Source organism: Gimesia benthica (assembly GCF_009720525.1).
In the GTDB taxonomy this organism is placed as follows: Bacteria; Planctomycetota; Planctomycetia; order Planctomycetales; family Planctomycetaceae; genus Gimesia; species Gimesia benthica.
The window spans coordinates 5,876,030-5,933,700 of sequence record NZ_CP043930.1; the positions used below are offsets into that span (position 1 = coordinate 5,876,030).

General features: G+C 52.4%; 44 protein-coding genes (2 of these 44 running past the window's edge). 30 read left to right on the forward strand and 14 right to left on the reverse strand.

Translation table 11 applies throughout. From position 1 onward, the window contains the following. The 3 genes from F1728_RS31815 to F1728_RS22825 all read left to right on the forward strand — a co-directional run. A protein-coding gene (locus F1728_RS31815; protein WP_261344477.1) for a helicase-related protein crosses the window boundary here: on the forward strand, positions 1-372 show its 3' end. The gene continues 399 nt to the left of window position 1, outside the view; 372 of the gene's 771 nt are visible here — the last part of the coding sequence; the start codon falls outside the window, past its left edge; it ends in the stop codon at positions 370-372. A 183-nt stretch (positions 373-555) separates the two neighbouring features. Next, positions 556-3,534 (forward strand): PQQ-dependent sugar dehydrogenase, encoded by a 2,979-nt coding sequence (locus tag F1728_RS22820; protein WP_194242477.1) that lies wholly within the window; start codon positions 556-558, stop codon positions 3,532-3,534. A gap of 190 nt (positions 3,535-3,724) precedes the next feature. Continuing rightward, a complete protein-coding gene (locus F1728_RS22825; RefSeq protein WP_155366001.1) occupies positions 3,725-4,753 on the forward strand; it encodes a hypothetical protein in 1,029 nt (342 codons plus the stop codon). Between the two features lie 11 nt (positions 4,754-4,764). On the opposite strand, the gene hemW is transcribed toward F1728_RS22825, so the two are convergent. Both hemW and F1728_RS22835 read right to left on the reverse strand, forming a co-directional pair. Further along, on the reverse strand, positions 4,765-5,898 hold the full coding sequence (gene hemW, locus F1728_RS22830) for a radical SAM family heme chaperone HemW (RefSeq protein ID WP_228030301.1): 1,134 nt from the start codon (positions 5,896-5,898) through the stop codon (positions 4,765-4,767). A 20-nt stretch (positions 5,899-5,918) separates the two neighbouring features. Next, on the reverse strand, positions 5,919-7,067 hold the full coding sequence (locus F1728_RS22835; RefSeq protein WP_194242478.1) for a phosphohexomutase domain-containing protein: 1,149 nt from the start codon (positions 7,065-7,067) through the stop codon (positions 5,919-5,921). A gap of 147 nt (positions 7,068-7,214) precedes the next feature. On the opposite strand from F1728_RS22835, the gene F1728_RS31355 reads away from it, so the two are divergent. From F1728_RS31355 to murJ, 4 genes are all read left to right on the forward strand, one after another. Continuing rightward, positions 7,215-7,448 carry a hypothetical protein gene (locus tag F1728_RS31355; protein ID WP_194242479.1) on the forward strand — a complete coding sequence of 78 codons (234 nt, stop codon included), beginning with the start codon at positions 7,215-7,217 and terminating at the stop codon, positions 7,446-7,448. Between the two features lie 166 nt (positions 7,449-7,614). Continuing rightward, positions 7,615-8,571: a DNA polymerase III subunit delta gene (gene holA, locus F1728_RS22840; protein WP_228030302.1), complete on the forward strand. Its 957-nt coding sequence runs from the start codon at positions 7,615-7,617 to the stop codon at positions 8,569-8,571. 237 nt (positions 8,572-8,808) lie between these two features. Then, positions 8,809-9,231, forward strand: coding sequence for a hypothetical protein (locus F1728_RS22845; RefSeq protein ID WP_155366004.1), 423 nt, complete (start codon positions 8,809-8,811; stop codon positions 9,229-9,231). 63 nt (positions 9,232-9,294) lie between these two features. Beyond that, positions 9,295-10,932 (forward strand): murein biosynthesis integral membrane protein MurJ, encoded by a 1,638-nt coding sequence (murJ, locus tag F1728_RS22850; protein ID WP_194242480.1) that lies wholly within the window; start codon positions 9,295-9,297, stop codon positions 10,930-10,932. Positions 10,933-11,006: 74 nt separating this feature from the next. On the opposite strand, the gene F1728_RS22855 is transcribed toward murJ, so the two are convergent. Further along, entirely contained in the window at positions 11,007-12,014 is a 1,008-nt protein-coding gene (locus F1728_RS22855; protein WP_194242481.1) for a DUF1559 domain-containing protein, read from the reverse strand. 411 nt (positions 12,015-12,425) lie between these two features. Here F1728_RS22855 and hemP point away from each other — a divergent pair, with 411 nt between their 5' ends. Next, complete coding sequence (hemP, locus tag F1728_RS22860; RefSeq protein ID WP_145442152.1) at positions 12,426-12,608, forward strand: hemin uptake protein HemP; 183 nt, start codon at positions 12,426-12,428, stop codon at positions 12,606-12,608. Positions 12,609-12,669: 61 nt separating this feature from the next. Here hemP and F1728_RS22865 read toward each other — a convergent pair whose 3' ends face one another. Next, a complete protein-coding gene (locus F1728_RS22865; RefSeq protein WP_155366007.1) occupies positions 12,670-13,152 on the reverse strand; it encodes a hypothetical protein in 483 nt (160 codons plus the stop codon). A gap of 375 nt (positions 13,153-13,527) precedes the next feature. Here F1728_RS22865 and xylA point away from each other — a divergent pair, with 375 nt between their 5' ends. The 3 genes from xylA to F1728_RS22880 all read left to right on the forward strand — a co-directional run bounded on the left by xylA (position 13,528) and on the right by F1728_RS22880 (position 18,081). After that, entirely contained in the window at positions 13,528-14,838 is a 1,311-nt protein-coding gene (gene xylA, locus F1728_RS22870) for a xylose isomerase (RefSeq protein WP_155366008.1), read from the forward strand. A gap of 245 nt (positions 14,839-15,083) precedes the next feature. Then, positions 15,084-15,248 carry a hypothetical protein gene (locus tag F1728_RS22875; RefSeq protein ID WP_155366009.1) on the forward strand — a complete coding sequence of 55 codons (165 nt, stop codon included), beginning with the start codon at positions 15,084-15,086 and terminating at the stop codon, positions 15,246-15,248. 634 nt (positions 15,249-15,882) lie between these two features. Beyond that, on the forward strand, positions 15,883-18,081 hold the full coding sequence (locus tag F1728_RS22880; RefSeq protein WP_155366010.1) for a serine/threonine protein kinase: 2,199 nt from the start codon (positions 15,883-15,885) through the stop codon (positions 18,079-18,081). A gap of 34 nt (positions 18,082-18,115) precedes the next feature. Here F1728_RS22880 and F1728_RS22885 read toward each other — a convergent pair whose 3' ends face one another. Further along, complete coding sequence (locus tag F1728_RS22885) at positions 18,116-19,417, reverse strand: radical SAM protein (RefSeq protein WP_145189259.1); 1,302 nt, start codon at positions 19,415-19,417, stop codon at positions 18,116-18,118. Between the two features lie 359 nt (positions 19,418-19,776). On the opposite strand from F1728_RS22885, the gene F1728_RS22890 reads away from it, so the two are divergent. Together F1728_RS22890 and F1728_RS22895 are read left to right on the forward strand one after the other, a co-directional pair. Next, entirely contained in the window at positions 19,777-20,898 is a 1,122-nt protein-coding gene (locus F1728_RS22890) for an N-acetylglucosamine-6-phosphate deacetylase (RefSeq protein ID WP_228030303.1), read from the forward strand. A gap of 372 nt (positions 20,899-21,270) precedes the next feature. Then, on the forward strand, positions 21,271-22,764 hold the full coding sequence (locus F1728_RS22895; RefSeq protein WP_155366012.1) for a protein kinase domain-containing protein: 1,494 nt from the start codon (positions 21,271-21,273) through the stop codon (positions 22,762-22,764). A gap of 10 nt (positions 22,765-22,774) precedes the next feature. Here F1728_RS22895 and F1728_RS22900 read toward each other — a convergent pair whose 3' ends face one another. After that, the gene (locus F1728_RS22900) at positions 22,775-23,791 is read right to left on the reverse strand and encodes an AAA family ATPase (protein WP_194242482.1); all 1,017 of its coding nucleotides are present in this window, start codon (positions 23,789-23,791) and stop codon (positions 22,775-22,777) included. 421 nt (positions 23,792-24,212) lie between these two features. Here F1728_RS22900 and F1728_RS22905 point away from each other — a divergent pair, with 421 nt between their 5' ends. Together F1728_RS22905 and F1728_RS22910 are read left to right on the forward strand one after the other, a co-directional pair. Next, positions 24,213-26,606, forward strand: a complete 2,394-nt coding sequence (locus F1728_RS22905) for a DUF4159 domain-containing protein (RefSeq protein ID WP_228030304.1) — start codon at positions 24,213-24,215, stop codon at positions 26,604-26,606. A gap of 47 nt (positions 26,607-26,653) precedes the next feature. Beyond that, positions 26,654-27,061, forward strand: a complete 408-nt coding sequence (locus F1728_RS22910) for an ABC transporter permease (RefSeq protein WP_155366014.1) — start codon at positions 26,654-26,656, stop codon at positions 27,059-27,061. A gap of 17 nt (positions 27,062-27,078) precedes the next feature. Here the strand turns inward: F1728_RS22910 and F1728_RS22915 are convergent, their stop codons facing one another. The 3 genes from F1728_RS22915 to F1728_RS22925 all read right to left on the reverse strand — a co-directional run bounded on the left by F1728_RS22915 (position 27,079) and on the right by F1728_RS22925 (position 32,244). Next, the gene (locus F1728_RS22915; protein ID WP_155366015.1) at positions 27,079-27,894 is read right to left on the reverse strand and encodes a glycosyltransferase; all 816 of its coding nucleotides are present in this window, start codon (positions 27,892-27,894) and stop codon (positions 27,079-27,081) included. 235 nt (positions 27,895-28,129) lie between these two features. Then, positions 28,130-30,007 carry an outer membrane protein assembly factor BamB family protein gene (locus F1728_RS22920; protein WP_155366016.1) on the reverse strand — a complete coding sequence of 626 codons (1,878 nt, stop codon included), beginning with the start codon at positions 30,005-30,007 and terminating at the stop codon, positions 28,130-28,132. Continuing rightward, a complete protein-coding gene (locus F1728_RS22925; protein ID WP_228030305.1) occupies positions 30,007-32,244 on the reverse strand; it encodes an outer membrane protein assembly factor BamB family protein in 2,238 nt (745 codons plus the stop codon). Before F1728_RS22925 ends, F1728_RS22920 begins: the two co-directional genes overlap by 1 nt. 288 nt (positions 32,245-32,532) lie before the next feature. Here F1728_RS22925 and hemB point away from each other — a divergent pair, with 288 nt between their 5' ends. From hemB to argF, 3 genes are all read left to right on the forward strand, one after another. Then, entirely contained in the window at positions 32,533-33,519 is a 987-nt protein-coding gene (gene hemB / locus F1728_RS22930; protein ID WP_155366017.1) for a porphobilinogen synthase, read from the forward strand. 252 nt (positions 33,520-33,771) lie between these two features. Next, the gene (locus F1728_RS22935; protein WP_155366018.1) at positions 33,772-34,977 is read left to right on the forward strand and encodes an aspartate aminotransferase family protein; all 1,206 of its coding nucleotides are present in this window, start codon (positions 33,772-33,774) and stop codon (positions 34,975-34,977) included. 113 nt (positions 34,978-35,090) lie between these two features. Then, a complete protein-coding gene (gene argF / locus F1728_RS22940) occupies positions 35,091-36,011 on the forward strand; it encodes an ornithine carbamoyltransferase (protein WP_155366019.1) in 921 nt (306 codons plus the stop codon). A gap of 63 nt (positions 36,012-36,074) precedes the next feature. Here argF and F1728_RS22945 read toward each other — a convergent pair whose 3' ends face one another. Both F1728_RS22945 and F1728_RS22950 read right to left on the reverse strand, forming a co-directional pair. Then, on the reverse strand, positions 36,075-37,553 hold the full coding sequence (locus F1728_RS22945) for a YeiH family protein (RefSeq protein WP_155366020.1): 1,479 nt from the start codon (positions 37,551-37,553) through the stop codon (positions 36,075-36,077). A 262-nt stretch (positions 37,554-37,815) separates the two neighbouring features. Next, entirely contained in the window at positions 37,816-40,176 is a 2,361-nt protein-coding gene (locus F1728_RS22950; RefSeq protein ID WP_155366021.1) for a protein-disulfide reductase DsbD family protein, read from the reverse strand. Positions 40,177-40,606: 430 nt separating this feature from the next. Here F1728_RS22950 and F1728_RS22955 point away from each other — a divergent pair, with 430 nt between their 5' ends. From F1728_RS22955 to F1728_RS22985, 7 genes are all read left to right on the forward strand, one after another. Further along, positions 40,607-41,890 carry a hypothetical protein gene (locus F1728_RS22955; RefSeq protein ID WP_155366022.1) on the forward strand — a complete coding sequence of 428 codons (1,284 nt, stop codon included), beginning with the start codon at positions 40,607-40,609 and terminating at the stop codon, positions 41,888-41,890. Between the two features lie 160 nt (positions 41,891-42,050). After that, positions 42,051-45,401 carry a DUF7133 domain-containing protein gene (locus F1728_RS22960; protein ID WP_155366023.1) on the forward strand — a complete coding sequence of 1,117 codons (3,351 nt, stop codon included), beginning with the start codon at positions 42,051-42,053 and terminating at the stop codon, positions 45,399-45,401. Between the two features lie 66 nt (positions 45,402-45,467). Then, complete coding sequence (locus F1728_RS22965; RefSeq protein ID WP_390642471.1) at positions 45,468-46,334, forward strand: DNA methyltransferase; 867 nt, start codon at positions 45,468-45,470, stop codon at positions 46,332-46,334. Positions 46,335-46,487: 153 nt separating this feature from the next. Beyond that, positions 46,488-47,438, forward strand: coding sequence for a universal stress protein (locus tag F1728_RS22970; protein ID WP_155366025.1), 951 nt, complete (start codon positions 46,488-46,490; stop codon positions 47,436-47,438). A 301-nt stretch (positions 47,439-47,739) separates the two neighbouring features. Continuing rightward, entirely contained in the window at positions 47,740-48,882 is a 1,143-nt protein-coding gene (locus tag F1728_RS22975) for a tetratricopeptide repeat protein (protein ID WP_155366026.1), read from the forward strand. Between the two features lie 14 nt (positions 48,883-48,896). Continuing rightward, positions 48,897-49,100, forward strand: coding sequence for a hypothetical protein (locus F1728_RS22980; RefSeq protein ID WP_145042504.1), 204 nt, complete (start codon positions 48,897-48,899; stop codon positions 49,098-49,100). Then, the gene (locus tag F1728_RS22985) at positions 49,097-49,642 is read left to right on the forward strand and encodes a hypothetical protein (RefSeq protein ID WP_155366027.1); all 546 of its coding nucleotides are present in this window, start codon (positions 49,097-49,099) and stop codon (positions 49,640-49,642) included. Before F1728_RS22980 ends, F1728_RS22985 begins: the two co-directional genes overlap by 4 nt. Here F1728_RS22985 and F1728_RS22990 read toward each other — a convergent pair whose 3' ends face one another. Then, positions 49,643-49,822 (reverse strand): hypothetical protein, encoded by a 180-nt coding sequence (locus F1728_RS22990; RefSeq protein WP_155366028.1) that lies wholly within the window; start codon positions 49,820-49,822, stop codon positions 49,643-49,645. It abuts the gene before it with no gap. Between the two features lie 163 nt (positions 49,823-49,985). Further along, positions 49,986-50,972, reverse strand: a complete 987-nt coding sequence (locus F1728_RS22995; protein WP_155366029.1) for a DUF1559 domain-containing protein — start codon at positions 50,970-50,972, stop codon at positions 49,986-49,988. Positions 50,973-51,343: 371 nt separating this feature from the next. On the opposite strand from F1728_RS22995, the gene F1728_RS23000 reads away from it, so the two are divergent. The 5 genes from F1728_RS23000 to F1728_RS23020 all read left to right on the forward strand — a co-directional run bounded on the left by F1728_RS23000 (position 51,344) and on the right by F1728_RS23020 (position 57,622). Then, positions 51,344-52,267, forward strand: coding sequence for a DUF1559 domain-containing protein (locus F1728_RS23000; RefSeq protein ID WP_155366030.1), 924 nt, complete (start codon positions 51,344-51,346; stop codon positions 52,265-52,267). Between the two features lie 91 nt (positions 52,268-52,358). Further along, positions 52,359-52,733 carry a BlaI/MecI/CopY family transcriptional regulator gene (locus F1728_RS23005; protein WP_155366031.1) on the forward strand — a complete coding sequence of 125 codons (375 nt, stop codon included), beginning with the start codon at positions 52,359-52,361 and terminating at the stop codon, positions 52,731-52,733. Next, positions 52,730-53,875, forward strand: a complete 1,146-nt coding sequence (locus tag F1728_RS23010; protein ID WP_155366032.1) for a M56 family metallopeptidase — start codon at positions 52,730-52,732, stop codon at positions 53,873-53,875. The genes F1728_RS23005 and F1728_RS23010 overlap by 4 nt, the downstream gene beginning before the upstream one ends. Positions 53,876-54,095: 220 nt before the next feature. Continuing rightward, on the forward strand, positions 54,096-56,171 hold the full coding sequence (locus tag F1728_RS23015; protein ID WP_155366033.1) for an LTA synthase family protein: 2,076 nt from the start codon (positions 54,096-54,098) through the stop codon (positions 56,169-56,171). A gap of 359 nt (positions 56,172-56,530) precedes the next feature. Then, positions 56,531-57,622, forward strand: a complete 1,092-nt coding sequence (locus F1728_RS23020; RefSeq protein WP_194242483.1) for a phosphatase PAP2 family protein — start codon at positions 56,531-56,533, stop codon at positions 57,620-57,622. 27 nt (positions 57,623-57,649) lie between these two features. Here the strand turns inward: F1728_RS23020 and F1728_RS23025 are convergent, their stop codons facing one another. Further along, positions 57,650-57,671, reverse strand: the 3' end of a protein-coding gene (locus F1728_RS23025; RefSeq protein ID WP_155366035.1) for a hypothetical protein. It continues 446 nt past the right edge of the window; the window shows 22 of its 468 coding nt (coding positions 447-468); the start codon falls outside the window, past its right edge; the stop codon is at positions 57,650-57,652.

Sequence of the window (57,671 nt, forward strand, 5' to 3'; positions counted from 1 at the left end):
GCCGCGGAGCATGACTTCCTGGGGTTTGCCCGTCTGGAACTGGGGCACCGTAAAGAGATGCTCGCGCCTCCTTTTTCGCATTACGCCCGGGTGATTCTGCGTGGTCCCCACGAAGAGCATGTGGAAAAGTTCGCCCGACAGATTGCCGAGATTCTCCATGATGCCGCAGAAGAACGGAAACTGAGTGTGCAAATTCTGGGCCCGGCCCCGGCGCCGATCATCAGGTTGAAGAAATATTTTCGCTACCACTTCCAGCTGGCTGCGGTGAATGTGGAAGAGATTCTGCAACTGTGGCGGGAAGTGGATCCCAAACTGCCTCGGGAAAAGGGGATCGAATATATCATCGATGTGGATCCGGTTAACATGCGGTAACCGCTGGTTCACATTTGAGAACCGTGTGGAAAAGATCCGTGTTCCGCAGCGCGAAGCGGCATTCGGAATTGCATTCGGTGGGGACAGCAGGTTGAATAGTATCAGAGGATGCGACGAAGGATCCATTCAGCGGGGGCGAAGACGGGCTCCTGCATCTCTCACAGAAGAAGAGGACTGCTCTGCATGAAGGCCCCTGGAAAAAAGTCTAATTCCCGAGTCTGGTTAGTCTGGTCACTGGTCCTGACGGGACTCTTTTGCCTGCAGGGACGTCTGCAGGCGCAGGATGCCCAGTACGGGATCGAGAAACGGATTCCCTGGACGACTTCAAAGGTGCAGGGGAGCCCCGATCCCGCATTGCCTTACGAAACCGAGCGGGCCTTTCCCCAGTTGAAATTCAATCAACCCCTGGTGGTCGCGACCGCGCCAGGTATGAAACGCTTTTTTGTTGCCGAGCGCAAGGGGAAGATCTTTTCCTTCGATTACCAGGATCAGGGGACTTCCGAAACCGAACTCTTTCTGGATCTCAAGCAACATGTCCCCGAACTGAATGAAATTTACGGGATGGCGTTTCATCCCCGCTTTGAAGAAAACGGATATGTTTATATCTGCTACGTTTTGAAGCCAGGCCTGCCCGAAGGGACGCGTGTCTCGCGGTTTAAGGTACAGGAGGCGAATCGGCTGCACTGCGATCCGGAATCGGAAGAGACTTTGATCGAGTGGCTGTCGGGCGGACACAACGGTGGCTGCCTGCGGTTTGGACCGGATGGCTATCTTTATATCTCAACTGGTGATGGCGGGCCCGCTTCACCGCCGGACATTCATAATGCCGGACAGGATGTGAGCAACCTGCTCTCCTGTGTGCTGCGAATCGACGTCGATCAACGCAGTCAGGATCTGCCTTATACGATTCCCGCGGATAATCCGTTCGTAAAACTGCCGAACGTGCGGCCTGAAATCTGGGCGTTCGGCTTTCGTAATCCGTGGAAGATGTGCTTCGACCCGAAGAGTGGCGATTTATGGGTGGGCGATGTCGGCTGGGAACTGTGGGAACTCGTGTATCGCGTTGAAAAGGGTGGAAACTATGGCTGGAGTATCAAAGAAGGCCGCCAGCCGGTCAAGCCGGGGAATCAGCTGGGACCGACGCCCATTCTGCCACCCACGATTGCCCATTCGCATCGCGAAGCCCGTTCGATTACAGGGGGCTACTTTTATGGAGGCACGCGCCTGCCGGATCTGAAAGATACTTACATCTACGGCGACTATTCCACGGGAAAACTCTGGGGGTTGCGTTATGAAAATCAGCGGGTCAACTGGCATCAGGAGCTGGCGAACTCGACGTTGAAAGTAACCGCCTTTGCCATCGATGATGCGGGCGAAGTTTACATCGTTGACATTGAAGGAGGCGCCTTTCATCGGCTGGCACCGATCAAGGAATCCGACCATAATCCGGATTTCCCGACCCGATTGAGCCAGACCGGTTTATTCGAATCAACCGAAAAACATCAGGTGGCCGCGGGCGTGATTCCGTACGAAATCAATGCACCTGCCTGGGCTGACTACGCGACCTCAGAACGCTTCATCGCCTTGCCTCCTGATACCACGATTGAAGTCGTGCAGAAACGGTTCTGGAATTTCCCCAAAGATACGGTGCTGGTGAAAACCATTTCGCTGGAGACCGAGCGGGGGAATCCGCAGACGGCCCTGCGGCTCGAAACACAGTTATTACACTTCAACGGGGCTCGCTGGCAGGGATATTCTTACCGCTGGAATGAGGATCAGACCGACGCGACGCTCGTTCCCTCTGAGGGTGACAGTATCAAGCTGGAGATTACTGATGCGGGGCATCCTGACGGAAAACTGAACTACGAGTGGCGGGTTTCCAGTCGGGCGGAGTGTGCGGTATGTCATACACCCTACCAGAATTATCTGTCAGTGCTTTCCTTCGAAGAAGCACAACTGAATCGGGAACGCAAATTTGGTGATATCGTCGACAATCAGTTGCGGGCTCTGGCGCACATCAAGGTGCTGCCTGAATCGGTATGGAATGAATCAAAGGGGACCAGGGCACATTATCTGGTGGATCCACACAACACCGCGGCAGCGTTGAACCTGCGGGCTCGTTCTTACCTGCATGCGAACTGCAGACACTGTCATCGCAATAACGGCGGAGGCGGATCAACGATTGAACTCGATGCCTCTTTCGATCTGGAAGCGATGAAAGCGGTAGGAGTGACACCCACCCAGGGGAAGTTTGAGATTCTCGGAGCAGAAGTGATTGCTCCGGGCGATCCATACCGATCGGTGTTACTGTATCGCATGAGCAAACTGGGAAAAGGGCGGATGCCGTATTCGGGCTCATCGATTGTTGATGTCGAAGGGACCCGGTTAATTCAGGAATGGATCGAACGACTGCCTACGCGTCCGCATGAGTTGCAGTTCGAAATTTCGCGACAGCGGAACCGTCAGGTCCACCTGTTGGAGGACGCGGTACAGATTGAAGACCAGGAGTTTTCCGGACAGAAACTGCAGGAAGTCCTCGAAAATACCAGCGGAGGGCTGCTGCTGTTGAGTGCCCTGGATCGGAAACCGATGTCGGAGGACACGCAGAATCAGATCGTACGATTGGCGACGCAGGGGGGGAATCCACTGGTACGCGATCTGTTCGAACGATTTCTGCCTGAGGATCAGCGGGTTAAACGGCTGGGGCAGAACATCGACCATCGGGCGCTGCTTTCATTGCCGGGCGATTCGCGGGAAGGGAAGCGACTGTTCATGGAGATGGCGGGACTGCAGTGCCGGAATTGTCATCGTGTGCATCAGCATGGAAAAGAGCTCGGCCCTGACCTGACCCAGATTGGCAAGAAACTTTCACGGCAGGAGCTGCTGGAGAATATTATTGAACCATCGAAAAAAATCGATGAGAAATATTTTACCTGCGTGGTCGAGCTGCGTTCGGGCAAGGTGGTCAGTGGTCTGCTGGTCCGTAGAGACGATGTGGGCGTGGTGTTGAAAGATGCCAAAAACGAACTTGTGGAGATCCCGGTTCAGGATGTGGAAACTGTGGTGATGCAGAAGAAATCGTTGATGCCCGATCAGTTGCTCCGCGACCTGACAGCCGAGCAGGCCGCTCATCTGCTGGCATATCTCGAATCATTGAAATAACCGGTTCTCGCCCCTCACGAATGCGGTTTCCTGCTGGAAAACAGTCTGGTCTTTGGGCTGAATATCCTTATAATTGGAATTGACGCTCCTGAGTTCCCACCCAACGTTTGCGCCTCAATCAGACGGAAGAACGAACGCCTTCCCCGTTCGTCCCGATTCTATAAACCCAGACATAATATTGAGTTGAGACATGGCAATACAATTTGATTGTCCGTACTGTACTTCCACGTTAAAAGTTCCCGATGCTTCCGCAGGCAAACAGGGGGATTGCCCCCGTTGCGGCACGAAGCTTGTGATTCCCAATCCATTCGCCATGAGCGAGCAGGCTGCCCCTGCCGCCCAGGAAACGCAGGCGGTTTCTCAAACGCAGGCCCCCGCTATGGATGCACCGGCTGGAGCATCACAGGAAGCCGCACCACCGGCAGGTGATTCGGTTGCGGTTCAACAACGACCTTTATCGACGGCGACAGCCCAGTATCTGCGGAAACGACGCAGGTCGAACGTGGGGCCCATTCTACTGATCATTCTCTGCTTCGGGCTGATGCTCGGCTCAGCCGGCTATTTCTATTACACCTATGGTCCACGGCTGGAAGGGAATCTTGTCGGAGCCCGGCTGAGTCCGGAAGATGCGAGCCTGGAGCAACTGCAGAAAACATCGGATCTGGGACTGTCTGAGGATGTGATCCAGGCGGTGAATAACAGTTTCAAAGAGACGCCGCGTCGGGTACAGAGCGATCTGATGGAGATGACGTTCTTTGGTCCGGAACAGGGTGGTTTGAAAGTTCGTCTGAAGCCGGGCGCGAAAACGGAAATCGTTCGCGTCGATTTAACGGGCGATCCGGCGCTGCTGGAATACATCAAGCAGCATGGCACGCAACTCGATCAGCCACGTTACACAGAATTGCAGAGTCAGCTCGCGGCTTTTTATACGGACTGGAATCGCTTCCTGCAGGAAGGCGGACCGATGCCGGACCTGATCAACTATCGAAACACAATCGGGTTGAACTCGTTGATCGGCGGACTGGGTTATCATATGGAAGCCCGCGTTAATAATCGGGTTTTTCCCTGCGTGCATGATGACTATGACGGGGGGCTGTACTTCCTGGTGCCGAAAGGAACACTGCAGTTCGAAATTCTGGGGAGCCAGATGGAGAATGGCTGGACGAAGTTCCCTGGCAAATACACGGTCCAGGTGACTCAGGAATACCAGGGGCATTGAGTCTCGCGTGATCAGAGAAAATCGACGACTACAGAATCGGCAAGCAGGCAGCCGGACTGGGTGAGCCGCAGGTGGGTTTCGGTCTGTTCCAGTAGTCCCGCAGCGATATTACTCTCAATCGCGGATTCCGCCAGTTCCGGAATTGAGAAACCGTAGCGGGACGCGAACTCAGCGAGATCGATGCCAACGCGACGGCGGAGGCCGAAGATGATTGCCTCGCGGGCGCGGGATTCGGGATCGAGTTCTTCCTGTTCCGCGATCGGAGACTCGCCGGCGGCGACATGCTTGAGCCAGGTAGTGACACTGCGGTGATTCTGGCGGCGAACACCATTCAGGTAACTGGCTGCACCGGGGCCAAATCCGTAGTAGGGATAACCGGTCCAGTAGACTTCATTGTGGCGACATTCAAACCCCGGGCGGGCGAAGTTCGAAATCTCGTAATGTTGCAGTCCCCGTGAACCCAGATAGTCCAGGGAAAATTCATACATGCTGCCGGCCAGGTCATCCGCGGGTAAATCGAAGAGCCCCGACTGCTGGCGACTCCAGAACGAAGTTCCCTTCTCGATGGTCAGGCCGTAGGTCGAGAGGTGGGGAATTCCGAGACCGACGGCATCGGCCAGGGAGGACTCCCAGTCCGACAGGCTTTGACCAGGGACCGCGAAGATCAGATCGAGGCTGGTATTGGGAATGCGGGCCTGCAGGTTCTGCACGATTTCGAAGATCTGCTCGGGTTGATGATCCCGCTCCAGGAAGGTGAGTATCTCGGAGTGAAAGGACTGGACGCCGAGGCTGACCCGGTTGACGCCACGCTGGTTGAGAAAGTCGATTTTCTCAATGCTCAGATTCAGTGGATTGGCTTCAATGCTGAATTCGCAATCGTCCGCCAGACGAAACCGGTCGAAGAGGGCGGAAAAGAGTCGTCTCAGTTGTTCAATGCTGAGATGAGTGGGAGTGCCCCCTCCCAGAAAGAGGGTCTGCAGTTCGGTGCCCGGTTCGACCGTCGCGAGCTGTTGTTTCATGGCAGCCAGATAGTCGTCGATCAGGTGGTCCTTGCGGGCAACGAGCGTAAAGTCACAGTAGCCGCAGCGGTGCTGGCAGAAAGGGACGTGTATGTACGCAGAGGATGGTGTTTCCGGGTTAGTCACAGCAGCAGATCCGCAGGCTGTCAGGGTGTCTCTTCGTCTGTGGAAGAGAGAAGTTCGCTGACGGGTGCATCGCTGAAGCTCAAGGCAGCCAGGACATGAGCCAGCGTCAAAATGGCATCGCAGGTGGGGACGGTTTCCCGAAACCAATGATATCCGCTGTGATCGGCAGCGTAAACGGCCCTGAGTTGCTGCATCTGAAAATAGCTGTCTGCCAGCGTTCCCCGGTGTGTATGCAGGTTCCAGTCTGCAGGGAGCTCTGTCTGCTGTTCCCGGCTGATCTGATCGAGCACGAAGACGGCCTCCGACTGTTCGGCGGCCAGGGCCTGCATCAGCAATCGGGTGACGGCGTGATTGGGAAGCAGTTCACCTGTCTCGCTGAAGAACGCGGTCTGGCGGCTGTCGTCGTCGATCAGCAGACCCAGGTCGCAGTTGTGGGTTTCGAGGTACTGCTGCATTTTGCGGACGTCTGAATCGTCGGGATCGAGCAGGTTCCGTTTCTGATGTGGAATGTCGACCCAGGAGAGCTGGCAGGGGAGCTTATCGAACAGGGAATCGAGGGTTTCCCGGACCAGTCTGAGGGAACAGGCGACAGCGATTTTCAAAGGTCGCAGGGCGTGAAAGTGTTTCAGGAACTGGCTGCGGTATGTTTCCATGGGGTGGAACGTACGCTGAGAACCGGGCTGTCGTGATGCGCGACCGTAACCCTGTTCGGCGATCTCCTGGATGCGTTCGAGGTGGAATCCCCGGGAGACAGGCTGTGACTGTTCAAGTAGAAATTCGAGTCCGGTACTGGACGGACCACAGTGGGAACCGGTGACCATGATGGCGCCCTGTGCCTGCAGATGCGAGGTGGCATATGCGAGGATTGCAGGCACCGTGAGACCCAGATCGATCACCCGGCAGCCGTTTCGGCGAAGTGCGCCTGCAACGCCGGTAATGATGTCTGGTGACGAAGGTCGTTCATCGAACCCAATGACAACACAGGGGCCGCGACTCTTTTCGGGCCGAGGTTGTTCCCTGGAGGGAGTACTCGATCTTGGGGAGCGGGCGGTTTTGGAATCCGGGGCTAACCCTTTCAGCGGGAGGCTCTCCCAGAGCAGGTGCGAGAAGGCGCCGGCGAGGTGAGCGGCCTGTGTGCGGTCGATCTGATTTAGATAAACGCCGCGCACTCCTTCGGTCGTAAACAGGTCGGGAGTGGTGCCTCGTGCCTGTTGTGTCTGATGCAGGCGTTTAACCGTCTGCGGAGAAAGGTTTCCGGTGATCTGGTTGTGAGGACAGTCCCGGCACTTGGGATAAAAGGCAGCCAGACGCGAAAGGTGAATCGCTTTGGAGATCGGATATTTCTCGCCGGGGCACTGAAAGAACAGTTCTGCCTGCTGCAGGAGTTTGGGGAGCGGTGGTTGCGCATGCGCCTGGTGCAGCAGGTGAGAAGACTGGCTCGATGCCTGTTCAAATTGATCTGCCGGATCCTCGGAAATCGGTCTGTTCCCCGCCTGGTTTTACTCAAAATGCAGGAACCGGTGCCGGGGGCACTCGAAATTCGCTGCTAAATGGAGTGTAATAGATTTCGTTAATACTCTGGAATGATTTTCAATATTGCCACTCCAGAAGTGTGAATGTATGTGATCCCGCGGTTTCCGGTCAATAAGAGTTAGCGATGCCCCTGCATGTCACCGAGTTTCTGTTAAGCCCGAGCAGCACACGCTGGGACCGATTGTGGTCCTCCACGGTGATGATCGGTACATGAAACAGGAAGCGATTCATGCGATCGAGCCGATTGTGCTCGGAGAGGAAGAAGACACCAGCATCACGCGTTTCGACGGGAAGCGGCTGGAAAAAGAGCTCCCCCCATCCACCCTGTTTGACGAGCTGAAAACCGTCTCTATGTGGGGCGATCAGCGGCTGGTGATCGTTGATGATGCAGAGAAGTTTGTCTCTGCATTCCGCTCGCGCCTGGAAAAATACCTGGAAGCACCTTCGAAGAGTTCGCTGCTGATTCTGGACGTCAAATCGTGGAATAAGTCGACTAAACTCGCCAAGACAGTCGCGAAGATCGGTCTGGATCTGGAATGCAAGGAGCTCAAGGGGAGCCAACTGGCAAAATGGATTGCAGATACTGCAGAACAGGTCCATCAGAAACAGATTTCGCGAGAAGCTTCGCTGCTGCTGGTCGAACTCGTGGGAACCCATTGTGGACAGATTCATCAGGAACTCTCCAAGCTCGCCACCTTTGTGGGAGAGGCGGCACGCATTAGTCCAGATGACATTCGCGCGGTTGTCGGAGGCTGGAAAGCAGAGACGACCTGGGCGATGACCGACGCCGTTCGAGACGGAAATGTCGGAGCAGCTTTGAAATACCTGGATAATCTGCTGGTGGCCGGCGAGGCGCCACAGAAAATCCTGGGGGGGCTCAACTTCGTTTGGCGCAAGTACTTTAAGGCCACGCAACTGGCGGTGCAGGGGACCCCGTTGAGACAGGCGCTTAAAGAGTCGGGAGTCTTCCCGCGGGACATCGATTCGTCTGACCGTTACCTGCGAAGACTGACCCGGCAGAGGGCGGAAAAAATCGGTCAATGGCTGCTGGACGCCGATTTAAATCTGAAAGGTAACAGCCGCCTGGACCCCCGGCTGGAACTCGAGCAACTGCTGTTTCTGCTCAGTGGCTGTGCCTGAGTTTTTCGAGTAAAAAGGGTACTGACAGGCACTTGACGCATGCTCGCCTCTTCTTAAACTTCCTTACAAAAATCTGATTTCTCCCGGAAATGAATCTTGCCTGGAATATTCAGCGGGGGTATAACACTACGTTACTAAGGTTTTTGCGAAGCTCATTAACGCTGTTGGAACCTGGCAGCGACTGACAAAGTTTCGTACATATTCTATTGGGATCGCAGACGCACATTGAGGTGAAGCATGTCGTCCGAACTCTTGGATCCGTCTACGGCATCCAGCATCTATGAGGAAGCTCCTCTAGAAGCGGAACGCCACAAATGGATCGAAAGCCAAAAGAATGGCTTTGATCTGGGTACGCTTGCTATTTCTGACTGGTATGCAAATCATTGGTATTACTTTTGCATCGGGAAGAAAATTGAGCATCTTTTGGGAAATCGATGCTGGCAAGAATTCAGTGATACCCGTTTCGGTTTTTTGAAGTCTCTTGAACTGGAGAATGATCTGCTGGCAGATCGGATTCTGGATCGAATCTTCTGGCTGCGGATGGAGAATCTGGACATTATTATCTGGGCCAGAGAGTGGAATCTGCCCATGGAGCGTGTACTTGAAATCTTGAAAATGATCGATATCAACTCTGCACGACTCGAGCCGGTACTGTCCTGATTTCTCATTTGAATTATGGATGATTCTGCGCCACCTGGACCTGTCCAGGAAAATCAAGCTCAGGTGGTTGCATCTGACCATACGCGCGGGCTGTTCGCAGGACTAAGAACTGTTAGTCTGCTGACGCTGTTAAGCCGCGTGCTGGGGATGGTTCGCGATATCGGTATGGCCACCCTCTTTGGCAACGGTCCAATCATGGACTCGTTTTCTGTCGCTTTTAAACTGCCCAATCTGACGCGACGTCTGTTAGGAGAAGGGGCACTCTCTACGGCCTTTCTTCCCACCTATATCCGCGAACTCGAGCAGAACGGACGCGAAGCATCCTGGAAGCTGGTGACCGCGGTGCTGTTCTGGCTGATGGTGTTTTCCGTATTACTCGTAGGCAGTGCAGAAGTCATTCTGGTCCTGCTTAGCTGGAGAGGGAATCCGGAGTCAGAAGCACAATTATTGTACTGGTTGACCGGGCTGCTGCTGCCTTATCTGATCCTGGTCTGTCTGGCAGCTCAGATCAACGCGACGTTGCATGCATTGAACCATTTTTCCGTACCGGCCCTGTTACCGACCATTCTGAACCTGAGCTGGATGGCCGGGATCTGGCTGGTCGCTCCCTTTCTGCCGGATGCTCCTGCAAAAATTACTGCGATCTGCATCGCGATTCTGCTGGGCGGAGTGGTGCAACTGGTGCTGCCTTTCTGGAAGCTATGCCAGATGGGCTACCGACCACATATGGATTGGGGAGTCGGGCTCGGTCAGGTACAGTCCATCGCCCAAAGCATGGCTCCGATTGTGGTCGGTCTGTCGATCACGCAGTTGAATACGCTGATCGACAGCTGTCTGGCGTGGGGCCTGGCCCGACCAGAGGGGATCTACGCGACAGGTGCCATCCCCGCGGTCTGGCAGATCTTTGAATCGGGAACCGCCTCGGCACTTTACTTCGGACAGCGAATGTATCAGTTCCCCCTGGGAGTGTTTGGAGTCGCTCTGGGAACAGTGCTGTATCCTCAGTTATCCAGGCATGCAGAGCGGAACGACCATCATCTGTTACGACGAGATTTACTGCTGGGGTTACAGCTTGTGATTGGTGTGGGGCTCCCCGCCAGCCTGGGACTGGTGCTGATGGCACAGCCGCTCTCTTCACTGCTGTTTCAGTATGGTGACTTCGATCAGTTTGATGCTCTGCAGACGGCGGAAATGATTCGCTTTTATGGCATCGGTGTGTTCGCTTTCATGGCGGTCCTGATATTGAACCGGGGTTTCTATGCCATCGGTGATACCCGTACGCCGGTACGAATTGGGGTGCTGGTTGTAATCTGCAATCTCTTGTTGAATCTGGCGCTGATCTGGTGGCTCAAGGGCAGGGGGCTGGCTCTGGCCACATCAATGGCCGCTATGATTCAGACGGGCCTCTGTCTGTGGCTGATCAGGGAGAAGGTGGGGCAGATCGATTATGCGAAGCTGTTCAACACCAGCTGGCGGGCCAGCCTGGCGACCGCTGTTATGTCTACGATCATACTGATCGAATTACAAATACTGCCCACTGTTGATTTATTTCGTTATCGACTACTGCGTGTGTTGGTGCCCGTTATCACCGCTGTTGTAATTTACCTGCAGCTGGCGAAAATATTAGGGCTGCATGAAATCATGACCCTGTTACGATCTGGCAGGAAAGCTTCTGTCGAATCAACGGATGGTGAAAAATAAAAAACGGCCCTGAGTATAACGCTCAGGACCGTTTGGAATAGAAGTTGAATTTTGCCCGTCAGGCTCTGGCAGGTTTAGAACTCGCCAATGACTTCTCCACCGCTACGGGTGCTCAGGGCACGATATGTGCCCAGGTCGATATTCTCGCTGATGGATCGCACAGCACCATCTACCATCAGGGCGTGTACGGTCCCAATGTGATAGCTGCGTGCTGTGACAGCAGCGTAGGTGGGACCGGTGCAACTTTTGGCTTCCCGGCAGGACGTGTAGTCACCGGCATCGATGGCGCCACCACCTGCACCGGGGACAGCAACTTTGGTATTGGGGGGCAATGTAGTAGTAAAACCGGTCTGGTGGACGCGACCATCGACCCATTCTGTGTGGCCACTATTGGCTTTGTTGGAACCGCCCCCGCTGATCAGGGCTTCCACATCACCGGCGACGCTGGGCACGGTGGAAGTGCCTGCGTCTCCATCGCGGTTATAAGCGGTAAATGCTTTTACCTCTGCAAAACAGAGCGTGTTACTGGTTCCGTCTGTGAAGTCACGTGGTTTCGTTTTACTGTTCGGGTAGAACGCACCATCTCCGCCGCTCAGGTTGGAATTGGTGAAGACACGCCAGGTACCCCCATTGTAGCCATAGCAGATGGGGTAGTGTTCGGGGTTGCCTGAAGAGTCAGGGCGGATTTTATCATTCACTTCGCTGGGGCAGAGCATGAATGGGATGCGGGTATAGGCGATCGAAGGATCGCTCTGATTCTCATAGCTGCGCGTGAAGTCAATGTTATTGAACAGATTCGCTCCATCCGCAAAGGGAAGAATGCGAGCGTGAATCGACCACTGACCACCTTCAGTGAAAGTTCCTCCGCCGGGACCAGCACAGAAAGCGGGGGGAAAAGCGGTATAAGCACTGAGGTAATTGTGCAGAGCCAGACCAATCTGTTTCAGATTGTTTTTGCACTGGCTGCGGCGGGCAGCTTCGCGGGCCTGCTGGACTGCGGGGAGCAGCAGAGCGATCAGAATTGCAATGATGGCGATCACCACCAGAAGCTCAATTAAAGTAAAACCACGTCTGCCGAACATTCGGCTTTCTTGAGAACGTTGCGCCATTTCTCTTCTTTCCAGTAAAAAAGATTCAGGCAACGTGCTCGTGTACATGTGATATGCAACTTACAAATCAGATCGTCTCGTGATCTGAGTGATAGCCGTCTTGCCGAAATTATCAGTAAATTCTCTGAGACAGGACAATCAGTCCCAGTTGACATTGAGTCTCAGGTTCATTATGTTAGCCATCAGTTGTGCTGGAAGCAAGCAACTCTCTCTCAGAAAGCATACTTTTTTCGGATGTGTTCCTGGGGAAAGAAAAAACTTCGCTGGCAGCTGTACTGATGACGGGCAATTCATTCGGGAGTGGGAATCTGTACGATCCACTGCCGGGGGCGTAGTGAATTGCGAATTTCAAAATTCACTTTGTTGAGTAACATGAACCTAATTATGAGCGAATCAGAGAAGCTTGAACGCCCGGCTACCGCTACGAATGCGCAAGAAGAAACCCCAACCGATGTCATTGAATCCGATGCCATCTTGAATGGAAAGCAGGAAGTCCTGATCCAGCATGGCGAGACGACTTATCGGTTGAGAATCACACAGAATGGCAAGTTGATTCTGTGTAAATAAGCCTGATCCCGGGAACATCTGCCTGCTATCAGTTGCGCGACTGTTCCCGTTTTTTTCAGGTTTACTGCGAGAATGCGATCTGCAGGCTTTTCAGAATATCCTGCTCGAGGGCCGGGTCTCTCCCCAGAGGGATCCAGCCATCCGGGTTGCTGCGTTCTTCGACCAGGTTCAAATCACGTCTCAGGCTGAGTTCCTGTTGAAACGTGGCGCCGCCAGGCGCACTCGCGGTGGGGGTGGTTACGTCCTCGATTTCCTTGAACGCTTCCACTCCGAGCAGGTACCCTCCCTCGATCGGGGTGACACTGACGAATACTCTGCGGCGAATGGACTGCAGCGTGCTTTCCAGACGGTTATCAAAGCCGACCGAATCACCGTGCCAGGGCTCAAGCAGATTGGCGCCGACTTTGTATTCGGTTTCGATACGACCATCCAGCTTGTTTTCTTTGGCGATGGCGAATTTGTAGTTGTGGATGGTATCGACAATCCGTTCCCAAACGACGTCCTGGTTATTTCCCGAGATCTGGATCGGGTTAGAGGCCTGCATCGGCGCAGGCTGAGACAGGCCAGATGCACAACTGGTGCATAGCAGACATAAGCCAATAAATTTCAGAAGGTTACAGCTCATTGCTGATTGACGCCATTCTGGCTGCTGTACGCAAAATTAACAGGATCGTCAGGCAGATTTCAGAGCGAAAGCCCCTCTCCGCCATGGAAGGGAAAAGTGCAGGGGAACTTGGAAATGGTGCTTCAACTGCCCAGTTTCCCAGATTGAGAAAATTGAGGCAAGATCACTTTGAAAATCCATTCGTAATGTTTGTTCAATAAGCTTCCGAGCCTACTCTCGAAGGGATTTTCTGTTTAGAATCTTTCTTTGAAGTGATTGTCTTTAAACGTTTTAACCACATGACAGGTGCGACCCATGGAATACTTTGCAGACGTCCCCCGAATCGAGTACGAAGGCCCGGAAAGCAAGAATCCCCTCGCATTCAAACATTACAACCCAGATGAGCAGATCGAAGGGCAGTCGATGCGGGATCTGTTGCGGTTCAGTGTCTGTTACTGGCATACATTCCGCGGAACCGGCAGTGATCCCTTCGGAGCAGGTACTTTGCAGCGTCCGTGGGATGATGGCTCGAACTCAGTCGAAAATGCACTGAAGCGGGTCGATGTAGCTTTTGAATTTTTCGAAAAGCTGCAGGCTCCCTATTACTGTTTTCATGACAAAGATGTCTCTCCCGATGGGGACACGCTGAAAGAAGCCAACGAGAATTTTGACCGCATCGCCGACAAACTTCTGGAAGCCCAGGAACGAACCGGAATCAAACTGCTGTGGGGAACAGCGAATATGTTTTCACATCCCCGCTTCCTGCACGGAGCTGCCACCAGCCCGAACGCAGATGTCTTCGCTTACGGAGCCGCCCAGGTCAAAAAAGCAATGGAAGTCACGCATCGACTGGGAGGCGAGAACTATGTCTTCTGGGGTGGTCGCGAAGGCTACATGAATCTGTTCAACACCGACATGAAACGGGAACTTGATCATCTGGCCCGATTCATGCATATGGCGGTAGAGCATGCCCAGAAGATCGGCTTCAAAGGACAGTTCCTGTTCGAACCGAAGCCGAAAGAACCAACGAAGCATCAATACGACTTCGATGCTGCCGCCTGTCTGAACTTTCTGCGTTCGTACGATCTGCTGGACCATGTGAAGCTGAATATTGAAACCAATCATGCAACGCTGGCCGGGCATACTATGATGCACGAACTGGTTTACTCATCGATTCAAGGGGCTCTCGGCAGTATCGATGCTAATACCGGGGACCTTCTGCTGGGCTGGGATACCGACCAGTTCCCGACAGATATCTACCTGACCACGCAATGCATGCTGGCGATTCTGGATCAGGGGGGACTCGCACCCGGCGGCGTCAACTTCGATGCCAAAGTCCGGCGGGAAAGCTTTGAACCGATCGATCTGTTTTACGCCCATATCGGTGGCATGGATGCGTTTGCCCGCGGTGCGCGGATTGCGTCCCAGATTCGCAAAGACGGTATCCTCTCTGACTTCGTATCGAAACGCTACGCGAGTTACGACGAGGGCATTGGCGCACAAATCGAAGCCGGCAGTGTGAACTTCAGTGACCTGGAAGCCTACATGCTTGAGAAAGGGGATTCTGCACCCAACTCCAGCGGTCGCCAGGAGTGGATTGAAAATGTCATCAATGATTATATCTAAAATACAGAACCCAATCTGTTAAAGAGAACAGGCCTCTGTGAAGTAATTCGCAGAGGCTTGTTTTTTGCTCAGGGGACAAAAATTTATTTTTTTCGCTGCACGCTCTGATCTGTGAGCTAGGCTTTTAAATGGATCTGTAAAAGGTTTGACCCACTGATCTAGAATCCAGACCGGGTTCGTTTCTGACAGCAGAGGTCAGCGCTTTACAGATCGTAGCAAGTTCACGCATCATTTGAGGTGACATCATGATCGACACGATTCTGGAAACCTGCCACGAGTACTCTAATTTCTACATCAACTATCTCAACAAACGCTGGGATAACATTTCGCCGATGGAGTACGGCATCGTTCTGGTGGTCATCGCATTCATCGGCTGGCTCTTAATGCGTAACGGCATGCGCAAAGTCTGATTGTAGTTCTCGGAAACTGATTCCCGGGAATTCCAGAATTCACGAAGATCTCCTCTTGTAGGCACGGGGAAAATCAGTAAGATTCCCGGTCCCTTGAGGGAATGAACTCCCACCTGGGAGGCACGGAGCGGCAGATGTTTTTCCGTTTTTTTTGAAAATCGGATCAAACCGTTGCGCCCTGAAATGCCGATGTTGATAACTAACCTGAAAATCAGATATCTGATTTTAACCAGACATTCTGACGCAGGGTGAATTTTCGTGAAAACGCGGAAAACTCCCGTCGACGACTGTCAGGACGATGCATACAATTGAAACAGTATCCTGTCATTCTTTATTCCGTCGGAGGATCCTAAACCTTAGCATGGACCGGAATCAATAGTGGTGAGTGCCTGGCACTACCCGATTCGCCGTCCTTCTTGCAGCGACCCCACCGTCGCAATGTAATGGCAGATACTATAAAAGTCGTGACCTGAAACAGGCACGGCTTTTTTTATGCGCCTTGATCGTGATATCCGGCAACCGATTCGGTCTACTTCCACACGAAACAGGATTCATTTCTTGCTGAACGCCCGGAGAGATGTCAGAATTAAGAACCTGAGCCGTTTTCTCCCCGTATCTGCTGAAATCCTGATTCATGAACGCATCGAAGACTTCACTGGGACGATCGTTTTCCCGCTCTTTTATGAAATCGTTTACCCGTTCCCGGCTCTTTTCCAAACGGAGCATGTGGATCTGGCCGATTGCAGGCACGATTCTGCTGCTGTTTCTGGGGTTGATGGTCCGGTCGATTGTGGAGACCTCGAGTCGGGAGAACGTTGCCAATAATCTGCAGACAATTCTGGACGCCGATGTGGCTGCGTTGAAAATCTGGCTGGCACGTGAAGAATCGCTCGCGGAGGTGCTGGCCGAAGAGCCACGCGTCCGCAAACTCACTGAAGAATTGATCGGTATTGAGCAACAGGATCCGGACAACCGGGATGCTCTGCTGCATTCCCAGTCGCTGGATGGCTTGCGGGAAGAATTCAGTTCCGAGCTGGAGCATCTGGGATACCTGGATGTGGGACTGTTCAATCTGGCTGGCAAAGTTCTGGCCTCTTCACGTGACGAGCCTATCGGCCGTGCGGATCTTCCTATTCAGCAGTCTGCTCTGGATCAGGTTCGTGAAGGGAAGGCGACAGTCACGCGTCCCTTTGAAAGTCTGTTCGCCCGCAAAGCGGATTCAGGAGAATTAAAAACCGGGCTCCCAACCATGCTGGCGATGGCGCCGGTGAAGGATGCAGACGGAAAACCGATCGCTGCCCTGGCACTATTGATCAAGCCGGAGCAGGATTTCACACGGATCCTCTCGGTCGCCCGAGCGGGCAAAACGGGCGAGACCTATGCCTTCGATAAAGATGGTGTCATGCTTTCGCAGAGTCGGTTTGAAGATGATTTAAAACTAATGGGGTTAATTCCCGACCGCGAAGATTCCCAGTCGATCCTCAATGTGCAGGTACGCGATCCTGAAGTCAACATGGCACGCGGGAACCGTCCGACGAAACGCATGGCCGAACGCACGCTGACCCGCATGGCAGCCTCTGCCGTTCAGAATGAGAGTGGCATCGACGTCGAAGGCTATAGCGATTATCGCGGTGTCCCGGTTGTGGGGGCCTGGACCTGGCTGCCCGAATACGGAATGGGCGTCGCTACCGAAATGGATCAGTCAGAAGCTTACCGCTCGCTCTACCTGTTGCGTTATACATTCTGGGGGTTGTTCGGGCTGCTGATTGTGGGCAGTATCGTCATCTTTATCTTTACGGTCATCGTGGCGCGAAAAGAACAGGAAACCCGTCGCGCGGTAATTAAAGCAAAACAGCTGGGCCAGTATGCCTTGGAAGAGAAGCTCGGAGAAGGGGGCATGGGGGTCGTCTATCGCGGTCAGCATGCCATGCTCCGCCGACCGACGGCTATCAAATTACTGGATATCGAAAAAACGACCGACGAAGCGGTAGCTCGTTTTGAACGGGAAGTACAGCTGACAAGTCAGCTCAATCATCCGAATACGATTGCGATCTACGACTACGGCCGCACTCCGGAAGGGGTTTTCTATTATGCCATGGAACTGCTGGATGGTATTGACCTCGATGATCTGGTCAAAGAGTTCGGCCCCCTGCCTGAAGCTCGAGTGATCCATCTGCTCAAGCAGGTCGCTGGTTCCCTCGCGGAAGCACATCAACTGGGAGTGATTCACCGGGATGTGAAACCGGCCAATATTTTTCTGACGCATCGAGGGGGCGTTTACGATTTTATCAAGCTCCTCGATTTTGGACTCGTCAAAGCCGTGGATGGTCGAGAGCAGGCTACGCTGACCTCGACGAACGCGATGGCGGGGACCCCCATGTATCTCTCACCGGAGGGAATCAAAAATCCGGACCGGGTCGATGCACGCAGTGACCTGTATGCCTTCGGTGCGGTCGGCTATTATCTACTCACGGGAACCACAGTCTTCGATGGAGAATCCATCATCGAGATCTGTATGAAGCATACTCAGGATGATCCGGAATCTCCTTCCGAGCGACTTGGAAAGCCGGTCTCGGCCGACCTGGAGCAGATCATCATGCAGTGCCTGGAGAAAGATCCCGATAAACGGCCTCAGTCTGCCTCAGAACTCGTCTTGTGCCTGACACACTGTGAGGAGGATGGACAGTGGTCCCTTCAGGATGCCAGCGAATGGTGGAGAGTGCATATGGAATCCAGGGCCGCTCTGGATAAGACAGCCACAGATATCCCGCGCATTCGGGGTGCTTCGGCTGATGCTACACTGATCGTGAATTTAGCGGAAGAGGATGAGTAAGCTTCCCGCCGGGTAAGCCGATCAGAGAACGCTGTTATTTCAACGCTTCCAGGGGAATGAAATCGGGAGGATTTCCGGGAGTGGTTGACTCACTGCGATTCGCCAGTATTCCGGGAGCTGCAGTCTGGCTATGGTCCGTCCCCTGGTAGACGCCGAAATCGTTGAAGAAGAATTTCTTGGCAATACGGTAGACCCAACTCTTCTCGGGAACTTCATTCCCGGGTGAATATTGGGAAGTGCGCGTTTCCAGATTCTGCAGTTCCTGCATCGCCTGTTTCCGGAACGTGGAATCTTTGGCGCCATGCTTTTTAACCAGATCTTCGAGCAGATCGGGCCGTTCCAGGATGATACAGCCCCGCGTATTTTGCTGAACGACGTGCCGGAAGTCTTTCAGGAATTCCGACTGCACGAATTTTTCCTTCAGCGTTTTGGATTCATCGTGGATGGAATCGGTAGCGAACTGAATCACGGGGCAAGGTTCAATATCGCCCCAGGGATTGATGTGATGGCTGAGACCGGTCGCTGCCGGACAGAGCGCGGTTCCATCGTGATCAAAGTAGGCGTCGATCACTCCGATCGGTTTGCGGGCCCGAATATCCACAACGAATTTGCGGGCTCGTAACTGCTCTTCCGGAGAGAGAGCCAGTTCCGGGTTAGGATCGGGACCGGCGACACGGTAAATGTGATACCAGGTATACATGACCCCCATGTCAATCAGCTTGTCGACCCATTCTTCAGTCAGCAGGTCATCAATGTTCGACTTGCATAAGCTGGTGCAGACACCGGTGAGCAGTTTGTTATTCAGACAGTTCTGAATTCCCTGCATCGTTTTGTTGTAGACATCGCTCCGCCCGCGACGCTCGTTGCTGATGATCTCGTTCCCTTCAACGCTGATCAGCGGTGTCGCGTTGCCGAGTTTTCGCAGCTTCTTTGCGATCTCGTCGGTAATGAACTGTCCGTTCGTGAAAATCTGGAAATAGCAGTCGGGATGACGTTCAAGAATTTCCAGTAGTTGGGGATGCATGAAAGGCTCACCTCCCAGGATGCCAAAGAAGGAGTTGCCCATCTCCTTGGCTTCCCCGATCAGCTTTGACATCGCCTCGACATCTATCTTTTCCTGTTTGGCGGCGACATCGACCCAGCAGCCCTGGCAGCGCAGGTTGCAGCTGTTGATTACCGAGACATAGAGGAAGGGGGGGAAGAACTCACCGCGTTTCAGACGTTTTTTGTGTTTGTGAACCGAGAGGGCGCCTTTGAAACCGAAATTGTAAGCCAGTTTCCAGACAAGTCTTTTGTCTGTTTCCATTAAGACGCGTTTGGCCATTTTCAGATACATGAAGGCACTCAGTTCCCCTACGGGTGTTGAATTACTGAACAAATATGATTTTACTATCAATTCTACTCATTCAGGCGCGGTAAAACACCCGTTTCCCTCAAAAAATACACAGAATTTTCCTGCGATACATAAACATAGATTCTCGCACTGTAAATTGCATGAATTTCATGGTATAAGGCAGTGTTGAGAAAATTCTTTTTTTGACATTGAGGTACATTTCTTATACTTTCTAAGTTTAAATAAACCTTAGCTAGCCGCTCATTCGTGAACCCAATATTTTCTTTTACAAATTGTTTTAGAGCTCGAGGCAATTGATGGAGTTAGTCGGACGAAGATACGATACATTTGAGGCTGTCAGTGTGAAGATCAAGGGAAACAAGATCTCTTCGATTGATCTGCTGCCTGATTCAGAAGCAGCCGGACTGCCTTTCATTGCTCCATCAATGTTTGATTTGCAGATCAATGGCCACGGTGGCATCTGGTTCAACAAACCAGGTCTGACTTCAGATGAAGTCTGTCAGGTAATGGAGAAACATTACCAGTATGGAATCACCCGTCTTTGTCCCACACTGATTACGAGTTCCTACGAAGACTACGTCAGCGGCTTCTCTGCCATTCGTCAGGCGTGTGAAGAAAATGAATGGGTGGAGCAGATGGTTCCCGGTTGTCATCTGGAAGGTCCCTTCATTTCGCCGATTCAGGGACCCCGTGGTGCTCATCCGCTGGATCAGGTTCGCCCTGCCGACTGGGATGAATTCAGCCGCCTGCAGGAGATTTCCGGAAATCGCATTCGTCTGATTACGCTGGCTCCTGAAGTCGATAACGCCATCCCCTTTATCAAAAAAGCCGTTGCCTCAGGGGTTGTTGTCTCCATTGGGCATACTGCTGCAGAACCCGAGCAGATTACCGAAGCCGTTGATGCAGGGGCTCGCCTGAGTACTCACCTGGGCAATGGCGCACATGGAACCCTTCGTCGCCACCCGAATTACATCTGGGAGCAACTGGGTGAACCGCGTCTGATGGCCAGCATCATCACAGACGGACATCACCTGCCCGCCAGTGTGGTCAGAACCATTATCAAAACCAAAGGTGTCGAGAATGTCGTGATCACCTGCGACGCCTCGGGTCTGGCCGGGTCTCCCCCCGGAATCTACGATGAAGGTTCCGTTAAGATGGAAGTCCTGGAAGATGGCCCGATCGTCATCGCCGGTCAGCGGCAGTTACTCGCCGGCTCCGGTCTGGAGACAGATACCTGCGTCACCACCGCCATCGACATGGCTGGAATCACTCTGCAGGAATCTCTCGACATGGCTGGCTTGAACCCTGCTCGACTGCTTGGGTTTGAAGAAATCAAGCTGGAAGTCGGTTCCCGGGCCGACCTGATTCTCTTCCACTACGAAGGAGCGGGATCCCGGATGAATATTCAGACCGTTCTATCCTGCGGTTCCGTCAAATACGGCACACTGCTCGTCAATTCCTGAAATTGTGCTGCTTAAAACGAATACGCTCATTTCACCTCAGAAAAAGTCAAAATAATTTTCTGCTCGCGTGTTCACTGATTCCCTTCCGCCATTTTCAATGTTATAATTTGATATTCATATTTCAGACATCAAACTTTCATCAACGGAATTTTGTGTCTATTTGAGGGCCTTTGTTTTATTATTATTTTCGGGCTCGCAATTCTAGTTGGGATGGTACCCGGTAGTCGGATCTCAGTCCAAACGAGTTATTCATTATTCTAATTCGCCAGTTTTGGGCAGGCACATCGATCAGTCATGTGTAGCCACAGTACTTATTTGTTTGCTGAGTAACGATTCTTTGCCTGGTGTGCATCAACAGGGCATGGACTACGAATGATTTTTTTCAATAAGAAGTCGCGCAAAAAGAAACTCAGTGCGCAGCTGATTGATCTGAAGCTCGTTAAACCAGACGAGATGGATGCCTGCCTGCAGGAACTTCAGGACAAAGCAGCTGATGACGATCAATTGATTCGGTTACTGGAACGCAAAAACCTGATCACCTCATTTCAGGCCAGTCGACTGAAAAACAATGAGTTCGAAGGGCTCGTTCTGGGCGGCAACAAGCTGATGTACCAGAACGCTTCCGGAAGTTTTGCTCGCGTCTATCGCGCAGAATCTCTGGAAGATGGACGCATGATAGGCGTCAAAGTTCTTCGGCAACGCTGGGCCCAGGATCCCGAAAACATAAAAATGTTTCATCGAGAAGCAGAGGTCTGCAAGCAATTCAAACATAAAAACATCGTAGAGATTTTCGATGTCGGCGTGCAGGACGATATTCACTATTTCACCATGGAGTTTGTGGAAGGTGGAAATCTGCGGGACTTTATCACCATCCGCAAAAAGCTCTCTCCCCTGGAAGCCGTCAATTACACCATCGATATCTGTGAAGGGCTGGAGTACGCCAATCGTCTGGGGTACACACACCGCGACATGAAAGCGACCAACGTGCTCATGTCGATTCAGGGAGTGGCGAAGCTGATTGACTTCGGTCTGGCTGGCGAAGATGATGCCGCCGGTGCTGGTGAAGCACATCAACGCGCCGTTGAATACGGAACGCTGGAAAAGTCAACAGGGGCTCCCCGAAATGATCCCCGCAGCGATCTTTATTTTGTGGGTACCATCTTTTACGAGCTTCTCTGCGGTAAGCCTCCTTTCCCACGCACGAAAGACATCGAGGAACGCAAGCGGCCTACCCGCTACTCACAGGTTCCTTCGATTACAACGATCGAGCCCGATCTGCCTGAAGCCGTTGTAGATGTTCTGGAAAAACTGATGGCCTATCTGCCACAGGTTCGGTATCAGACAGCGACCGAAGCGGTTCAGGATCTCCTGGAAGTCCGTGCTCAGCTCAGTGGAGCGGAAGAAACACCAAAACCACAGGCAACCGCGGATGTCAAAGCGAGTGCTGAGCAGGATCTGAAAATGGCAATCGCTCCGCCGACGATCCTGTGTATCGAGAATCGTTCCAAGCATCAGGATGTCTTACGCGATTACCTCACTAAGCACGGTTACCGCGTCCTGATTTTAAGTGACCTGGATCGGGCGATGCAGCGGGTGAAAGACAATGCCCCCGACTGCATTGTCTTCATGGAAGATTCCATCGGCGAAGGGTGTGTCGAAGCCTTCAAGCAGGCACTCGCCATGGATCCGGATCTGGCAGCCATCCTGGTTCTGTCAGAGAAGAATGCCGCGATCAAGAAAACGCTGAAGAAGACTGATCGCTCCCGGATTCTCGTTCAGCCGATCAAAATTCGTAATCTGCGGGCCAAAATCCAGAAAGTGTTACAGCATCAACTCAACGATTCTGCAGAGCTGACTGCCTACTGAGTTTCCCACTTCACTCATACTTGGGAATGTTGGGTTCCGGAATTTCCTCCAGCAGACGTCCGATGATATCTTCGGTGACCATCCCCTCGGCCTGCGCCTGGAAGTTCGTAGAAATACGATGACGGAGTACGGGGACTGCCACGCGACGAATATCATTCAGAGAGACACTCGCACGACCGTCCATAGCGGCAATGGCTTTGCCTCCTGCGATCAGATACTGGCCGGCACGAGGTCCGGCTCCCCAGTCAACCATCTGCTTGATGAAGGCTGGCGCAGAGCCGTCACTGGGCCTAGTCGCACGGACCAGTCGCGTAACGTAATTGATTGTAAGCGGGCCGACTTCTATCATGTTGATCTGCCGCTGCAGGTATAAAATGGATTTGGCCGAAAGGACTTTGCGAATTTCCGGTTTCTCGCTGGAGCTGGTGGCTGCCAGAATCTGTTCTTCCTCTTCCAGGTTTGGATACTCCACCTTGATGTTAAACATGAATCGGTCGAGCTGCGCTTCCGGGAGGGGGTAAGTTCCTTCCTGTTCGATCGGGTTCTGAGTGGCGATCACAAAAAACGGTTCCGGCAGGTCATAGGTGGTCTGCCCCACCGTCACTTCCCGCTCCTGCATCGACTGCAGTAACGCGGCCTGTGTCTTAGGCGGAGTTCGGTTGATTTCATCGGCCAGCAGAATATTGGTAAATACAGGGCCCTGGACAAATCGGAACGAGCGACGGCCCGATTCTTCCTCTTCCAGCACGTTGGTACCGGTAATGTCTGAGGGCATCAGGTCGGGGGTGAACTGGATTCGTTTGAACTCACAATCCAGAATGCGGGCAATGGTACTTACCAGCAGGGTTTTCGCGAGTCCGGGTACCCCGACCAGCAGACAGTGCCCCCCTGTAAATATCGCCGCGAGGATCTGCTCGATCACTTCATCCTGGCCGATCACGACCTTATGCAGTTCGTCCACCATCACGTCATGGTGACGTTTGAGTTTCTCCAGAAATTCGTCAAAGTCGCGTTTTTCGGTAGCCAAGGGATTTCCATTCTGTCTCGTGGTTCAGGCCTGACTGACTCAAAATGCTGACCGGCATCGATAATCAATGCGGACAGCCTTCAGTCCGTGTGAAAATACGCAGTCAGTCTTCGTAATTATAGCCATCTTCAATCCCGAGAGAAACAGAGACCCGCTGACTTGCGAACGCAAATATGATACAATCAGGGAGACGGGTGAAAAAACAAACAATTCATCTGGAATAGGTAAAATATCTTGTAAGAATGCATAAAAATTAAACAAATCAGTTTCCGGGCACAGTTCTGGAGAGAAGGGGCTATGCAGGCTCTGATCCAGTGATAGACTTCGGAATCGAAAGCGAAACTTAATGGATTTTCCGCATTATCGTAGAGCGTATCGGGCGTTGCGCTGGACGTTAACAGCAGTCCTATGCATTTCCCTCATGTTGTTCTCCAGCAGAGCTGTTTTTGCGCAGGGTCAGGAACTGTCAGCCAAGGCAGTACTGGAATCCATCGAGCGTGGAAAAGCCTTTCTCCTGCAGGAACAGCAGGGCGATGGTTCCTGGTCCGGTCCGGGGAAAAATTATACTCCCGGCATCAGCTGTCTGGCTCTGATGGCCATCATCAACTGCGGCATGACTGCGAATGATGAACCCGTACAGCGCGGCCTCAAATACCTCAGATCACTCCGCGCTCCCGAACCCAGGGGAACCTACCAGACCAGCCTGATGATTATGGCGCTGGCAGCCGCTAAAGATGGCAAACGGGATTTACCTCTGATTCAGTCCCTGGTGGCACGACTTGAGAAAAGTCAGGTGACGACCGGGCCCGATGCAGGGGGCTGGAGTTACGGACCCGGAATGGCCATTGGAGGAGCCGGGGTTGCCGATCGCAGTAACAGTCAGTACGCGGTACTCGCTCTACGCGATGCCGTGCACGCGGGGGTACCGGTCAGCCAGAAAACCTGGAAGCTCATCAAACAGTATTGGTCTACACAGCAAAGTGGCGATGGCGGCTGGGGCTATCAGTCCAACGCCGGGGCGAGTCGAGGCAGTATGACCGTCGCAGGGATCGCTACTATGGTGATCGTCAATTCGATGCTGGGAGACGACCTGGAACTGAATCCCGACGGTACTCCCGTCTGCTGTGATCAAAAAGAAGAGGACAAATCTATCGAACGGGCCATTCACTGGATGACCACCCATTTTTCCGTGGGCACCAATCCCGGAGTCAACTCCTGGCTGCTTTATTACCTGTATGGTCTGGAACGTGCGGGACGCTTAAGCGGTACCCGGTTTTTCGGCAAGCATGACTGGTATCGGGAAGGAGCCGCGTTTCTGACACAAAGGCAGTCCGTGCGCGATGGCTCATGGCGTGGTGCCGGCCAATTGGAATCTGATCCCGTACTGGGAACGAGCTTTGTCCTGCTCTTTCTTTCCAAAGGTCTGGCTCCGGTCCTGATCAATAAGCTGGAATACAAAACCGAGGGGCAGGCCAAACTGCAGCCGGGAACAATTCCGAACTGGAATCACCATCAGAATGATATTCTGAATCTGACCGATGCGCTTTCCGGACGCCCTGACTGGCCGAAACTGCTGACCTGGCAGACCGTAAATCTCGACCTGGCGATTCAGGGGGGGGGCGTGCAGGTTCTCCGGCAGGCTCCTGTGCTGTTTATCAGTGGTCAGGAAGATCCCCAGTTTGGAGTACCTGAGGTCAACATGCTCAAACAGTTTGTGGAGCAGGGGGGCTTTATCTTCGCCGTTGATAACTGTAATGGGGCCGGCTTTGATCGTGGTTTTCGAGAACTGATCAAAAAAATGTATCCGCAGGGGGAAGTCCAGCTGAAACGGCTGACGGCTGAGCATCCTGTCTTTCGCTGCGAATATCTGCTCGATGCGGAAAGTGTCGAACTCTATGGCGTCGATGTCGGCTGCCGAACTTCCATTATCTACTGCCCTGACGACCTGGCCTGTCTCTGGGACAAATGGATGCGGTTCCCCTCTCAAGATCGACCGGTGAAAGCAACTTCCATGATCACGCGTGCTGTCCGGATCGGAACCAACGTGATTGCATACGCGACAGGTCGAGAACCACCAAACAAACTTGACCAGGAAGAACTGGCCAGTGAGAACGGTTTGCAGAATCAGGTCGAACGGGGCTTTCTGCAGATCGCCAAGATCCGTCATAACGGCACCTGGGATGCGGCACCGAGAGCTTTGACAAATCTGCTCAAGGCCCTGAACCAGAATGCGGGAATGATCGCTTCCACGAAAACGCCCAGTCTGCCGGCCAGCGATCCTAATCTGATGCAGTACCCGCTGCTGTATATGCATGGCAGAAGCCAGTTCAGCCTTTCTAAAACGGAACAGTCGAACCTGAAACAGGCCCTGGATAATGGAGCGGTACTGTTTGCGGACGCCTGTTGTGGTGCACAGCCGTTTGATAAAAGTTTTCGTCAGCTGATGCAGGAAATGTTTCCGACCAAACAGTTAAAACGCATTCCCGTCGATCATCCTCTGTTTTCGGAGCAGACCGGATATGATGTACGCCGCGTGCGTCGTCGCCAGATGGAGGTCAACGATGTAAACCAGCCGCTGAAAGCAGAAACCCTGGTCGTTGAACCTCTGCTCGAAGGAATTGAAATTGATGGGCACCTGGCTGTGATATATAGTAAGTACGATATCAGCTGTGCCCTGGAGCAGCAGGCGTCGGTCGCCTGTGCCGGTTATGTGCCTCAGGATGCAGTGAACCTGGCCTTGAATATCGTCCGTTATGCCCTGCTGCAGGATATCGCATATCGGGAAGTCATGTCACAGGAAGTCGAGGCGGAATAGTCTCAACCCCGGTTACCGCCAGTAGAGGCAACAAGTCAGGGAGAATCATGAGCGAGCAGGAAGAGCGCCAGCAGAAAATTTCACCGGGAGCCCGTCTGGTCGGGGTCGTGATTGGCTGTGTCTTTGGCGGAATTGGTCTGACTCTGATTTCTTTTCTGTGGTCTCAGCCCTTCGGGGGATTCCATTCACCGCCTCTGTTTTTTCGCATTATTGGTTCGTTGATAGCAATTCCCTTTGTGATGGTAGGTGGCTTTACTGCTTACAGGTCACTTACCGCCAGGGGCAGCCGTCTGACGGGTGTCAGGGCAACCCGGAAACCATCCCCTTCCAAGAAACGCAGCAGCTATGCCTGCCCGCACTGCAATGCGCCGATTGAGGAAGATTCGGACGTTTCACCTCATGGGGATGTGAAGTGCAGTTACTGTAAAAAGTGGTTTAATATTCACAGTGACTGATCTCTGACTTGAGCGGATTATGCTGCTTTGCGCTTCGACTGCGTTTCAATCTGAGTCGGCAACTGAGTGAATGGCGATTTCAGAGAAGGACGCAAATAGCGCCAGTAAATGGTGCAGAGCTCGAAAAACGCCTTGAAAAAATCGTGAGGCTTCACTTTAGAGCCTGCCACATCCCGCCAGCTGGTCAGGGGCAATTCATAGACTGTGTCTTCCAGCTTGGGACATCCAAAGAACCGTTCCAGTTGCCGCGACCGTGCCAGCAGCTCCACATCGAAGATCCAGTTGGTGAGAAACCGTGTGGCAAACAGACTCTGATTTTCCCGTGTAACGCGAAACAGTTTTGCGCCACACTGGGTATCATAGATGGGGAGCCGTAATACTGTCGACGCTGATGTCGCAAAGATGCGGCCCAGGTAATGCCTCAGCTGTTTTCTTTCGATCTGACGTCCCAGCAGTTTGACACGGGCACCCAGAACCATGGATCGTTCAGGCATCTGTTCCAGTTGCGCGACAAAATCCGGAATCGATTCCAGGGGGGTAGCCAGATCTGCGTCCCAGAAACCTGCATATTCCACACCAGCTTGTAATGCCTGCTGCATTCCCTGGCGGACCGCCTCGGCCTTTCCCTGATTGTGGGAGAGGTGTAAAACTTCAAAGTGGTCGGGATCAGCAGCATGCAAGTCATCCAGGATCAGCGCGGTGCGATCGGAACTGCCATCGTTAACGAACAGAAAAGAGTGCTCCGGGTGCCGCGCGACGTGCTTACGGAACTGGAGGATCTCTAACCGTTTCTCTTCGTTATAACAGGGGACGACAATAATGGCAGGTGACATGAATGATTTGATACCCGTTTCGCCGGTTAGACAGACGTCGTTTCCAGCTGGTGAGATTGCACAGATTTGGTGAGTCCCCCCTGCCTGTCGCAGGGGCGGTGTGGGAATGGTGAGCGGGGTGTATCAAAAAAGTGAATTTATGTCAAAACCGAATTTTAGAGGCGCAAGAAAAAAGCAGAAGCCTTCGCGGGAAGACTTCTGCTTTCAGAATTAAATTGATCGTCGTAACTGCTTACTATTCAGTTACTTTGATCTTGTACAGCCGGGAACGGTCAGAAACGAACATATGTCCGTTGGCGATCGTGGGTGTACTGTAGATTGAGGAATTGAAGGTCTTCTCTTCCAGCAGTTTCTTTTCCTTGCCGGCTTTGAGAATGATCAGCATTCCATCTTCGTTTCCAATGAATACTTTCCCGTCAACTACCATGGGGGATCCCCAGCAGGCGGCAAACATGTCGTATTCCCAGTAGCGTTTACCGGTTGCGAAATCGAGGCAGTGTACGAAACCACTCAGGTCTGGTGCATAAACCAGTCCATCTTCGATCCCGACAGTTGACATTGTTCGACGGTAAAGCAGCTCACCTTTCTTGCCGGTCAGCTTACCATCGGTATCTTCACCACCATAGTGCCAGATCTGGCCCGAGTTCGGGTTTTCTTTCCAGCCCTCTTTACCATCAGAGATCTGTGGGCTGATATCACCTTTCTTGGTGGCATCAATGCGGTAGATATGACCGACCCCTTCACCATGCTCCGGGTCCTGTCCGACACCCAGCACAACGCTGTTGTCTTTGAAGACCGGGGTGCTGATGATCGCGTTACGGGTACCGCGCCCCCCCAGTTCCCATTTTGAGTCTTTGGGGTTCAGGTCGAATTTCCAGATCAGCTTGGCATTACCGTCTCCATCTCCTTCAGGAGTGAAGGCATACAGCCAGCCATCCCCACCGGGGAAGTAAACCTGGGTCTGGCCATTCACTACACCGATGGCGGGTGATGACCACTGACCGTGCAGAATCTGGTCGAACGGAGTATTGTCTTCCCAGATGACCTCACCGGTGTTTTTGTTGATTGCCAGAAAACAGGGAGCCCGTGGAGCAGGGACTTCCAGGTGTGCTTCATCAACGCCGTTGGATGTCAGCAGGAAGACATAGTCACCATGGACGACCGGCGAACTGGTTGCCAGGTTATGTGGGAAGACACCCAAGTCTTCGATCATATCCAGGTTCCAGATAATGTCGGCGTCTGTTTTGTCGGTGTCCTTTTCATCCTTGTAAGGGCCATCGTTTTCGTTGTCGTAGAAACCGTCAGCATCCAGGCACATCAGTTCGCAACGGTTGGTAACGACCCAGACGCGGTCTCCTTCGATACAGGGAGTCGAACAGATCCCCTGTTCCGGCCAGTCGTTCACACGACCCTGGGGCAGTTTTTCTCGTGAGAGCTGCCATTTGAAGTCACCGGTTTTTTCATCGAAGCAGAGCACGACACCGAGGTCGTCTTTGTGCTGAGGACGGTACTTACCGCCGTTATTAGTACCGACGTAAACCTGTCCATTAGCCACTACCGGGTTACCGTAAGTCTGTGAACCCAGCTTGGAGACCCAGACAATGTTCTCGCCTTTATCATCCCCTTCGCCGGGTTTGAAATTCAGAGAGATGCCTGTGGTTTTATTGACCATATTTCGGGTTGGATCTCCACCCCACATCGGCCAGTCGCCTGCGACTTTCGCATCGGATTTTGTATCCTTGCTGACCAGCTCTGTTTTTTCTTCAGGCTTGGTCTGGGAGGTTTCTTCAGCTTTCTTTTCTGGCTTAGGATCGGCTTTGGGTTTTTCCTCGGCTTTCGGCTTTGCTTCAGCCTCAGGCTTTACGGGGTTCCCATCAGGATCCAGAGCCGGTTCTTCTTTTTTCATCTCCGGTTTTTCTTCCGGAACATTCACGCCGGCACCACCGGTGGTTGAACCTGCTTCTTCAATCGGAGCAGAACCACCCAGGTCCGTCGTTGTTTCCGGCATCGCTTCCGGCTTCTCAGCATCGCGGGATTCACAACCTGTGGAAGCCAGCAGTGCACAGCATGCAAATGAGTTCAACAGGGCAAATCGTAATAGAATCTTTTTCATTATTTATCCTCAGAGACAATGACGTTATCAAAGTAAACATCGGCGAGACGGTAGAGGTAAAGCCCTGGGCTTCCCTTCTCATTCGCATGCGGATCGACAGTTTCGATGGTCCACTCTTCGGGTTCCGGTTTTTCACGAGGCCAGACTTTGCCTTTTACCGTTGCCTGTCCATCTTTGACCTCAACTTTGAGCTTCATGGTGTACCAGACATCCGGATCAGAACGGAAACGGATTTCCTTGGCCATCCGCTGGTGCGGAGCCCAACTCTGGATTGCGAGCTTGCTCGAGTTACCTTTCAGGATCAGGTCATAACGATTTACGGTGACGCCGACACTGGCCAGCTTACGTTTCTGTTCCTTCATGAACACGTCTGCCTGAACGGTGTAACCGTTCGGTGCCAGCTTGCTCATGTCAGAGGGGCCAAGCCAGACGCTGGCACTGGGGCGACCTTTACCCGGGCTGGCTTTCATTGCCGTGGTGCCATCCAGTTCGTTTGGCTGCAGTTTGAGGAATGCATTCACCCAACTGCCAGGTACCTGTTTCCCTTTCATACCTTCGAAGTCATACTTCCAGGGCAGAGGTGGGAAGACACGCAGACGGGCTTCGGCAGTAGCATCACCAACCTGAACAGAGATGGTTCCTGCCGCGGGTGATTTCAGGTCACTCGGAGTGGTGACCGACATGCCATCCACTTTCGCCTGTTCCATGCCGGGACCGGGAGTCAGTTTCCCTTCTACTTCTTTGATGAAGCGGCCGTTGGCATCGTAAGCCAGGATTTGATAATCGATCTTATCTCCCTGGGGAACTGCAATTTCATAAGGCACCAGTTGAATGGTGGCAATCTTATCCTGAACCGGTTTTTCTTCTTTGAGAGGAGGCACCGGATCGCTGCTCGGCTTCAGCGATTCGTCGCCGATACAGATAGTACGGTCACGCGTAACGAAATAGATTCGACCATTGGCAATCGCGGGAGAGGCGTAAATCTCATCCATCCCTTTGTCGACGCGAGCCAGCAGTTGAACGTGAGACAGTTCTTCACATTTTTCGCGGCTCGGTTTGAGGATAAAGATGTTTCCGTTGACTTCCATCACATACAGCTTACCATCTGCCCAGACCGGAGAACCTTTTCCAACGGTTCCGAGGTTGTGAGTCCAGAGCTGTTTGCCGTTCTTGCTGTCAAATGCATACATCTGACCGGTGTCGGCGACGACATACAGAATTCCGTCTTTGACAAGGACACTGGCATAGCCGGCTTTAATACCGTCGACACGCCAGACATTGCCGGTTTCGGTGATGTCGCCCCGCTTGGAAGCGTCAATGCACTGCACCCGACCGAATTCCACGTTATCGATGTTGTCTTCACCATGGGTGATGTAGACCAGGTTCCCGTCAGCCACGGGAGAACAGTTCAATCCCCGTTTGGACATGCTGAAGCCCCACAGCTTTTCTCCGGTGCGGGCATTCATACCGTAGCAGCCACCATCGGCATTACCGGCAATCAATTGCCGAACGCCGTCGATGACAGTCACGATGGGAGCAGAATAGTTGGTGTCGAAGGGAGCACCACCGGGAGCGGCCGTCCAGAGCAGCTTGCCGCTCTTTTTATCGAAAGCATAGTAAGTCTGCTTTGGTGGTGGAGCAGCAGTCTTACCCCAGTTGAGTTGCAGGAAGCTGACGATCACACGATTTTCGTCAATGATGGGAGTCTGGGTTCGTCCGCCGTAACCGGAAATCTTTCCGTAGTCTTCAGACAGTGATGTTTCCCAGAGGACTTTGCCATCAGATGAGTAGCAGCGGAACAGACCACTGACAGAGTGCACATAGACGTTGCCGGTCTCCGTATCACCCACCATGCTGGCCCAGCCGACACGGGGAGAAGGGATATCGGTCTGGAAAACGTTGAACACATCTTTCCAGATTACTTTGCCGGTCTTGGCGTCCCAGCAGACGACCTGTTCCTGGGCATTGATTTTATCTTTGGGGTCGGTGACATCGTGGTGGGTGCGACAATTCAGATAAACGCGACCATTCAATACGATGGGAGCTGACCGGCCACCGATATCAGATTTCCAGAGCACATTTTTGCCGTCGAGGGACCACTCGTCGACAAGGTTTGTTTCACGGGAGATCCCATTATGCTCCGGACCGCGCCAATGCGCCCAGTCGCCTGCAGAGGCAAGCGACGTTGTGAATAACAGCATAATGGAGCTGACAAGCACCATGTTAATTCTTCGCATAGAAGATCCTCACTGTTCTTTTATAGAATGTGGTATCACTGATGAAGGACGACAGGTCGGCTGTCGGACCTGTGATCTCAGCTGCAAGGTGGGAGGGTTAAATCCCCTACATATAATTAATACACTATTGAAGTTTTCGGGGTATTGCAATGGTCTAATCTGTTCTCTCATCCAGATTTAAAAAGAGCCTGTACCTTTATATTCGAGGCTCTTTAGACCATAATCAGGAAATCGATCTATAATTTATAGGCATTCCCTGACTTCAAATAAAGAAGGACCCTGTTTTTCATGTATCCTCAGGTACGTATGCGGCGGAATCGTCGAACCGACTGGTCACGACGCCTGGTTTCCGAGAATCAGCTTTCAGTAAATGATCTGATCTGGCCGGTCTTTATTCAGGATGGCGAAAACCAGAAAACAGAGATTCCTTCCATGCCCGGAGTCCACCGCTTGACCATCGATCATCTGGTGGAACAGGCGGCTGCGGCCGCAGAATTACAGATCCCGGCTCTGGCACTGTTCCCTGCGACCGATCCGTCAAAGAAAACCGAAGGGGGGGAAGAAGCCTTTAATCCTGAAAACCTGGTCTGTCGGGCGGTGCGTGCGTTAAAAGAGCAGAACCTGAATCTGGGGATTCTCTGCGATGTCGCCCTGGATCCCTACACCATTCACGGGCAGGATGGTCTCGTTAAAGATGGATACGTGGTCAATGACGAAACCATCGACGTCCTCTGTCAGCAGGCCGTAGTGCAGGCGGAAGCGGGCTGCGATATCATTGCGCCTTCGGACATGATGGATGGCCGCATCGGGGCGATTCGAGAAGCCCTCGACGAAGCTGGTTTTCAGTATGTGCAGATTATGGCGTATGCGGCGAAATATGCCTCTGCTTTTTATGGTCCGTTCCGTGATGCCGTCGGTTCTGGAACCAACCTGGGAACGGGGGACAAGCGAACCTATCAGATGGACCCCGCCAACAGTGATGAGGCGATGCGGGAAGTGGGCCTGGATGTCAGCGAAGGAGCGGACATGGTGATGGTCAAGCCGGGAATGCCTTATCTGGATATCGTCCGACGTGTCAAAGCAGAATTTGAGGTTCCCACCTATGCCTATCAGGTGAGTGGGGAATTTGCGATGATCTCTGCCGCCGCCCAGAACGGCTGGCTCGACCGCAAAAAATGCATGCTGGAAAGCCTGCTCTGTTTCAAGCGGGCAGGGGCTGATGGTGTGTTAACCTACTTTGCTAAAGAAGTTGCGGAAATCCTTCAGGCAGGCTAGATGAATATTTGATGAGTAATCCGATTCTTTTTTCCCGGATTGCTGCTAAATTTTAAGCCTTCTGCTATAATTTTCCGCTTCGTTCTGCGCTGCTGTCAGCTGCAGGAGGAAAGCCTGATTCACTGCTGAAATCACAGCTGAGTCAAAGTTTGCTTTTTTTTCGAACTTCAGTTCAAGAATTAGTGTCAAAATTCCTTTCCATCAAACCGATATTGTGAATTTACGGATTTCTCTTACAAGTGAGGTGTTTCAGTGTCAGTAACGGGACATGCCAGTAGTCAGGAAACGATTGCCCTCTTCGACAAGTATGTGATCCCCAATTACGGTCGCTACCCGATCAGTCTGGTACGCGGCGAGGGGAGCTATGTCTGGGACGCGGAAGGTAACCGTTATCTCGACCTGTTTCCCGGCTGGGGCTGCAACATTCTGGGCTATTGTCCCGAACCGGTTGTCTCTGCGATTCAGGATCAGGTTTCCCGGCTGATTCATGTTCCCAACACCTGGTATACCGAAGCTCAGGGACGGTTCGCAGAATTCCTCTGTAGCCGCAGCTTTGGAAAAGCCTTCTTCTGTAACAGTGGTGCGGAAGCGAATGAAGGGGCTCTCAAGCTGGCCCGTCTGCATTATGACGGTAAGCGGCCCAAGATCATTACCTGTGAAAACGGGTTCCACGGGCGGACTTTCGCAGCAGTTACTGCAACAGCGCAGCCCAAGTACCATGCCGGTCTGGGACCGCTGGTTGCCGGGTTCCGTTATGCTCCGTTTAATAATCTCGAAGCGATCGCCAGCCTCGTCGATGACGAAACCTGTGCGATTATGGTCGAACCGGTTCAGGGGGAAGGGGGCGTGAATGTCCCTGATCAGGGCTATCTGGCCGGTCTGCGAAAAATCGCTGATGAAGCCAACTGCCTTTTGATCTTCGATGAAGTCCAGACCAGTATGGGACGGACCGGCACCTGGTTTGGTTATCAGCAGTGGGACGTACAACCCGACATCATGACGATGGCGAAAGGGATTGCCGGCGGTGTTGCTGCCGGGGCTCTGATTGCGACAGAAGAGGTTGCCCCCAGCCTGCGGCCTGGAATGCACGCCAGCACTTTTGGCGGAAACCCCCTGGCGATGGCTGCCGGTCTGGCGACAGGACAGATGATCGAAGATCAGAATCTGCTGGAAAACTGCCATGCGATGTCCGACAAATTCAAGCAGTTCTTTGAACAGCTTCAGCAGGAACTTCCCATCATTCGCGAAGTCCGCGTCAAAGGGATGATGATCGGCGTCGATCTGAATATCCCCTCTGCTCCCGCCGTCGGCAAATGCATGGAACGCGGCCTGTTAATCAACGCGACGCACGATACCGTCGTTCGACTGTTGCCGGCTCTGAATGTGACCGCCGAGCAGGTCGAGGAAGGCTGCGAACTGATCGCAACGGTCCTGCGGGAAATGGCCGAAGAGGCATAAGGCCGCGGCCCCTCTCAAGCATCCATTATTCATTCACACATTCCTGTTCGAGTCTTAATTTAAGATGCGAACAGGAATTCCTGTTTTTAAAACGTCATTAATCGAGAACTTCCATGAGGCATTTAGTCACGTTAAACGATCTGGAATCGTGCGAAATAGTTGAGATCTTTGCTCAAGCACAAGAGCTCAAAGACAAGCGTAAGCAGGGTGAACGTCCTCAGTTGCTGCAGGGTTATACGATGACCCAGCTGTTCGAAAAACCCTCGCTGCGGACCCGTCTCAGTTTTGAATCAGCCATGTGGGAGCTGGGTGGTGGTTCGAGTTTTTTCACCTGTAAAGAGGCTGGCCTCGATGGCCGTGAGTCTATAGAAGACGTGGCCCGGGTGATCGGTCGGTTTTCGGATGTGATCACTATGCGGACCTTTTCACACGAGCTGATTGAAAAATTCTCACAGCACGCAGGAACTTGTGTGATTAATGCCCTTTCCGATCTCAGTCACCCCTGCCAGGCGCTGACAGACCTGTTTACCATGCAGGAACTGCTCGGTGATCTGACACAGCAGAAACTGGTCTACGTCGGCGACGGGAATAATGTGGCGTATTCGCTGGCTAACTGTTGTGCCAAGCTGAATGTGCCGTTTGTGGTCTCATCGCCCGAAGGTTTTGAACTCTGTTCGGATCTGGTTGCGATCCTTAAGAGTAATTATCCCGGCCTGCAGCTGGAACTGGAAGCTGATCCCATGAAAGCGGTTGCCGATGCAACAGTTATCTACACGGATGTCTGGGCCAGTATGGGACAGGAAGCAGAGACCGAAAAACGCAAAAAGATTTTTGCCGATTTTCAGGTGACGGAAAGTCTGATGTCCGCAGCCGGAAAACAGTGTCGCTTCATGCACTGCCTGCCCGCGAAACGAGGACTGGAAGTAACAGACGGGGTTGTTGACTGCGAGCAGAGCATCGTTTTCGACCAGGCGGAGAATCGCAAGCACCTTGCCAAAGGGCTGCTGGTCTGGTTGCTCAAACAGTCATCCTGATGACTCGCGAAATCACAACCACCCCGGTCCGGAATGACCGGGGTTTTTTATGCGCCAGGCAGCCTACTTCTTAAAGACTTCAGTGACGACATCCTTGTAGAAGACTTCGAACATCAACCAGGCCATGAGGAGAGTCAGAATCAGGTTCAGAGACTGGCCACAGACATATAGAATCAGTGGCTTGCCTCCTTTGAGGAATTTCGCCAGTTCGCGGAAGTTGGTTTCCAGTCCGATGCTGATAAAGGCCAGACAGAAGAACCAGCCGCGGAAGACCTTGGACGATTCTTTCACCATGGCTGGCACCACGACATCTCCGCCGGGAAGCGAAATATACAAGAGGGAGAAGATGGCTGATGCCGCGATGAAGCCCAAAACGAATTTCGGGAAGCGATACCAGATTTCCCAGGCATCCGGTTTGATACCGGATTCTTTGCCTTCCACGCAGCTGACCCAATAGACGGCGACGCCAAATGCGGTCACGCCGATCAGGATATTCTGGATCATCTTGATGGTGACGGCGACCTGCTCTGCCTCTGGTCCCAGCAGGTTACCTGCAGCGGCGACCGCACCAGTTGCATCGATGGTCCCCCCCATCCAGGCACCACCTAAAATCGGGCTCATTCCCAGCGCCTTAATCACCGCGGGAAGTGCAATCATCATGAAGACCGTAAACGTCAATGAAAGCCCGATGGCGAAGGAGAGCTCTTCCTTCTTGGCTTTACAGGAGGCTGCGGTGGCGATTGCAGCCGAGACACCACACACGGACATATCCGCGGAAATCACCATGTTCAGCGAGCGGGATTCCATTTTCAGGAACTTCTGCCCGAAAAAGTAAGTGCTGATCAGAACAACGGGTGTGACGACCCAGGCCACATAGATACCAGGCAGGCCCAGGATGAGCAGACGGTTCAGCAGCACGCTGGCGCCCATGATGACCAGTCCTGATTTGATATATAACTCAGTTCTAAGTGCCGGCTTAATCCAGTTCGGTGTGCCAATGGTATTGCTGATCACCAGACCGATCATCAATGCCCAGAGTGCGTATTCGAGGTTATAACTTTTGATCACCGCTTGCCCGGTCAGAATATATGCCAGCGTGGCCAGCAGAAAGACCGCGACGAAACCAATGGCGAAAGGGGGGGCTTTCTGTCCCATGGCTGTGACACCAATCGAAAACACAATCAAGCTGACGAGGAAGACGACACCGATCGGCAGCAGCAGACTCGATTTCTCAGGAGGAAACAGCGAATCTACCGGGTTATCTGTCCAGGATCCCGGTTTAGCCAGCCACGGTTTCAGAGGGCTGTGTGCACTTACCTTCTCGCCAGCAGCTTCCGCAGCTTTAACCTGTTCTGCGAAATCGGCGGGAAGTGAAAAATACATCGCCAGAAAGCAGACTACCAGCAGCGTTCCACCGATCCAGATCGCCCACCAGTCTTCAGCCGTTCTCATTTCAGACCAGGTCGAGCGCCGGGGAGCGGCTACTACAATATCATCTTCTTGATTCTGTTCTGGATCGGGAGCGGAGGGGGTGTCTTGCATGGCAGGTCTCGGTGTCAGAGAATCGTTGTGTTTTACTGAGCAGCATGGTGCCAGCCATTGGAAATCGAAATTACCAACCGGTGGCTGTCGCCATTCCGCTCAAGTCAGCAGGAAAGCAGGGGATGGAATCGTACGGAAACGGTACGTTCACGGAATGCATCATACCTTACTAAAAAGTTCAGGAATCGAAAAGCGTTGATGTATGCACGGGCCTCAATTTCGACTCAGGGCCCCCATGCATACAACTCAGTGGAGAGTGAGTTTAATGTGCTTCGGTGCTCTCAGTGGAAATCATTGCTTGCTTGGGGGGAGATTTCGAGGCGGGAGATTCATCCACTGCCTGTTTTAAGGCGCTTAAAAGCGTGGACTGTGTATACAGGTCACGGATGATAATCGGTTTGTTGGGGTTATTGGCGGGGAAGATCACAGTTAATGGAATGCTGACACTCTCAAATTTGTCCAGCCATGCTTTGATGTCAGGTGAGTAATCTGTGTAGTCCGCATACATCGGCACCACATTGTACTTACTAACCATTTCCAGGGTTTCGGGAGTATTCAGAGCCAGCTTCTCGTTGGTCTTACAGCTCAGGCACCAGTCCGCAGAGAAGTCAATGAGGACGGTCCGGTTTTCGGAACGCAGTTTTTTCAGTTCCTGAGCATTGAAAGGCACCCAGGGAAGATCGTTGGTCGACTTTTGGCTCATGTTATAGCCAAAGAAGCAGATTCCCGCTGTGAGCAGTAACGCTGCCGTCCGGACCGCCAGCTTCACCCGGGCAGGCGAACTGTGTGAGTACAGGCTGCCGATCATCCACAGGCCAGTGGTGATCCCCAGCAACATGATCAGTACTGGAATGGTCAGGGATTCGTCCAGGAACGAAATGATAAAAATCACCGCTCCCATAAGTACGATCCCCGAGAATTCTTTGAAGCGGACCATCCACATACCCGGTTTGGGGAGGAACTTGATCGCCTTGGGGAAAATACTGAAGATGAGATAAGGTGAAGCCATGCCCAGTCCCATGACCAGCCAGACCAGGTAAGTGATTTGTGGTGTCTGTTTGACAGACCAGGCGAGTACCGGTCCCAGGAACGGACCACTACAGGGAGTCGCCAGCAGTGTTGCCAGAATCCCGGTCAGAAACGCACCGGTGAGACCCTCTTTCTGTTGTCCGCCCGCGGCAGAACCGACCATCCCCGGTACCGGGATTTCGAAGACGCCCAACATGCTCAAGCCCATCGCGTAAACGATGCAGGCCATGATGACATTGAATTTCGTGCTCTGGAACAGTCCGCCCCAACCCAGTCCCGCGAAGACCGCGAGTGAAGCCAGGCTCAGAAAGACGACCAGGACGCCCAATGAATAGAAGATATTTAACAGGAAGATTCGGAGTCGACTTTCACCCGCCTGCTGCACGAAGCTCATGACCTTAATCGCCACGACCGGCAGCACACAGGGCATCACGTTCAGAATCAAGCCACCCAGAAAGGCAAAAAACAGATACGAAGACAGGCTGCGGTTGGATTCTTCAGAGCTGATAATGATGGTGTCGTCGTCAGCTGCACTGTCGCTGTGAAGCTCTTCCAGTGAAGACATCGCTACCGGCTGTGCATTAGTGAGATCTCCCAGCTGAAACTCGACCGGCATCGGGCGTCGACAGCTGCCCTCATTGCAGATCTGGTATGTCAGTTTTCCTTCTACACCAATTTCCCGGGCATCTGCTATCCGTTCAAACTGCCGCGTCCAGACCACTTCGTTGTAATGGGTACGCTGGCTGAATTCTCCGTGAGTTTCCTCTTTGGGAGCTGGTGTCGCTTTGAACTGCTGGGAGACGGATTTCAAACCTTCGAGCTTCAGAATTTCGATATGTGTCGGCAGTCCCGCCTGAGTTTTATCCTGATCGAGTGCAAACGTATGGAATTCCGGTTCCAGCTTCATCGTAATTTTCAGGTCGACCAGTTGCTTGGGATTCACAGCCGCCGGTTCCAGCGCAAACTTCAATTCGATCGGATCAGGTACGTTTCGCCGCTCGGGAATCGTGGTAAATGACAGCGGCGCACTTTCCTGCTTTCCTGATAAGGTCGCGGTGAATGGGTATTGCGAAGGCACGCAATTCTTGGCATCACAGACCTGGTAGAGCATCTGTCCTTTGATCTGAACCTGGCTGGGTTCTTTTACGTCTTTATTGACCTTAAAGCGTCGTGTCCAGATGACGCTCTTGGTGTATTTTTCAATCTCTTTGCCGAACAGGGGCTCAAAGACGGTTTTAGGAGGATGGTCGGCATTGAAGTGCTGATCGATGGCGGTCACGCCTTTCGATTCCTTAATGACGAACTTGGTAGCGCCGCCAAACGTCGGGTTGGTGGAGTAGGTGTAGGAACCTTCGGGAATCAGCATGGTCAGTGAGAGTGTGACGGTCTCTCCTGCTTTGGCATCCTGCGGGAGCAGGCTGACACTGATTTCTGCTTTGGCGTTCTTTGTTTCCTTCCCGGATGCTGCCTGTTTCTGTCCGAAGAGATCGGGCAGAGACGGTTTCTGAGCTGTGAGTGTCAGCGAACTGCAGAACAGGGAGGCGAGAATAGTCAGGCAGGCGACGGTTGCGGTATAGCGGCGGGGAGTTTTCAAAATGAAACCCTTCCAGAAAACTCGGATACTTTGATAGTTGGTCGATCACCCCTGATCTGACAGGTTTCTCCTGTCGGGCAGGTTCGCGAGAGAACCTGTGATCTGTCTTCAAAAGGCAGGCGATTTCAGGTGTGACAAACACGGACGGGCTCGAAAGCCCACTCGTTAAATTATACAATATGTAGAATGATATCGGTGACAGGCCTCTTTTCTTCTGTGAAGTAAGATACAAAACCTTGCCGTTTCTTACGGATTTTAGATTTTTGAGTCAACATTGACAATCCGTTGCCGAACCGGCAAATTTTCTCATCCCCTTTGTTAAACCGGGAAGAGTACTGATCGCAAAGCTGGCAACCTGTTATCTCTCAATATCTTAACCCATCAATGTGAATTGATCAATTGGCGTGCTGAATCAATGATATCACCCCTGTTGAGAGTTGGAATTCTGTTGCTTCTGCTGGTAGGCAATCTGTCCGGCGAAGAACCACTGTTGGCTACCAAACCTGTTCGTCAGATTGACTTTAGGGATCCTGTTCCCTACGGATTACAGCCCATCGCGTATGGTACCGGCACTTTAACGGACCCCGTCACACTCTTAAACGAACAGCTGATTCAGCAAAATAGAGAGCTGAAATTCGATACAGAGTGGGGATATTTAAGGGACGTTCTTAAGCAGTTACAGCTGCCCGAGTCTTCACAGTTGATGGTCTATTCCAGGACGGCCCTGAATCCACGGATTATTAATCCTGATAATCCGCGAGTGGTTTATTTCAATGATGATGTCTACCTGGGCTGGGTGCCAGGAGCCCGCTCGATGGAACTGGCGTCCATTGACCCGCTGCGGGGAACGATCTTTTATGAACTGGACCTCAAGGCTTCCGCGAAACCCCGCTTCGTCCGCTCGGACCGCTGTCTGGCCTGTCATGCAGGAGATTCAAGTCTGCGGGTTCCGGGACTGCTCGTCCGTTCCTTTCTCACCGATGACCATGGTCGCCCGATTTCTGGTTATTCGCAGATCTCTCATGACAAACCACTCGAAAAACGCTGGGGTGGCTGGTACGTGACCGGCACACACGGAGACATGCTGCACCTGGGGAATGTGTTCGGCAGAGAGACGATTGAAGAGTTCCGAACGAATCCGGCGTTACGTGCCAACCTGACACACGTCGATCAGTTCTTTGATACAACAAAATATCTCAGTCCACATTCCGATCTGGTGGCACACCTGGTTCTCGATCATCAGGTCCACGCACATAATCTGATCACGCGCGTCAGTATGGAGTATCAGCTGGGGCTGGAATCGGATGCCCGGCAGCGGCTGGTGCGGTATCTGTTGTTTCTGGATGAAGCTCCACTCACGGCAACAGTGAAGGGCACCAGTGGCTATCAGGACTGGTTTACCCGGCAGGGGAAGCGGGACTCGCAGGGCCGCTCTTTAAAAGACTTCGATTTGAAAACCCGGTTGTTTCAGTATCGATTGAGTTACCTGATCTATACTGATGGTTTCCAGAAGATGCCTGCAGGAGCCAGATTGCGGATTCTCAAGGATATTTATGAATTCCTGAACGCAGATGACTCTACGCTGAAAGCGGATTGGGACGTCGAACCTCAGAACTTTCCCCTTGCTGAGCGGCAGGTGATCCTGCAGATCGTTGCGGAAACCCTGGACAAGCTCCCGGAATTCTGGAAAACCACCGCAGTCTCTTCGAAATGAACCATTTCAGGGCTCTCACAAGCGGGGATTGCCTTAGACCATTGACAGGCACTATGATACTTTTGCAGTCAAACGAGGCAACCTGACCTGACATTCGTTCCTCTGAGGTTCAGTGATCGGGATCTTTTGAGAATTCAAACCACCAACCCCATGAGGCACAATGCGGTTATTTACTATACGACGCGCCGTCAGACGAACTGGAAATCGATTTGCTATCTTGTTCCTCTGTCTGTTTGTTGGCGCACAAACTCTTGTTGCGCAGACAAAACCAGCCGATAGTTTCACAGGGCTTAAGGTTCCGGAAGGGTTCCGCGCGACGTTATATGCCGATGATGACCTGGCGCATGACATTTATTCCATGACCGTCGACTCCCTGGGCCGCGTTGTCGTTTCCGGACCCGGTTACGTACGCATCCTCATTGACGAAGACCAGGATGGCGTTGCCGATTCCTTCAAACAATTCGCTGACGGTCCTGCCAGTGGTGCCCAGGGCATGTATTTTCTGGGCCGCGATTTACTTTGCACGGGAGACGCTGGACTGATCCGCTATCGCGATCAGGATGGCGATGATCGAGCAGACGGCAAGCCGGATGTCTTTTTAAGAACCCGGACCGGTGGCGAACACAATACCCATTCGATTCAGAAAGGTCCCGATGGCTGGTGGTATCTGTTGCTCGGAAATACAACAGGTATCAATGAAAAATATATCACGCTCGAGAACTCTCCTGTCAAGAAACCTTATGCCGGCACCCTGATGCGGCTCACTCCCGATCTCACAAAAGGGGAAGTTCGAGCCGACGGTTTTCGTAATGCCTACGATTTCACTTTCTCGGCCAATGGTGATGTCTTTACTTATGACAGCGATGGTGAGCGGGATATTTCGCTGCCGTGGTACCGGCCTACGCGTGTCTTTCATGTACTCCCTGGTTCGAATGCCGGCTGGCGAAGCCGCAGCTGGAAACGACCTGATACATTTTTAGACATGCCACCCGCGGTTGCCGCTTTTCATCGTGGTTCACCAACCGGTGTCTCCTGCTATCGACATCGGAGTTTTCCGGCAGAGTATCAGGGAGCCCTGTTTGTGGCCGACTGGACCTTCGGCCGCGTGCATGCGATTCCACTGGAAAACTATGACGGAAGCTATGCCACTGAGCCGACCGAATTCATCACAGGAGTCGGGCAATTCGGCTTTGCTCCTACCGATCTGGCCATCGGCGCTGAGGGGGCACTCTATGTCAGTGTCGGCGGACGTGGTACTCGTGGCAGCGTGTTTCGCATCGACTATGTCGGTCCGGTGGTTGCTCAAAAGCCGAACCTTGCGGATGTTGAAGAGGCACCAGTCGCAGATTCCACAGAAACTCCTGCAGAACTCGACGCCTGTCTCTCGGCACCACAGCCTTTGAGCAGCTGGTCGCGGGAAGCCTGGCTCCCACTGCTCAAACAACTGAAGCCCGAAGACTTTTATCGGGCAGCCCTCGACAGCAGTCGTCCCGAGGATCAGCGTGTACGGGCGATTGAAATCGTAACCGAACAGCTGGGTGGTTTTCCGGACCGGATCGTCGAACGCCTGATTCTGGATCAATCGGAGCGGGTACGTGCCCGCCTGGCGTGGTCTCTTGCCTATCACGATCAACCAACACGCAAAACCGAGTGGCTGAATGCGTTGCTCAAAGATGATTCAGCCCTTGTATCCCGCTTCGCGCTGGAGACGCTGATGCAGCTGGGGGATCAGATCGATCAGAGCCAGTGCCTGGATGGTCTGCAACAGACATTGGGGGCTACGGCCCGATATGTACGTCAGACCGCAGCCCGAGCCACTGCGACATTGAACACTGAGGACTTTCAAATACTCTCCGAAAGGATTGGTCCTGATGAAGGTGCCTCGTTGATGACGCTCGGTTATGCGACGGTCATTAAGCAGGGTGGCGGTGTCGTTCCCCTGGCGGTCCGCACCGGGATCACGGTCTTTGAAGGAGATTACCAGACCGACCTGCGTCTGGATGCCTTGAGACTGATCCAGTTGGGGCTGGGAGATCTGGGCCCACCTACAAAAATGGCAGCGGTCTTTGACGGCTATGCGAACGGCGTCGATCTGAGTGATCACGAACGGCACCTCGACCCGATTCGCATCCGTCTGATGCAGGCCTTTCCCAGCAGTCATGAAATCCTGGATCATGAACTGGCACGGGTGCTGGCAATGCTTGCACCTTATAATCCGAAGCTGCTGGATCGCATCCTGGCGAAAATTACAGACGATACCGATCCGGTGACCGACATTCACTATCTGATTGTTGCGGCCCGCATTCCCAGTGACCGCAGTCGGGAACAGTCGAAGAAAATCGCCAGTGCCCTCGTGCACATCGATGAGAAACTGATCCGGTTCAAACTGCCCCAGGATACCAACTGGGATGACCGCTTCAGAGAACTCTACAGTCAACTGGTAAAGATCGACGCCGACCTTCCACGCCAGATTGTGGAACAGCCTGACTTTGGTCTGCCGGGGCATGTGCTGTTTCTCAGTCAACTGCCTCCCCAGTTTCTGGGCAAGGCCATTGAAGCTTTTGAACGTAAGATCGAAGCCTCCCCTGATTTTCAGTGGAACAGTGATGTGATTTTTGTGTTTGGCGAATCAACAAAGCCTGCACATCGGGAAATGATTCGTGATCTCTACGATGATTTTGCGCTGCAGCCAGCCGTGCTGGCAGTACTCGCGGCGCAACCCGAAGAGCAGGATCGGGATAAATTTATCGCGGGGCTCGAATCATCCCAGATAGAGGTGCTCGAAGCCTGTGTGAAGACGCTCGAAAAACTGTCCCCTCCACAACAGCCTGAAGAAACGGTAAAACTGTTTGCCACACTACGACGACTGGGGCATGACAAGCGGGAAAAAAATCTGCAGGCGCGGATCATTCCGTTACTGCAGCGTTGGACCGGGCAACAGTTTGGTCAGGTTTCGGATCTCGCCGACCCGGAAAAGGCTCGCGCCCTGGTTCAGGCCTGGGAGGAGTGGATTGCTAAAACGTACCCTCAGGTGTATCAGATGGTGTTGCAGCAGGGGGGAGAAGAGGCAGAAAAATTAAATGCGGTGCTGTCCACCGTCGACTGGGAGACCGGAAGCAAGGAGCGGGGCGAAGCGTTGTTCCGGAAGCGGGCCTGTATTCAGTGTCACGGAAACCGCAGTGCTCTGGGACCAGCTTTGACGGGAGTCGCCCGTCGTTTCTCTCGTGAGGATCTTTTCACCGCGATCGTTTCTCCCAACCGGGATGTTTCTCCCCGGTATCAAACCACAATCGTTGGTACGGTGGATGGCAAAGTCTATACGGGGTTGGTGGTCTACCGTTCGGTGGATGGGCTGACCCTGCGGGATTCGAACAATCAGACCACCCGCATTGAAGCGGATGAAATTGATTTTGAAAACAAGAAAAGCACATCACTGATGCCAACCGGACTTTTGAAGGATCTCACTCCACAGGACCTTGCAGACTTGAATGCCTATTTACAAAGTCTCTAAACCGGGTACCCTGTAGGCAGTAAAGATGACCGAGTGAGCCGTTATTCAGCAGGAGGCTTAGCGCGCGTGTCGACTTCTGATCCGAAACCAGCCAAAAAGAAACGAACCAGAACGCTACCGCCTCCTTATAATTCCCTGGATGGTAAACGCTGGATTCAAAACTCGATCAGTGTCTGGAGCGACATCCGTAAATCGACCGAGGAAGGCCGACTCAAGCATCCTGCAATTTTCCCGGAGATGCTGGTAGAACGACTGATTGAGACCTTTCTCCCTCTGGATGGGGATGTCATTCTCGATCCCTTTGCCGGTTCGGGTAGTACGGTGATCACCGCGGAGAAGATGGGGAAAACGGGTGTGGGAGTGGAACTCTCGGCCGAGTACGCCGAGATCGCTGCCCGGAGACTGGCCGAACTGAGTGAGCTCACGGATGAGCCAGGTGATGGGGAAACCGTTTCCACTCGCTCGCGTATTCATCGTGGTTCCGCCTTGAATCTGACTGATTACGTCACTCCGGGCAGTGTGGATCTCTGTATCACCTCGCCCCCGTATTGGGACGTGCTCAACCAGCGCCGCTCCGCCGACCATAAAGAGGTCAGGCATTATGGAAATCATGAACACGATCTGGGTGTGGTGGAAGATTACGAAGACTTCCTGCAGGAATTATCTCATGTCTTTCAGGATGTGCAGACGGCGCTCAGACCAGGCGGCTACTGCTGTGTGATTGTGATGGATCTCCGCAAGAAAAGCCGCTTTTTTCCTCTGCACAGTGATCTCGCCGCCCGTCTGCAGGAGATCGGCATGATTTATGATGATCTGATCATCTGGAACCGCCAGGCAGAATACAATAATCTCAGACCACTCGGTTTTCCCTCGGTCTTTCGCGTGAATAAAGTCCATGAATTTATTCTGCTGATGCAAAAGCCAAAACAATAGCTCTGAGGTGAGTCCGTAGATTGGCATTCAAGTGGCGGAGTCGGTATAACTCACGTTCTAACAACGGATTTCAACTAGGAACCAGATCCGACTTCTGTCATAATATTGACGGAGAGTCCGGTTTACGCTCAACAATACAACGAGAGAATACCCATGCAAAACATCAATTCCATTCTGGTCGGCGTCGATCTGACCCACGCGGATCGCCTGGTGGCAGAAGAGCTTAACGAGCAGACCGCGGAAGCTGTCGAACGTGCCATCTGGGTAGCAGCATTGTTCAATGCCCGGCTCGAATTCTTTGCAGCCATGGATCTTTCGGCCCATACCAAGCATCTGCTGGAAGAAGACCGAGATCACCTGACTAACAATGTCGAAGACGAAGCTCACCGCGTGATGAGTGAACTGATCGAACAAGCCAAAGCAAAGGGGGTAGAGAGTTCTTCTAAAGTCGCTTTCGGTGCTCCCTGGCGGGAAATTATTCTGGAAGTGATTCGCGAAAAGCATGACATGGTTCTGGTCGGCACACGGCCACATGGATTCACCGGACGCCTGTTTGGCGGCACCGTGATGAACCTCTTCCGACAGTGTCCCTGCCCGGTCTATGCTGTTAAAGTTGATGAAGAGCCCGAGATTCCGGAAATTGTCGTCGCCAGTGACATGAGCGAAGTCAGCAGCGATATTCTGAACTTCATCGTTTCGTCTGCTCAGGTGGCGGATATGAAAATCCATCTGGTACACGCGATTGATACACGGCTCGACGAACGACTGAAGGGGTTGGGAGTCAATCAGGAAACACTCAAAAAATGTGCTGAAGACATCAAATCTGAAATCGAAAACGAACTCAACGAACAATTGGCACAGACCGATTTTCGTACTCTGACTTATGGTGTGCAGGTACATGTGCTGGAAGGTTCCCCGGATGTGGCGATCCCGGCTTTCCTCGCTGAACACAAAGTCAATCTGCTCGCGATGGGCACACTCGCTCGTTCCGGTCTGAGCGGTTTCTTTATCGGTAACACTGCCGAACGAATGCTGGAAAAAGTCAATTGCTCCGTACTGACCTTTAAGCCGTCTGACTTCGTTTCGCCGGTTGTGCCTGAATAAACCTGCTGCAATGCATTCCGAATAGCCGTTCATAGTGGAACTCAATCAATCATCGCGGATTTCGGTCCGCGATTTTTTTACGTAGTTGCAATCACGGACACGGGAGTAGCGCAAATCAAGTCCATGACTGAGGCTGGCGATTATTTTGATTTTCCAGAATGAAATCGAATACCGATTGTGTAGTGGAAGAATGTGACGTGGTAGACTGGTTGATAACTTTTTTGTAATCGATCGACCGAACGCTTTCTGTTCATCTAAGTCGAATAGAAAGTAAGTCAGTGCAGCTAATCAGGAACAGCCCATGCCCGTCTATCTGATCACCGCTACGGACACACGTGGAAAGCGAGACACCCATCGAGTGAAGGCGGAAAGTGCCCGCGAAGCCTGCAACGATCTGGAAGAGCAGGGGTTTGTTGATATCACGCTCCATAGCGATGATGCGTTTGCGGCCGCGACAAATCTGTTCCCTGATAACAAGGATGTGGAAGAGCATCTGACAGCAGAAGATCTGGTGAAGATGCAATATTTGAGCGATTTTCAGCAGCTGCTGTTTACGCTGAGGCGTGCCTATTGGCAATCTGCCTGGTTTTATCTGCTGGTAATCGGGGTCTTTGCTTACCGCTGGTATTACAAGTTAGGCTGGTTTGCCAATCCTGACGATCTGGACCCCATTGATATCGGTGTGGTTGTAGTGATGTTATGGCCGCTGGCGATCAGTCTCTGGTTCACGTATTTGTCACCGGCTCGAAAATACAAACGACTGATGCAGGCCTTTGCCTGGGGACACTGGGATGAAGTCATTGATCTCTCTCCAACCCTTGTTGGCAAAGTTCCCGACTACGAACTGGCCTGCCGTCATGGTGTCGCGCTTGCAGCGCAGGGAGAGTTTGATGAGGGAATGAAACTGGTCGAACCGTTTGAAAAGGATCCCGATGTCCCCCGCTGGATGTATCTGGGCAGACTGTCTGAGCTGTATGAGGTCGTCAAAGATCGCGAACAGGTGATTGAGTGTCACCGACTGGCATATGAAGCAGCTCCCGAAAATCCAACAGCTCAACTGGATTATGCCTATGCCTTACTCAAATATGAAGAAAATATACCACTGGCAGAACAACTGATGGCAGAAGCAGAGCAAGAGCAGCTGAGTGAACTGTTGAAATTTCTGCTTCCCTATTTCAAAGGAATCCTGGCACTGAATCAGGGGCGTAGCGGCGATGCAGTAAAGCTGTTTCACGAATGCCAGGAGAACCTGTTGCCCATCGCGCACAGTGAGCCGATGCTGCAGTTGATTGTCGATTACAACCGCGCCTATCTCGCAATTGCAATGGCTGAGCAGGGGGATGCCAGAGAGGCTGAAACACTTTACAACCTGGTGGAACCCCGATTGCAAGCACTGGACAGTACACTGCTCATGGATCGCTATGCCGCCGCGATTCGAATCTGAAAAAGGAAATGACTATGAAGAAAGTTGTCAGACACAACAGCCTGCTCAATAAACTGATTTTACTGGGGGGATTCATTCTGCTCGCATTGGGGATCTTCACCAACGGGTTGGTTTTACTCACCGGTGGGGTACTGATCTCGGGGGCGTTAATCGCCGAAACGTTAAACAGCCAACTGGCCGCACAGGTGATTTACTCAGATGAGGAACAGACGGGGTGACCGCCGTCGAATATGAACCTTTGGTTTATCCCTCGGTCTGGCCACCTCCTGCGCTGCCGCCTCCTGTTCCGGAGAGCTGGGAAGCCAGATTCAAACGCATTCCCATTCTGGGCTGGTTTCCGGTCTTCTTACTAAGATATTTACGCTGGCAAAAGCATTATTCTGAGGTCTTGGAACCGATCGCTTTCGAGATTGCAGAGCAGCTTGAAGCACGCCCCAGGGTGGCTGGCTGGTCCAACAGATCTCGTTGGTTTTGTACAACACGTCATCAGAAAATTGCTGAAATCATTTCTGATGCGGTAGCGTTGGAAAAATTTCTGGTTGATTCGCCCCCACTCCATCCAGAGGATCCTTTTCCCTTGCTGTTCTGGGGACCCTTCGATGATCTGACACCGCTGATTGTGGGGGTCGAGATCCAGAAGGAATTCGAGGCCAGTCTTACCTCAGAGGGAGTTCTTCGGGCCTGGGAAGAAAACTGGACCCTGAGAGAGTTCATTGATTACTGCGATCAATGTATCTCACAGGGAACAGCAGAAACGTAATTACTTCTTTTCCTGAGCCGCGCGGTGCGCTGATTCCGAATCAAAAACTTCCTGCTTTTCTTTTTCCATTTCAGATTTCACATCAGGGGTGATTTCTCCAGAGTCCATGGGAGCTTCAGATCCACAAGCGGAAAGCAGGCTGGCGGCAGCAAACAGAATGAGACTAGACGCAAATTTCACAACAGGTTCCTCGAGAGTGTTACAGTGAAAATTTCAAAAATTATTCGAGCGAGAATACTTAAGCAAATATAAACAGGGCATCATCAGGTTCCGGGGGGGATTCCATCAGATGCCCTGCGCTCACGATGATGCAGGCTTTTACGCAGTCGATTCAAACGCTGCGTTAGAAGTTTTCCAGGGGTTCCCGGTCATCGGTCAGGCTGATACGTCGCATGATGTCGCCGTCGATGTTGTAGCTGATGAGGCGAACTGAGCCATCGGCCAGACAGGCATTCATACCACCATCATGGGCGGAACCGAAGAAGGGATGCCAATTGGTCCAGGAGACGCCACCCTTGTCGGTAACGGCAACTGTATCAGTCGGCGCTTTCACGTCGGGCAGGGGAGTCAGGCCGTATTCTACTCCGGCGCTGGTCCGTCCGGCACCGTGGCGGATGACACATTCATCCCAGCCGGCGTTGACCCAGGGCTCGTTATCTCCCCCATCCAGACCGTGGCGATCTGGGTTGAGTGCTTTTTCCGCAACCATAATCGTATTCGAGGCACCGTCTTTAATGTCGTTGATGCGGACTTCTTTAGAGTCCGTTCTCACAACCACACCACGCTTACCGAGGCTGAGTGTCGAGGTGATACCACCCTCACGTTGACCACCGTTACCGGCATAGTCGCTGCGGTAATAACCACTGCCATAAGAGGTCACTTTACGACGACTGGGGCAGTAGTAGGCTTTCACGCCCTTGCGTCCCACCAGCGGATAGGTACCAACCGGGTCAGCATCGGTTCCCAGGTCGTAAATCGTGGACTGTTCCATGTAAGGCAGGATGTGATACAGCCAACTCCAGCCGGCACGTTCTGTTGCGTTACAGCAGGCGTAGGAAGAGCCGGCACCGTCGCGTGCACCAGTGGGCAGGCGGTCATACACATCATGGAAGTTATGGAATGCGAGACCAATCTGCTTCAGGTTATTCTTACATTGTGTACGACGAGCTGCTTCGCGGGCCTGTTGCACGGCTGGTAACAGCAGGGCAATCAGAATAGCGATGATAGCAATGACGACGAGCAGTTCAATCAGAGTGAAACCCTGGCGGGAATCCGTTCGTAGTTGACGCGTACCGGTAGCGGGGGAAGAAATTGGACGTAACGTCCTCATTTTCCAGTCTCCTTAAAGTGAGAAAGTCGTATGGAATGTAGAGCAGCGTTTCAGTTTCTCAAGGCGGGGTGTGCCGGTATGGGTCTTGACTGACCTTTAGGAACAGGGCTCGGAGTCCCTTTCCTGATGCTGGATGGCATCCTATCGGGCGAGTGTTAAATAATGGTGAGCGAAGTGTGAATAGTTTTTCGTTTCCAGCGAACCTGTAAATCGACTTAAGCAAAGTGCACTGAATGACACAGGCCGAACCTGTTTTGTGATTGGTCGGGAGCACCATTTTAGAACGAATGGTTCCTCTTGACATAATACTAAAGTGTTAGTACAAAACGTTACGTGAATGGATTCAATCGGTAAAAAAAGGAATTTCAGACATGCATCAGAGCCCTGCGGGACTTTGTGCCGGCTTACCTGACTCACAGCACAGCTGTGGTGGTGGGAGAGTACGGCGACAGAGATCAAACTCGCGTTCTCGCTCTGGATTTACCGTTCTGGAATTGCTGGTGACCTGCGGTATTATAGGCACACTCGTCAGTTTGATTCTACCTGCCGTTGGTTCCGCACGCGAAGCTGCCCGTCAGCTGCAGTGTAAAAATCAGCTCAAACAGATCGGAATCGCCATCCATTGTTATCACGATACCGCCGGTTGTCTTCCTGCGGGCTGGCAGTTCGAGTCTACGCAGAAATCGCTGTATAGCTGGTCAGTTCCACTGCTGCCTTACCTGGAGCAGCGGGCCGTGTATGAAATCGTTGATCGTAACCAGATACTGGCTCATCCTTTCAATCTAAGTGCCCGGCGGACTTCCCTTGCTGGTTTTCTCTGTCCGTCTGATATTTTTGATCCAACCTTTATCCTGTATGAAGAGCAGCCTGCCGGTGGTGCAGGAGCAGCAATTATGGAGCTGCCAACCGCCAGTTATGTAGGAGTCTACGGTACAGTTGAAGCAGACGACGGGATGCCACCCCCAGCGGGGGACGGTGCGTTAGTGTATGCTCAGACGATACGTTTTCGCGATTTGCAGCGGGGCTTAAGTAATACTGCAGTTGTGGGAGAACGCACCATGGCGATGGTCCCTTCCACCTGGCTGGGAGTTGATCTGGCAGGGGAAGATGCAGCCTGTCGAGTGACGGGAAGTAACATGACTTCTCCCAATTGTAAATTGTGTGACGAATGTGAATTTTCCAGTCGCCATCCGGGTGGTACCAGTTTTCTGTTCGGCGACGGTCATGTTCGATTTATTTCAGAGTCCATCGATACAAAAACATATCAACAACTGGCATGCCGCTCAGGCCAGTAGGATTATTTTAAATACGTTATGTGGCCCGTCGGCCATGAGTGGAATGTCGATACTGACCAAAGTCTGCTGTCGATGAAAAGGAATGGTTGCGATGACAAAAACTCATCTGACAAAATGCGAACTGGAAGTCATGGATGTTGTCTGGCGCAAAGGCCGCGCTACCGTCCAGGAAGTGGTAGATTCACTTGAGCGTCCACTGGCTTATACGACGGTAATGACAACGCTCAAGATTCTCGATGAGACGCGGGGCGTTCTCAGAAAGCAGAAAAAGGGGCGTGCCTACGAATATGAACCCACTGTCTCGCGTGAGATGATCAGTCGCAGTATGGCAGCTGATCTGACCGATCGGCTGTTTGGTGGTTCGGTAAAATCTCTGGTACTCAGCCTGGTAGAGGGCGATTCGATGTCGCAGTCTGATATTGAAGAGCTGAAACTCGCCATCCAGTCACTGGAGGCAGACGCATGAGTTCCACTCAGTTTCTGGAACTGGTTGTTTCTCTGACCGTTCAGGTGTCGATCGTCATCATCGCCACTCACTGGCTCGGCAGACTCGTTGAGAGTGAACGGGTACAAAGCCGGTTGTGGACTGTCTGTTATGGTATCCTGTTATCGTTAATTCTGGTTTCGGTTCTGTTGCCACATCCCCGGTTTTTAAACCCCTGGAATCAGCTCAGTACGAATCATGCATCGACCTTACTCAGTATCGAGATGCAGATGGGACGATTTTTGTTCTGGATCTGGCTGGGGGGGACTGTACTCTCACTGATGGTATTTCTCTTTCGCGCCTGGCAGGTCAACCGTTTTCTTAAATCGTGCCAGCCGGTGGAAATCAGCAAGTATATTTCTACGGAAGCTCTGGATGAGCTTTCCCAGAAGTTTAAGCTTTCCGGGAAACAGCAGGTCCGGTTTCTGACTACGACTCGCCTGAGCTCTCCCTTCTGTTCTCAGTTACATTATCCCTATATCATTATTCCAGAGTATTTATTGGATTTCGAACCTCAGAAATTCAACTTCATTATCAGGCACGAACTGGAGCATCTGCAGACCGGACATCCCCTGCAACTCTTCCTGCAGCGACTGGTGGAAGTCATCTTCTGGTTCCATCCCATGGTCTGGTGGGCTTCACAGCAATCGGCACTGTGTCGGGAATTTGCCTGTGACGAGGCTGCGATTCAGACTCCCCAGGAAATTGCGCAATACCTGCGTACGCTCCTGACTATTATTGAATACGGTGCGACTCAGCCAGATGAAACACATACGCCTCTCGCGTTTGGCCGCGGTCAGAGTATGATTGCCAGTCGCGCCCGTCGTCTGACACAGATCGCACAAAATCACAAAACAGACCATCGAATTTCTCTGTCCGGAGGTCTGGCTTCTGTCAGTCTCGTTCTGGCGACTTTACTGGCTGCATTTATCTGGCTCCCCGTAGATGTGTTGGCTTCACCGCGGGCCAACTGGTCTCCCTGGCCGACCTGGTCAGCTGATGCCCTGCATGACTTCGGCGTCTCAGTGCATGACTTCGAGACTTACAACGGGCGGATGGAACTGCATGAGCTGTTGCAACAAAACAGCACCCGCCACAATGTGTTACCCGATGTAACGCGGTAGTGATACACGTACCCGCCAAAAAAAATTTATACCAGACTACTATAAATATAGGAGTATGGCTGGTTGCGTCAGCAAGCGGCTGGATTCCCATGGGTATAGTGAATTTCAACCCCTGGTATTTTTTTAGATTGAATTACTAAAGGTTTCGGATTTGAGATCTGAAACTGAAACAGGGTATGGGGCGACCTCATCAGCCCGGGAAGAAAAGGAATTTCGACCTATGTCTAAAGGAATTTATACAACCGAGCCGTTTCTCAATTTGACAGAAACCAATGCAGAGACGAAGGCGGCTGACTGCGGACCAGTGAGAAGATTAGCAGCCCTCCCCGAACGGTTGTATGCGCGGTTTGCGGAGTGGACCGGAAGATATACAGTTCTGGCCATCATTTTTGCAATCATGCTCAGTTTTCTGCTGACGCTACGGATTGTGATGATGGTGGCTTATGCAGATCTGCATAAGTTGACCCTGCTTCAGGGGCTGTCTGTATTTCTCGTGGGACTGCAATTCGATGTGCTGGTGTCACTTTGCTTTATCATGCCCCAGCTGATGCATTTTACATTTGTACCGAATCGACGTGCCTCGGGACGAATTAACCAGAGTCTCTTCGATCTGACCTGGATCATCGCCTTTCTGTTTCTGCCTTTTATCTGCATCGCGGAGTTTGTTTTCTTCGAAGAATTTCAATCACGATTGAATTACATCGCGTTTGAATACATCGTCTATCCCCGTGAAGTCTGTTGTAACATCTGGGAGTCGTATCCGATCATAGAACTGTTGACCGTCGTTGGATTGTTTGGTGGTTGCTGCTGGTTTCTTCTGAGAAATCATTTTCAGAAACAGATTTCTACTCCACTCCCTTTCCGTCGTCGCCTTGGTTTGTTTGCCACCGTGTTGACGGCGATTGCTTTGCTCTGGACATCCACCAGTGCAGAGAGCCGTCAGGTTAGTCGTGATCGCGTGGCAAATGAATGCTCGTGGAACGGGCTGTACAGTTTCGTGTATTACGCCTGGACCTGCCATTTCGACTTCAACAAAAACTACCTGACACTCGAAAATCAGGAAGTGAATCAGCGTTTACGGGAACAGATCGTGGGGGCCGGCGACCATTTGAAATCGGGGTCAAGTAATCCCGTGGATCGAATGGTGGCGACGGGTAAACCACAAAAAGACTACAATGTTGTTATCATTCTGGAAGAAAGTCTGGGGTCCGACTTCATCGGCGTACTGGGAGATAACCGGGGGTTAACTCCACATTTCGATGAATTGAGTAAACAGGGACTGTTGTTCGACAACTTTTATGCCACCGGTAATCGGACGGCACGGGCATTGGAGGCTGTGATGACCTCCATGCCTCCCATTCCGACCGAATCCATTTTGAAACGTGATCATTCCGAACGGGTCTTTACCATCGCGAATGTCCTGGCTGAGCGAGGTTACGAGCGGCTCTTCATGACCGGGGGGCGGGGACTCTTTGATGGTGTGCGGTCTTTCATGAAGGCCAACGGTTTCAATCACTTTCGCGAACAGTCTGATTTTCAGGATCCTGTGTTTGTCAACGCCTGGGGGGTCAGCGATGAAGATCTGTTTCGCAAGGCTCTGGGGGAACTCGACAAACTGCAGGAGAACGGTCGGCCGTTCTTTGCAACGCTGTTGACTGTGTCCAATCACAGGCCCTACACCTATCCTGAGGGACGGATTCCCGAGACAGAACAGACTCGGAATAATGCTGTGAAATACGCAGACTGGGCATTGGGATACTTTTTCCGGGAAGCGCAGAGCCACGAATTTTATAAAAATACGATTTTCGTGGTGATGGGAGATCATGGAGCCCGCGTTACCGGCAGCCAACTGTTTCCCATGAGTTCCTATCGTGTGCCGGTATTGATGATCCAGCCAGATGGGAAGGGGCAGGGAGAACGCTGCAGTACGCTGGGATGTACGCTGGATATTGCTCCGACCATTATGGGACGATTGGGGAGTGACTATCGTTCTGTCTTCTTTGGCTATGATGTACTCCAGAGAGAACCCGGACACGGTCGTGCCATCATGCAGCACAATCATGATGTTGCACTACTGGACTCAGAAAATCGGATGGTTGTACTTGGTTATGGACAATCAGTAGAAGAATTCGAACTGAATCGGGCCAACCATCAGCTGGATCAACGGAAAATTCCGGATCAGGAAATGGTCCACAATGCGATTGCGCTCTTTCAGTCTGCTTATGAACTGTACTACTCCGATCGCTGGTTTCCTGATTTGAAAGTCACCAGATCTCAAAAAGACGATCGGATTTAATTGTTCATTCTGCAGCCTCGATTTCATAAGTGTGGTTAAGTCATTTTTCAGAAAAGCATTTTATTCATTTATGGTTGAGAGTGAGATGAGGGACGGAGTTGCCAGGAGCGCGACAACTCCGTTTCACTCTCTCCATAAGGATGGCGTTCACCTCTCTCACGACACGTGGCTGACTGGCTGCGTACACAACCTCTCTCATTTGCTCACATCCTCCTTCATCTCGTTAGACCGTCTACCAGTTAGACTAATTTAGATTTATGAAATCAATTTTGACGCTGATTCTGCGCACAAGGTACAGAAGCGGACTGCTCCCGGTCCTGTGTTATCTGCTGCTGATGTACCTGGCCACCGGCTGTATCATGATGAAGGAAAGAACACACGTTGAAACGGTCGTCGGTGTCGATTCGGAATCAGCGATGAGGCTGGTGGAACCTCCAGGCTTTCGCCGGATCATTGAAATGGATTCTCACGCCTCCCCAAAGCAAAATGCAGTAGAGGGACTGGTTCATATAAATGGTCCGACAGCTGACAGTATTGAACCATATTCTGGTTTTAAACGGCTTCTGCATCGAGCTGAGAATATCCTCAAAGCTTCACTTACCGAAAATGAGGAGAACCCGCAACAATCCACACGGATTCAAATCCAGGGATTCCTTCAGGAAGATCCGCTGGCAGGGATCGAGGGGGATTTTGAATGTGTGAATCCTTCAATTGAAGAAGAATTTGGTACTTCCCCACCTTCACTCTGGAGTCGCATCAAAGAGGACCATCAGCACTACTACTCGAAAGAGTCTCTGGTCTGGCTGGCAGGCGGATTTGGGGTGGGGGCGATGATAGCCAATACATCGCTGGATGGTGGTATTCAGAATCATTTGCAGTCCAGCGTACTGGGGGCGTCGTCCGATGAATGGCTGGAAACTTTTCATGCGCAAAAAGAACTGGGCAATGGTCGCTATACCTTACCGCTGTTTGCTGCCGCCTGGGGAGCCGGACTGTTGTTTGAAAAGGTGCCGCTGATCAATGCGACTGGCGAATGGGGAGAACGCTCAATTCGAGCGATTATTGTCGGTACGCCACCCATGCTGGCGATGCAATCTGTCACCGGTGCTTCACGCCCGGGAGAGACGTCAGCGAATGCGAAATGGAAGCCTTTTCAGGACAACAACGGTGTCAGCGGCCACAGTTTCATGGGAGCCATTCCCTTCCTGGCAGCAGCCAAAGTCACTGATCGACCATTGCTCAAAGTGCTGTATTATGCCGGTTCCACGCTGGCCCCATTATCTCGCCTGAATGACAATCGCCATTATCCCTCGCAGGCGTTCCTGGGCTGGTACATGGCCTGGGTGGCTACGAATGCAGTCGACGCCACACAGCAGGCGGATCGCAACTGGCGGATGTTTCCAATCTCCTGGGGAGGGAATACAGGCATTGGGATTGAGTACAACTGGTGACCAGAGGACAGTATCAGTTGGGTGAAATTATCGCCGTTTCAGTTTCACG

Coding starts and splice junctions, on each gene's coding strand:
- F1728_RS22920 (WP_155366016.1), bottom strand. CDS start 30,007: ATGAAAAAGATTCTATTACGATTTGCCCTGTTGAACTCATTTGCATGC.
- argF (WP_155366019.1), top strand. CDS start 35,091: ATGAGGCATTTAGTCACGTTAAACGATCTGGAATCGTGCGAAATAGTT.
- hemP (WP_145442152.1), top strand. CDS start 12,426: ATGAGCGAATCAGAGAAGCTTGAACGCCCGGCTACCGCTACGAATGCG.
- F1728_RS22975 (WP_155366026.1), top strand. CDS start 47,740: ATGCCCGTCTATCTGATCACCGCTACGGACACACGTGGAAAGCGAGAC.
- F1728_RS22960 (WP_155366023.1), top strand. CDS start 42,051: ATGCGGTTATTTACTATACGACGCGCCGTCAGACGAACTGGAAATCGA.
- F1728_RS23005 (WP_155366031.1), top strand. CDS start 52,359: ATGACAAAAACTCATCTGACAAAATGCGAACTGGAAGTCATGGATGTT.
- xylA (WP_155366008.1), top strand. CDS start 13,528: ATGGAATACTTTGCAGACGTCCCCCGAATCGAGTACGAAGGCCCGGAA.
- F1728_RS22895 (WP_155366012.1), top strand. CDS start 21,271: ATGATTTTTTTCAATAAGAAGTCGCGCAAAAAGAAACTCAGTGCGCAG.
- F1728_RS22880 (WP_155366010.1), top strand. CDS start 15,883: ATGAACGCATCGAAGACTTCACTGGGACGATCGTTTTCCCGCTCTTTT.
- F1728_RS22905 (WP_228030304.1), top strand. CDS start 24,213: ATGTTGTTCTCCAGCAGAGCTGTTTTTGCGCAGGGTCAGGAACTGTCA.
- F1728_RS22910 (WP_155366014.1), top strand. CDS start 26,654: ATGAGCGAGCAGGAAGAGCGCCAGCAGAAAATTTCACCGGGAGCCCGT.
- F1728_RS22995 (WP_155366029.1), bottom strand. CDS start 50,972: ATGAGGACGTTACGTCCAATTTCTTCCCCCGCTACCGGTACGCGTCAA.
- F1728_RS22825 (WP_155366001.1), top strand. CDS start 3,725: ATGGCAATACAATTTGATTGTCCGTACTGTACTTCCACGTTAAAAGTT.
- F1728_RS22820 (WP_194242477.1), top strand. CDS start 556: ATGAAGGCCCCTGGAAAAAAGTCTAATTCCCGAGTCTGGTTAGTCTGG.
- hemB (WP_155366017.1), top strand. CDS start 32,533: ATGTATCCTCAGGTACGTATGCGGCGGAATCGTCGAACCGACTGGTCA.
- F1728_RS23020 (WP_194242483.1), top strand. CDS start 56,531: ATGATGAAGGAAAGAACACACGTTGAAACGGTCGTCGGTGTCGATTCG.
- F1728_RS23015 (WP_155366033.1), top strand. CDS start 54,096: ATGTCTAAAGGAATTTATACAACCGAGCCGTTTCTCAATTTGACAGAA.
- F1728_RS22875 (WP_155366009.1), top strand. CDS start 15,084: ATGATCGACACGATTCTGGAAACCTGCCACGAGTACTCTAATTTCTAC.
- F1728_RS22980 (WP_145042504.1), top strand. CDS start 48,897: ATGAAGAAAGTTGTCAGACACAACAGCCTGCTCAATAAACTGATTTTA.
- F1728_RS22915 (WP_155366015.1), bottom strand. CDS start 27,894: ATGTCACCTGCCATTATTGTCGTCCCCTGTTATAACGAAGAGAAACGG.
- F1728_RS22865 (WP_155366007.1), bottom strand. CDS start 13,152: ATGCAGGCCTCTAACCCGATCCAGATCTCGGGAAATAACCAGGACGTC.
- F1728_RS22945 (WP_155366020.1), bottom strand. CDS start 37,553: ATGCAAGACACCCCCTCCGCTCCCGATCCAGAACAGAATCAAGAAGAT.
- F1728_RS23010 (WP_155366032.1), top strand. CDS start 52,730: ATGAGTTCCACTCAGTTTCTGGAACTGGTTGTTTCTCTGACCGTTCAG.
- F1728_RS22970 (WP_155366025.1), top strand. CDS start 46,488: ATGCAAAACATCAATTCCATTCTGGTCGGCGTCGATCTGACCCACGCG.
- F1728_RS23000 (WP_155366030.1), top strand. CDS start 51,344: ATGCATCAGAGCCCTGCGGGACTTTGTGCCGGCTTACCTGACTCACAG.
- F1728_RS22845 (WP_155366004.1), top strand. CDS start 8,809: ATGTCGTCCGAACTCTTGGATCCGTCTACGGCATCCAGCATCTATGAG.
- F1728_RS22925 (WP_228030305.1), bottom strand. CDS start 32,244: ATGCGAAGAATTAACATGGTGCTTGTCAGCTCCATTATGCTGTTATTC.
- F1728_RS22885 (WP_145189259.1), bottom strand. CDS start 19,417: ATGTATCTGAAAATGGCCAAACGCGTCTTAATGGAAACAGACAAAAGA.
- F1728_RS22855 (WP_194242481.1), bottom strand. CDS start 12,014: ATGTTCGGCAGACGTGGTTTTACTTTAATTGAGCTTCTGGTGGTGATC.